This window comes from Mesorhizobium ciceri WSM4083 (genome assembly GCF_000519305.1).
Classification (GTDB): Bacteria; Pseudomonadota; Alphaproteobacteria; order Rhizobiales; family Rhizobiaceae; genus Mesorhizobium; species Mesorhizobium ciceri_B.
The window spans coordinates 622,112-679,782 of sequence record NZ_JAFG01000004.1 but is presented as its reverse complement, the minus strand read 5'-3'; the positions used below and the strand labels follow the sequence as shown (position 1 = coordinate 679,782).

The window sequence follows — 57,671 nt, the reverse complement described above, 5'->3', positions numbered from 1 at the left end:
TGCTCAACAGCCTGCTGAACTTCGTCAATGTCTCGTCCTACTACCAGTGGGTCATCCAGGGTCTCATCATCATCATCGCGGTCGGCATCCACACCACAAGGCGGAGATATTGATGGCGCCTCTTGATACCCCGATGCCGCGATCGCAAGGCATGTCCATGGCGTCAGTCTTCGAGCGCTACGGACTGATGATCTTCCTGGCCGTGCTGATGATCGTTGCGGCTCTCGCTTCACCGACCTTTCTGCGGCCGGCCAACCTGGTCAATGTGCTGACGATCGCGGCACCGCTTGGCATGGTCGTCGTCGGCCAGACCTTTGTCATCCTGGTGCGCGGATTGGACCTGTCCGTGGCCTCGCTGATGGCGACAGTGGCCGTGCTGGCGACTGCTTTCAAAGCCACGACCAATGAGGCGATTCCGATGATCTTCATCGCCGCGATCGCCCTGTCGGCCGCGGTGGGTCTGGTGAATGGCTGGCTCGTCGCCAAGCGCAATGTCAGCCCGTTTCTGGCAACGCTGGCGATGATGATCATCCTGCAGGGCATCCGTTTCGCCTATACTGGCGGGGCGCCGATCAGCACCTTGCCGCCGGGCATGGGCTTTCTGGCCTCCGGACGGATTTTTGGCGTTCCCGTCAATCTGATCACCCTGGCATTTCTGGCGATCGCGTTCGGCATCGTGCTGCACCGGTCACGCCTCGGCCGTGAGATATTCATGGTCGGAAGCAATCCGAAGGCGGCGTTCCTCAACGGCGTCGCGCCCGATCGCGTGGTCATCCTCTGCTACGTCATCTGCTCGGTCTGCGCGGGAATAGGCGGACTGTTCCTGCTCGGCTATGTCGGCACCGTTTCGAACTGGGTCGGCCAAGGCTACGAACTGGACTCCATCGTTGCCGCCGTGATGGGCGGGGTCGCGCTTACCGGTGGGCGCGGCAACATCTTTGCGGCGCTGCTTGGCGTGGCCGTTCTGGTGGTGATCAACAATCTCGTGCTGCTGCTCGGATTTCCGATCGAGATGCAGCTCATCATCAAGGGTGTCATCATCATCGGCGCGGCGGCGTTTTACCGGACGCGGCTCGCCTGACCAGATGCTGCCGTTGGACCCCAAGGGAGGAAGAGAATGACCGTTGAAGTTCTGGCGGATCGCGGTGCACGGGCAAGGCGCGACGAGGAAGTGGATGTCGTGATCGTCGGGGCCGGCCCATCCGGCTCGGTCGCCGCACTTCATCTGGCGCGCGCCGGCATTTCCGTCGTCGTGCTCGAGCAGGGCGAATGGCCGGACTATGCCGATTATACCGGCGCGCGTCCGGAACACGAGCTTGTCAGCACCAAGCTCTGGCATCCCAATCCCAACGTCCGCGACAATCCCAACGACTATCCCGTCGACACGTCGACGACGGATATCAACCCGCTGATGTTTGCCGGCGTCGGTGGCAGCGCGACCCTCTACGGCGCGCAGTGGATGCATTTCCTGCCGTCCGACTTCCGCGTGCGGTCGATGGATGGCGTGGCCGAGGACTGGCCGTTTACCTATGAAGACCTGCTGCCTTACCAGCTCGAGATCGAACGCGAGGTGGGCGTCTCCGGTCTCGCTGGCGATCCGGCCTATCCGCCGCGTGGGGCCTATCCCTTTCCGGCGCTGCCGATGGGCTCCGTTGGTCAGCGCGGTGCGCTGGGTATGGAGAAGATGGGCTGGCACTGGTGGCCGGGTAGCAATGCCATCCCGTCGGAGAAGTTCGGCGAACTCAATCCGTGCGTACGCCGTGGAACCTGTCTGACCGGCTGTCCGGAGGGCGCGAAATCCACGACCGACCGGTCGCATTGGCCGCTGGCACTGAAGGCCGGCGCGCGGCTCGTCACCCGTGCCCGCGTGAAAGAAATCGAGACGAATGAGCAGGGGCTGGCGACCGGTGTCGTCTATGTCGACGCGAACGGGCGCGACCGGCGCCAACGCGCCAAGGTGGTCATCGTGTGCGCCAATGGCGTCGGCACGCCCCGGCTGCTGCTGATGTCGGGAGGGTCCAGAACTCCAGACGGTCTCGCCAACTCCTCCGGCCTGGTCGGCAAGCGGCTGATGATGCATCCCTTCGCAAGCGTACTCGCATCCTATGAGGACCCGCTCGATTCCTGGCGCGGTCCCTTCGGCCAGCAGGTCTATTCGCTGGAGTTCTACGAGACCGACGAAAGTCGCGGCTTTGTACGCGGATCGAAATGGAATTGCATGCCGTCGGGCGGACCGGTCGGCGTGTCCGGCGCGACGGGGTCCAAGGTCTATGTCGCCGAAAGCGGCCGGTTCCAGGATTTCTGGGGGGCCAACCTGCATGAAAATGTGGCCCGCCGCTTCGGCCACTCGCTGATCTGGGGCATCGTCGGCGAAGATCTTCCGGAGGAGAGCAACCAGGTGGTGCTGTCGAAGGATCTGGTGGATTCCGATGGCCTGCCGGCGCCGCAGATCGTCTACAAGGTCAACGAGAATTCCAACCGGCTGCTCAAGTTCAACATTGACCGCTGCCTGGAATCGGTGCGCGCCGCCGGTGCCATCGAGACGCTGGTTTCGACGCCGGTGCGTGAATCGGGCTGGCATCTCATCGGCACCACCGTCATGGGCGACGATCCAAAGCGTTCGGTCGTCGATCAATGGGGCGCCTGCCACGACGTGCCAAATCTCTACGTTATGGATGCCTCGACCTTCCCGACCTCGGGTGCCACCAATCCGACAGCGACCATCATGGCCGTCGCGCTGCGCAATACACGCCGCATGATCGGCGAGCGCCGCAACCAGAAGGTGGCCTGACATGTCGAACGAGAACGCCTTCCTTGCGCTGGCAGACTTCCTGATCCCCGCGCATGGCAAGATGCCGAAGTTCAGCGACGTCTGCGGCTACGCCGATGTCGAGAAGTCGTTGGATTTTCGTGTTGATCTGAAGCCGGGCTTTGCGCGCGGCATCGCGGTCGATCCGGGCACCGGCGCTGAAGCTCGCCTGGAAAGCCTCAACAAGGAGGACGGCGAAGCCTTCTCGGCGATCACAACGATTGCCATAGCCACCTACTATATGAGCCCGCGCGTGCGCGAGCTGATCGGCTACCCCGGCCAGGAGAACGTCCCCTACGATTCCAAGGCGACGCAGATCTACCTGACCAACGGCTCGCTCGGCCACGTGATCGCGCGCGGCCGCAAGTACCGGCCGACTCCCGGCCTTTGATCTCCCAAGCAACTGGAAAGGACCATCCAATGGGCAAGGACGTATTCGACAAGGGTTTTGAAATCCGCAAATCGGTTCTGGGCGCCGAGTTCGTCGAGAAATCCTTCGCCAGCGCCGACGATTTCAATCGTCCGATGCAGGAACTCGTGACGGAATATTGCTGGGGCGCCGTCTGGGGCCGCGACACGCTCGACAAGAAGACGCGCAGCATGCTGAACCTCGCCATGCTTTCCGCGCTCAATCGTCCGCACGAGCTGAAGATGCATGTGAAGGGCGCGCTGACCAACGGCGTGACCAAGGACGAGATCCGCGAAGTCCTTCTGCAGGTCGCGATCTATGCCGGCGTACCGGCCGGCGTCGATGCCTTCCGGCTCGCGCGCGAAGCCATGCAGGAAGTCGGAGCATGACGACCCGTCCGCCGCTCGCCACGGAAAAGCTCTCGATGCTGATCGGCGGCCGCCCGGCCGCCGCGCAGTCGGGGGATTTTTTCGAATCCTTCGATCCCTTCACAGGCAAGGCCTGGGCGCTCGTTCCGCGCGCTGGGGTAGCCGATGTCGATGCGGCCGTTCAGGCGGCCGCGGCCGCCTTCCGCGGCGAGTGGCGCACGATGACCCCAAGCGCACGTGGGCAGATCATGACGCGCTTTGCCGATCTCGTGGCGGAGGAGGCCGAAAACCTGGCCGTTCTCGAATCCCGCGACAACGGCAAGCTGATCAATGAAATGCGGATGCAGTGCAAATACATTCCGCAATGGTTCCGCTTCTTTGGCGGCCTTGCCGACAAGATCGAGGGCCGTGTCATCCCGATCGACAAGCCCGGCGTGTTCAACTACACGCGCCGCGAGCCGCTCGGGGTTGTGGCCGCAATCACACCGTGGAACTCGCCCCTGATGCTGGCGACGTGGAAGCTTGCTCCAGCGCTCGCGGCCGGCAACACGATCGTCTGGAAACCGTCGGAATTCTCGTCGGTCTCGGCCTTGTTCTTCGGCCGGCTTTTCGAGAAAGCGGGCTTTCCCAAGGGCGTCGTCAACATCGTCACCGGCTTCGGCCATGAAATCGGTGACCGCCTCGTCACGCATCCAGATGTAGCGAAAGTGGCATTCACCGGTGGTGATGCAACCGGCCGCCGCGTCTATCAGGCTGCCGCCGGCGGGCTCAAGAAGGTCACGCTCGAGCTCGGCGGCAAATCCGCCAACATCGTCTTCGCTGACGCCAAGATGGAAGCCGCCATCCCCGGTCTCGTTTCCGGCATCTTCGCCGCAACCGGCCAGACCTGTATCGCCGGCTCGCGCGCACTCGTGCAGCGCTCGGTCTACGACCAGGTGACGGAGAAGCTGGTCGCCTTCGCCAGGACCGCGAAGATCGGAGATCCGCTCGACCCCGAGACCCAGGTCGGTCCGATCACCACCCTGCCGCAGCGCGCCAAAGTGCTCGACTACATCAGTATCGCCAACGGTGAGGGCGCTGCGCAATTGCTCGGCGGCAAGATACCCGAGGACACATCGATCGCCGACGGCTGGTTCGTGGAGCCGACGATCTTCGGCAACGTGAAGTCGTCCATGCGCATCGCCCAGGAAGAGGTCTTCGGGCCGGTGCTGTCGATCATTCCCTTCGATGACGAGGACGAGGCGGTGGCCATCGCCAACGACACCATCTACGGGCTTGCGGCCGGGATGTGGACGCAGAATCTGGGGCGCGCCATGCGCCTGCCGGAACGGCTCGAGGCTGGCATGGTCTGGGTCAACATGTATCGCGCCACCAGTCCTCTCTCCCCGTTCGGCGGCTACAAGCAGTCGGGCATTGGCCGCGAGAACGGCCAGACCGCCATCTACGAATATCTTCAGGAAAAAAGCATCTGGATCGATGCCGGGAATTCCATTCCCGCGCCGTTCGTCCAGCGCTGATCGAAGAGACCGTTCGGAGGAAATCATGAACATACATCTCGATGCCGTGCCACCACTCGATCCCAAGGTGGCGGCGTTCGTCGGTGGCAAGCATGCGATGCTGATCGGCAGCGCATGGCTGCCGGCGGCCTCCGGACAGTCGCTCGACGTCATCGACCCCTCGAATGGCCGGGTTATCGCGCAGGTGCCGGCCGGTGATGGCGCCGATGTCGATCTGGCGGTCAAGGCCGCCCGGACGGCGATCGACGGTCCATGGTCGAAAATGGTGCCGGCCGAGCGCGCCAGGCTGATCTGGAAACTCGCCGATCTGATTGATGCCAATGTCGGTATGCTGGCAACGCTCAATTCCTATGAAAGCGGCAAGCCGATCGGCGATTCCCGTAACGGCGAGGTGCCGTTCACGGCCGAGACGTTCCGCTACTATGCGGGGTGGGCCACCAAGATCAATGGCGAGACGATGACCGTCAACGCACCGGGTGACTGGCATGCCTACACCCGCCGCGAGCCGGTCGGCGTCGTCGGCCAGATCATCCCATGGAACTTCCCGCTCAGCATGCTCGCCTGGAAGGTGGCGCCGGCGCTGGCGGCCGGCTGCACCATCGTGCTCAAGCCGGCCGAGCAGACGCCGCTCGGGGCGCTCTATTTCGGCAGACTGGTTCAGGACGCCGGCTTTCCGGAAGGCGTGGTCAACATCCTGACCGGCTTTGGCGAAACGGTTGGCGCGGCGATGGCGGCCCATCCCGATATCGACAAGGTGGCTTTCACCGGTTCGACCGAAGTCGGCCGGTTGATCGCCCGCGCCGCGACCGGCAATCTCAAGAAGGTCAGCCTGGAACTGGGCGGCAAGGCGCCAACCATCGTGCTGGGCGATGCCGATATCGATATGGCGGTGGGGGGCGCCTCGAGCGCGGCATTTTTCAATGCCGGCCAGAGCTGCGGCGCTGGAACGCGTTTCTTCGTTCACAAGAAGATCTACGACAAGGTCATGTCCGGGATCGCGGCGCGTGCCGAAAAGCTGAAGCTCGGCGCAGGGCTCGATCCTGCGACCGAGCTCGGCCCCGTCGTCTCTCAGCAGCAGATGGAACGCATCACCCGACTGATCTCGGAAGGCAGGAGTGACGGCGCCGAGATCGTCACCGGCGGCACACGGGCCGGTGACACCGGCTATTTCGTCAAGCCGACGGTCATTTCCCGGACGCGGCCGGACATGTCGGTGATCCGCGAAGAGATATTCGGGCCGGTGGCCTGCGCGATGCCCTTCGACGACGAGGATTTGGACAAACTCGCCAAGGACGCCAACGACACGGAATATGGCCTTGCCGCATCGATTTGGACCAACAATCTGGGCGCCGCGCATCGGCTGGCCGCGAAGATCAAATCCGGCACGGTCTGGGTGAACTGCCACAACTTCAATGACGTCACCATGCCGTTCGGCGGTTTCAAGCAGTCGGGCTGGGGGCGCGAACTTGGCGAGCAGGCGCTCCAGCTCTACACCGAGACCAAGACCGTCGCGATCCGGCTGCCATAGGCGAGGCGGTCGATGTCCTGCTACGAAATAATCGACGCGCGGTTTGGGGACCTGATCGATCCGGTCGCATTCCTCGAAACCATCCATACGGGAAATCGCTGGGCGGAGGGGCCGGTCTATTTCGCCGATCTTCGCTCCCTGATCTGGAGCGATATCCCCAACGACAGGATGCTGCGCTGGGACGAGGAGACAGGGGCGGTTTCGCTTTTCCGTGGCCATGTCTCCAACCCGAACGGCAATACACGCGACCGCAACGGCAGGCTGGTCACCTGCATGCAGGGGGAGCGCCGCGTTGTGCGCACCGAATGGGATGGTGCGATCACCGTGCTGGCTGATTCCTTCGATGGCAAGCCGTTGAATTCGCCGAACGATGTGGTCGTCAAATCCGACGGCAGCATCTGGTTCACCGACCCCAACTACGGGATCATTTCAGACTATGTCGGGCGCAAGGGTCTGCAGGAGCAACCGGGCTGCCGCGTCTACAGGATCGATCCCGGCTCGGGAGCAATCACCGTCGTTGCCGATGATTTCTCCATGCCGAACGGGCTCGCCTTCTCGCTTGACGAGAAGCGTCTTTATATTTCAGACTCCGGCTTCCTCACCGACCGCAGCGCCCCGCATCATGTCAGGCAATTTGACGTTGACGGTGACAGATTGGTAAATTCCCGCATCTTCGCCGATATATCGCCTGGCATTCCGGATGGTTTTCGCCTTGATGTTATGGGCAATCTCTGGATCAGCGCATGGGATGGCGTACAGTGCCATACGCCCGAAGGTGAGCTCATCGGGAAAATTCAGGTGCCGGAAATGGTTGCGAACCTGGCCTTTGGTGGGCCGCGCAACAATCGGCTGTTCATCACGGCGACAACGTCTGTCTATGCCGTGTTCTTGAATGTCCGAGGCCAGAAGTACCCGTTCGGCATGTGACACGGACGCCACCGGGTCAGCCTGGAGGCTCTGCAGCAGCGGACGGTTGGGGTGAGAGTTGGACACGAAGCAGCTACAGGTATTCATCGCCGTCGGTGCGGCCGGCAGCTTCTCGAAGGCCGCGCTCGACCTCAACGTTACCCAGCCGATGGTCACGCGTCATGTTCGCGGACTTGAGGAGGAGCTCGGCGTCGAATTGTTCTATCGCAACGGCCGCGGTGTTGTGCTGACCGAGGCGGGCGTGCTCTTGAAGGCCCACGCCGACGAGATCGTCGAGCGGATGCGGCTGGCGCAGAATGCGGTCTCAAACCTCAAATCCTCGCCGAAGGGGAGACTGGTGCTGGCCGTGCCGCCTTCGGTCGGCACCGTGCTGACGGTGCCGCTGGTCAAGAAGATCAAGAACGAGTTTCCCAATGTCGCGCTGCAAGTGATCGAAGGCTTCAGCGGCCATATCCTGGACTGGCTGATTGCTGGTCGCATCGATGCCGCAGTGCTCTACAATTCGCCGAACCATCCTTCCGTGCTGACCGAACCGCTGGCCGATGACGAGCTGTTTCTGATCGGACCGGTGTTGTCCGAGCGCGTGCTGCCGCGCGGGCCGGTCGTCCTCAACATTTTCGCCGAGCTGCCGATGATCCTGCCCAGCCGCCCACACGGGCTGCGGCGACTTATCGACAACACCTTGGCGGAGCATGGCATCTATCCGCGTGTCGAGATGGAACTGGAGGCAATGCCTTCAACCTTGCTTCTGGTCGAGGAGGGTACTGGCTATACGGTTCTGCCCTATGCCTCCGTGCATCTCCTTGTCGAGGCTGGCCGCATCCAGGTCTGGCCATTCGACCCGCCGATTACCCGACAGCTGATCCTCGCGACCTCCTCGCAGCGACCGATGTCCTCGAACTTTCGCCCACTCTTTCGGGCGGTGCGCACGGAACTGCGGGACATCATTTCCACCCACATCTGGAAGCCGACAACTTATCCTGAATGAGTGTGCGAAAAGACTGCATGGCTCCAAGTCGGCTGGCGGTTTGCACGCCCAAGGCTGGTCGCGAGCTCAGGTCTGGGCTAGCCGACCACATAAGTTTATTCGTTTTTGACCAATACGCGCAGGCAGATTCCTGTAATCTTCAGAAAAACACCGGGCTAACCGGGCCAACCAGAAAGGTCGGGGAATGAAATACGTCGTCGATACGATCGGCGGTCCCGCAGGCGGTGATGCCTGGCAAGCCGCTGTTACCGAAGCCTATTTTCCGCTCGACACCGAGTATCGCAACCGCCGCGAATTTTCCGGCACGCTGGAAACCTTCTCGCTTGGGCTCGTCAGCGTGTCTAAAATGCGCTGCGATGCCGTGAGCTATCGCCGCCATCGCCGCCACTTCCTCAACGAGCGTGACGCCAGCCTGCTCATCACCATCCCGGAGATGTCGGAGGTGAATTTCTCGCAAGGGTCGAGAACCGTCAATTGCAGTCCAGGGGGCTTCCTCGTCGAGAGGGGAGATGCGCCTTACGAATTCTGGCACGGCAAGCCAAACGCGCTGTGGGTCCTGAAGGTGCCGTCATCGAGCGTTCGCGCGCGGATCGGGTCTGCCGAACGGCTCAGTGCACTCAGTTTCGACGCGACCCAAGGCGTCGCCGCGCTCTTCCTCGACACGGTGCGAACCACGATCGGCCATGTCGATGAGATCACTGAAGTCGCTCGCGAGATGATGGGCAGGCACATCCTGGAAATGCTGTGCCTGTCGATCGTCAGCGACGATCGCGTGCTGGACAGCAGCATCTCGTCGATCCGGGCCGGCCATTTGCATCGTGCCGAGCAGTATATTCGCGACAACCTGAAGAATTCCGGCCTGGGCCCGCAGGCGGTGGCCGATGCCTGCGGCATCTCGCTCCGTTACCTGCAGGTTCTTTTTCAGGACAGCAACCAGTCGATCAACGGCTTCATCCGCGACGCCCGGCTTGAACTTTGCGCCGAGGAACTGATGTCGGTGACCAACATCAGCAGCGTTGCCGAGATTGCTTACCGCTGGGGCTTTGCCGACCAGTCTCAATTCTGCAAGCACTACCGGACGCGGTTCGGTTGCGCACCGACCGATACCCGTCGCGAAGCAGCGAACCGGGCAGGCCGCGCTTCGACCTCAAGAGAGCGGCACTAGACCCGGCGAAATCCGGGCCAATTCCATAATCTATTGCGACGCCGCCCCGGCAAGGGCGGCGAAAGCCGGGCCTTGCCCGCGAATATCCCGCGAAGGAACTGTCATGAGCAGAATCAGAGTTGCCGTCGATGTCGGAGGGACTTTCACCGACATCTGCATCATGGACGAAGATAGCGGCGCGATCCGCATCGAGAAGACCGCCTCCACGCCTGACGATCCTATGCAGGCGATCATGAATGGCGTGGAGCAGGGCCGCATCGATCTTTCGGAGGTGACGCTGTTCTCTCATGGTACGACGGTCGCCACCAATGCGCTGATCACCCGCCGCCTGCCACGCACCGCAATGGTCTGCACCGAGGGTTTCCGTGATGTTGTCGAGATCCGCCGCGCCAACAAGGAAGACCTCTGGGACACCTACAAGGATGTCGCCAAGCCCTATATCCCGCGCCGCGACCGGCTGACAGTCCGGGAACGGGTCAGTGCCGAGGGCACGATCCTGGAAGCACTGGACGAAGAGGCCGCTCATCGCGTCGCGGAAATTCTCGTCAAACGGCAGGTCAAGTCCATCGCCGTCTGCTTCATGAACTCCTATGTCAACGGCGCCAATGAGCGCCGCATGCGTGAGATCCTGAAGGAGGCCATGCCGGATCTGCCGGTCTCGATCTCCTCGGAGGTGATGCCGGAAATCTTCGAGCACGAGCGTTTTTCCACCACCATGGCCAACGCCGTCTGCGCCCCGGTCGTCGTCGATTACGTGTCGCGTCTTGGAGAAAAGCTCGCGGCCGCCGGATACAAACGAGACCTCCTGTTGCTGCACAGCGGTGGCGGGGTCATGACGCCCGCGAGCGTCAAGGATTTCTCGGCTCGGCTCGCGGGATCCGGCATCGCCGCCGGTGCGATCGCAAGCCGCTTCATCGGAAATCTCTGTGGCTTCCCGAACTCGATCGGCTTCGACATGGGCGGCACCAGCACCGACGTCTCGCTGGCATGGAACGGCGAGTCGCGCATCACAAAAGACTGGTACATCGAATTCGGATATCCGATCCGCTTCCCCTCCATCGAGGTGCTGACCATAGGTGCTGGCGGCGGGTCGTTGGCATGGCAGGACGAGGGCGGCAGCTTGCGCAACGGACCGCAGTCCGCCGGCGCCTTTCCAGGTCCGGCCTGCTACAAGAACGGCAACCGCATTGCCACCAATACCGATGCCAATGTCGTGCTCGGCCGTCTCGGCACCAGCCTTGCGGGCGGCAAGATCACGCTCGACCCCGCTCTGGCCACCCGAGCGGTTCAGGAGACGGTGGCGGAACCCTTCGGCATGGAACTCCACCAGGCGGCCGAGGCGATCATCGCCGTCGCCAACGCCAATATGGGCAATGCCGTCCGGCTTCTCTCCATCAGCCGAGGCTATGACCCGCGCGACTTTGCACTGGTCGCATTCGGCGGTGCTGGCGCTTTGCACGGGGCGGCCGTGGCCAAGGAGCTGTCGATTCCAACCGTGATCGTACCGCCCAATCCCGGCGTCACCTCCGCGCTCGGTTGCCTTCTCGTCGACGTGCAGCATGATTTCTCCGAAAGCTTCATGGCCGATGCTTCGACTGTCTCGCCCGCCGAGATGCAGACGGCCTTTGTTCTGATGGAAGAACAGGCCGTTGAGCGTCTGACCCACGAGGGCGTGGCGCACGAAGACATGGCGCTGCAGCGTACGGTCGAGATGATGTACCAGGGCCAGTGGCGCTCGCTTGCGGTGTCAGCCCCGGCGCGGATCGAGAGCATCTGCTCGCTGATCGAGGCATTCCACAACGAGCACGAACGCGAGTTCAACTACCGCCGCGAAGAGGCGCCGGTGTCGATCTTCCGCATCGCGGTCAAGGCGATCGGCATCGTCCCGAAAGCCGAGATACCGCGGCATGAAGTCTTGCCTCATGTGCCCGAGCCCCTCGGCCGCCGCGGCGTCTGGTTCGACGGCGTATCTCATGACGCGGCTGTCTATGAACGCGACCAACTCAGCGCCGGCGCTGCCTTCACAGGGCCTGCCATTGTCGAACAATTCGATTCCACCACCGTGGTTCCGCCGGGGATGAGCGCGACCGTCGACGGCTTCCTGAACATTCTCATCGTGACGAAAGGCTGAGACATGACAAAGCTGATTGAAACGAGCCCTGGCCTCGATCCGGTAACGTTCGAGGTGCTGAAGAACTCCTTCATCACCACCGTCGACCAGATGGCCGAACAGATGCTTCGCACCTGCTATTCCTTCGTCATCTACAACCGAGACTTTTCGAACGCCCTACACGACGCCGATGGCAACTCCGTCGCCCAGGGCAACTACGACATCGCGGTCCATGTCGGCACGCTTCACAACACATGCAAGGAGGTGATCCGGGTCTTCGAAGGCGATATGGCACCCGGCGACGTCTACGCAATCAACGATCCCTATGCCGGGGGTACGCATTTCAGCGATGTTCGGCTCGTCCGGCCGATCTTCGACGAAGACAAACTGATCGGCTTCTCACAGTCGAACGGCCACTGGTCGGATCTCGGCGGTTCGGTGCCGGGTTCCTTCGATGTCACCGCCCGCGATATGTTCCGCGAAGGCCTGCGGATCACGCCGCTGCGCCTTTTCCAGCGCGGCCGCTTCTGCTCCGACGTCGCCAACATGATCGCGGCCAACACGCGCGATCCGGCATCGATCATCGGCGACATCCATTCCCAGGCGCAGGCGACGCTGGCTGCCGAGCGCGAACTGTTGCGGCTGGTCAAGAAGTACGGCCGCGGTCAAGTCATGCGCGGTATGGAGGAGGTCCAGGACTACGTCGAACGTGCCGTGCGAAAGCGTCTCGCGGACCTGCCCGACGGCACCTGGGAGACGGTCGACTACATCGACCGGGATCTCGGTGCCGGCGAAGGCATGATCCCGATCCGCATCAAGATGACGATCAAGGGCGACACGATCCATTACGATTTTACGGGAAGCCATTCGACCATTGCCTCAATGTACAATTCCGCCCCGGGCGCAACCTTCTCGGCCGTGGTCGCCGGCATGAAGACCTTCTTTCCGGACCTTCCGCTCAACAGCGGGTTTTACCGGATGATCGAGGTGACCGCGCCAAAGAACAGCATCGTCAGCGCGGAATGGCCGGTGGCGGTAACCGGGTTCCTGATGCCGTTCGAAAAGATCATGAACGCGATCTTCGAGATGTGGTCGAAGATCATGCCCGAACGCGCTATCGCCTGCGCCTTCAACCTCGAATATCTGCTGGCCGGGGGACGGGACGCGCGCAAACCCGAAAAGCCGATCTTCATGTTCTACGAATGGCTGCCTGGCGGTTGGGGCGGGCGCAACGGCAAGGATGGTGCCGATGTCACCACCGCCTGCTTCGGAACCGGGCTGATGTCACAGCCGAACGAAGGCAACGAGCGGGTGAATCCGACTCGGACGGTCGAGTTCCAGATCAAGCAGGATTCAGCCGGACCCGGCAAATGGCGGGGCGGCGTCGGCGTGCAGAAGACCTCGTTGCTGCTTGAGGCTGAAAATGCCGTCATGTCCTATATTTGCGACCGTGAGCGCGCTGTCGTCTGGGGCGTCGAAGGGGGGCTGCCGTCGATGCCCCACGGCTTGACCATGAAGCGCGCCGGAGAAGAGACCGAGATCTGGCTCGGCTCCGTGTTCTCCGATTACTCCGTCCACACAGGCGACCAGTTCGCTCGTCCGACGGCCGGCGGCGGCGGTTTCGGCGATCCATTGGAGCGCGAGCCCCGCAAGGTGATGGAGGACGTGATCGACGACTACGTTTCTCTGGAGCGCGCCAGGACTGACTACGGGGTGGTCATCCGCGAAATCGACCGCGACCTGTGCCAGTACGAAATCGACGGGACGGCAACCGAAGCCTGCCGAGCCGACATTCGGGCGGAACGGAAGGGCTGGGCACGCATGGATCCCGAGGAGGTCGCGCGCAAATACCGCTCCGGCGAGATCGATACGCTCGATGCGGTTCGGCACTATGCCGTGATCCTCGACTGGGAGACTGGCGAACTACTTCCCAAAACCACCGCCCAGTTCCGGGAGAGTTTTGAGAAACGGACCGTTGCCCACTGGGTCTGAGCGCTAGCGAGCGCGCCGCAATCTTGCGGGTGCTCGCGGGGATGCCCGAGTTATCTGTTTTTTTGATACCATATTCAAAGAATTACTATTTCACAGGAACCTAAAGCTGGAGCAACAATGTCGCAGCGCCGCGAAAGTTGGCTGCTTCCGAGGGGTATGACAGATGGCACCAGGCGTGGAACGATCGTTCACCGCAGCCAGCACACTTGAAGAGGCAATGGCCGCACGCCGGCAAGGCGCGGCGGTGCTTGCCGGCGGCACCTGGATGATGCGTGATCCACGGCGCGGGGTCGATCTTCCCGAGGCGGTGGTCGCACTCCACCGAATACCCGCCCTGTCCAAGGTCGAAATCGAACCGGACCATGTCGTGATCGGCGCAGCCGTTACCCATGCAGTCCTTGGCCGCGCGTTGCACGCGGCGGGCTTCGAAGGTCTGCTTACCGCAGCGGAGAATGCGGCCAATCCCGGCATCCGAAGGGTCGCCACCGTGGGCGGCAACCTTTGTGCCCTGGACTTTGCCGCCGCCGATCTCCCCCCTGCGCTTCTCGTCTGTGAGGCGACGGTGGAGTTGGAGACGTTCGAAGGCCCAAAACTCATCGGTATTTCGGATTTCCTCAAAGACAGGCACGCGCTGTTGGCCGAAGCGATTGTGACGAGAATTCATCTGCGCCGCGACCTTGTCGCCAGTGCTCATATCCGCCTGCCGCTTCGGAAAGCCGGCGACTATCCGGTCGCCATCGTCTCGCTTGCGGTAGACAAGGACAAACGATGTCGCATCGCCGTCGGCTCGGTGGAGCCGGTAGCGCGGCGCTGGACGGCGCTCGAACAGGCCATGGCGGCGGACTCTGCCTCTGCGTTCGATCCGGAACGCACCGCCGGGCTTGCGCTGGAGCACAATGATTTTCAGGGACGCGACGGCAAGGAAGCGGAGGGTTGGTACCGGCGCCAGGTTCTTGCGCCGCTGGTCAAGCGCGGTGTTGCCGCACTTCTCAAGACCGGGCGCCTGGTATGACCGTGATATTCCAGCTGAATGGCGAGGACTGCCGCTTTGATGGCGATCCGATGACGCCGCTCGTCGACATCCTGCGGCAGGAACGATTCCTGACAGGGACCAAAGCCGTGTGCCGTGAAGGCTTCTGCGGCGCGTGCACCGTGCATGTCGACGATGAGGCGGTGCCGTCCTGCCTGAAGCCGATTGGCCTCGTCCAGGGATGCGCGGTGACGACCATCGAGGGATTGAGTTCCGGAAACCAGGCGCTGCACCCGCTCCAGGCCAATTTAGAGGCCGCCGATGCCGTGCAATGCGGCATGTGTTTCCCGGGAATGGTCATGAGCCTTTCGGCGTTCGTGCGTGACAATCCGCATGCAAGCCGCCCCGAAATCAAGGCGGCGATGGTCGGCAACATCTGCCGCTGCACCGGATATGAGCGGATCGTCGACGCCGTGGCCGACCGCCTCGAGCAAGCACGGAAGGCTGGCCAGTCGGTGGGAGGCATCCATGTCTGAGCTGTCCGCCACGGTGATGAATCTTCCCCGCCGCGATGCGCAGGACAAGCTGCGCGGGCGGACGAAATACACCAACGACCGGGTTCGCCCCGACATGTTGCATGCCGTGCTGCTGCGGTCGACCGTTGCCGCTGGGCGGATCCGCAAGCTCGACGTTTCGGCAGCACTTCGCTGTCCTGGTGTGCGCGCGGTGGCGACCGGCGCCGATGCGCCAGGGCTCTACGGCATCGGCATTGCAGACCATCCGCTCCTGGCCATCGACACGATCCGCTATCATGGCGAACCAATCGCCGTCGTTGCCGCCGAAACGGAGAAGCAGGCGCGGGAGGCGCTTGCCGCCATCGTGCTCGAGGTCGAGCCGCTGGCACCGGTGTCCACCATGGCCGAAGCGCTCCAGCCCGCCGCCCGTCTCGTCCACGAGGGCTGGCGCGGCTATGAGGTGATCACCGAGGGCGGTGCACGTGCCGGCAACATCGCATGGGAGGCAAAATCCAGCCGCGGTGACGTCGATGCGGCCTTCGCCCGTCCCGACATACGCATTGTCGAGAGCAGCTTCACCGTCGGCCGGCAGAGCCATGTGCCCTTCGAACCGCGCGTTGCCATCGGCTCCTGGGAGGACGGCCGTGCTCACATCCAGACCTCGACGCAGGTGCCTTGGACCGTGCGCAACGTCACCGGAAGGGTCATGCAGCTTGCGCCCGGGGGTGTGCGGGTCACCGTGCCGCCCGTCGGCGGCGGGTTCGGCCTGAAATTCGATGCGTCGATCGAGCCGATCACGGCACTTCTGGCGCGGATGACCGGGCGCACGGTGGTCCTGGAAAACACCCGGCAGGAAGAGATGGCAACCTGCCTCTGCCGCGAGAATGCGGAAATCCGCATCCGCTCCGCGGTCACCGCCGAAGGATACATCGCCGGGCGCGAAGCGGTCGTGCTGATGGACTGCGGCGCGTATGGAGGCGAACAGGTTTTTCTGACGACGATGACGGCGCACACGCTGGGTGGCAATTACAGGGTTGGCGCAACACGGCTCGTCAGCCGCGCCGTATACACCAACACACCACCCAACGGCGCTTTCCGCGCTTGCAACGGCGTCTACAACACCTTCGCGTTGGAGCGACACACCGACGAAATCTGTGATGCGCTAGGCTTCGACCCGATGGAGTTCCGGAAGAAAAATGTCCTGGGAGATGGCGATCTCGGTGCCACGGGCCAGGTTTTCGAGGCCGACGTGCTGGGTCCGATGCTCGATCGCATGGAGGCGTTGCGTGCCAGTACCGGCACATCAGAAGCGAAGGCCGACGGCAGGCTCTATGGAATTGCGACCACGGTCGGCACATGGTTCGTTTTCGTCGGGCCTTCGGCGGCGACGGTGAATTTGAACGCCGACGGTAGCGCAACGCTAGTCACCTCGGGTGTGGAGATCGGATCCGGCACGATGGTGCAATCCCTGCCGCAGATCGTGGCCGGGCAGCTCGGCCTTGCTCCCGACCAGGTGATCGTGCGTGAAGCCGATACGGATGCCGCCGGTCTCGATGTCGGCGTTGGCGGTGGGCGCACCACCGTGTCCATTGGTGCCGCGAGCATCGCCGCCTGCGCGGAGGTGCGGGAGAAGCTGCTGCGGACCGCCGGCGAGATGCTCCAGACCCGACCGGAAGACTTGGTGCTGCGGGACGGTCGTGTCGAGATCACGGGACGTCCCGGTTCCGGCATGTCGATCCCCACTGTCGTCGCCCATGCGCAGGCAACCACCGGCCCGATCACCGGAAGCGGAGCCTTTACCGCCAGGAACACTCCGGCAATGTCCGGCTGCGCGATGGGGCATTTCATCGATGCGCTCGACATTCCCGTCTTCGTCGTTCACGAGGCCGAGGTGGCGGTTGATCCGGACACCGGCCATGTCGAGGTGCTGGCCTATCGCGTGGTTCAAGATGTCGGCCGCGCACTCAACCCGCGCGCGGTCATGGGCCAGATACAGGGTGGTGTCGTGCAGGGTCTCGGCTACGCCCTGCATGAGGAGGTGACGATCACCGCTGACGGACGCATCGCGCAGGACGATTTCGAGACATATCGCCTGCCGCTGGCGCAGGACGTGATCCCGGTCGCAGCCGACCTCTACGAGGGCGCACCATCGATGGGGCCGCTCGGCACCAAGGGCGCGGGCGAGGTGCCCATCCTGGCCGTGGGCGCGGCGATCGGCTGCGCTGTGGCACGCGCTATCGGCAAGCCGGTGCGGCAGCTGCCACTGACGCCGCCGCGCGTGCTTCGACTGCTGCATGAGCGCGAACCGCCGCCGGAATTCCCGCACATCGCCCCCGGCTGGGCGTCGAACACTCTGGGCTGAGGCAAGCAAACATGGTCACCCTGAACTGCGACATGGGCGAAAGCTACGGCAACTGGCGCTTCGGCGACGATGCCGGCATCATGCCTCACATCGATTGCGCCAATATCGCATGCGGCTTCCACGCCTCCGATCCATGGACGATGCTGAAGACCGTGCGGCTCGCGCTTTCGCACGGAAAGCAGGTTGGCGCGCATCCATCCCTTCCCGATCGCGAGGGGTTCGGCCGGCGCGAGATGAAACTTCAACCGGAGGAACTGACAGCCGCCTTCCTCTACCAGATCGGTGCTCTGACAGCGATGCTGGCCGCCGAGGGCGGGCAGCTCAGCCATGTCAAGCCGCATGGCATCATCTACGGCATGGCCGCACACGACATGGACACTGCCCGGGCAATTGCCGCGGCGGTCAAGCCGTTCGGCGTCCCTCTCTTCGGCATGGCGGGAACCTGTCACGAGACGGCGGCAGCCGAACTCGGCGTTGCCTTCGTGGGCGAGTTCTTTCCCGATCTTGCCTACGCTCCCGGCGGCAGCCTGATCATTCCGCGCGTCCAGTCGGCCATCGACCTGACGCTTGCCGAGCGTCGCATGGTGGGGGCGCTTAGCCGACACGAACTCGTCACGACAGACGGCACGATCCGCCCGGTCGACTTCGACACCGTCTGCATCCACTCCGATCCGCCGAATGCGCGCGACGTCGCCGCGCTGATGCGACGGATCATCGATACGCATTCCGACAGCCTGCCATGATTCATTCTCCCGAATCGTGAAAGCTCCACGCACGGGATCGAAGACTATCTCGAACTCACCGCCCGAACCATTTCCCCAAGCCGCTGAGGACTTCCATGGATGCGCTTTCCAACTCTCTCGCCGCCGCCGACATCGCCACCACCATGCACCCCTACACAAACCTGCGTCAGCACGAAGAAACCGGGCCGCTGATCATCAGCCGCGGCGACGGCATCCGCGTGTATGACGAGCGGGGCAAGGAATACATCGAAGGGCTCGCCGGGCTGTGGTCGGTGGGCGTCGGCTTTTCGGAAAAGCGGTTGGCCGACGCTGCCTATCAGCAGATGCTGAAGCTGCCCTACTACCACACCTTCTCCTCCAAGGCGCATGAGCCATCCATCCGGCTCGCGGAGAAACTCGTGGAGATGACGCCGGAAAACCTGACGCGTGTCTTCTTCACCTCGTCGGGCTCGGAAGCCAACGACACCATCGTCAAGATGATGTGGTTCATGAACAACGCGCTGGGCCGGCCCAAAAAGAAGAAATTCCTGGCACGGACCAAGGGCTACCACGGCATCACCGTCGCCTCCGGCAGCCTGACAGGCCTGCCGGTCAACCATCGCGACTTCGATCTGCCGGCGATTCCCGTTCGCCACCTGACCTGCCCGCACTTCTATCGCTTCGGCATGGAAGGCGAAGACGAAGCCGCCTTCACGGCGCGCCTGCTCGCCGAGCTGGAAGCGGTGATCGCGGAAGAAGGGGCTGACACCATCGCGGCCTTCATAGGCGAGCCGCTTATGGCAGCCGGCGGCGTTCTGCCGCCGCCAGTCGGGTACTGGGAAGGCGTGGAGAAAATCTGCAGGGCAAATGATATCATTCTGATAGCAGACGAGGTGATCTGTGGTTTCGGGCGGCTTGGTACGCCCTTCGGCGCTCAGAAATACGGCTTCACGCCTGATATCATGACGGTCTCCAAGCAAATCACGTCGTCCTATATGCCGCTTGCCGCCGTCATTTTCTCTGATGCGATCTATCAGGCGATCGCCGACAACACCGCCACGATCGGCAATTTCGGCCACGGCTTCACGGCGTCAGGTCATCCGGTCGCGACGGCAGTGGGTCTCGAGAACCTGGCCATCTTCGAGGAGCGGGACCTGATCGGAAACGCGGCCCGCCTTGAGACGTCGTTCCAGGCCGGCATCCGCTCATTCGCCGATCACCCGCTTGTCGGCGAAGCGCGGGGCGCCGGTCTTATCGGCGCCGTGGAGCTGGTGGCAGACAAGGCGACGAAACGCCCTTTCGCCAAGGTTGGGCGCGCAGGGAGTATCGCAGCAGGGATCGGCCACGAGGAAGGCCTCATCTTCCGCGCCATCGGCGATCAGCTCGCGCTCTGCCCGCCGATGATCTCGACAGAAGACGATGTGAAGGAAATCATGACGCGCATGGGCCGGACGCTTGAGCGCCTGACCGGTGCGGTTGCCAAGGAGGGGCTTGAATGACCCGCATGAAAGCCGAACCGGTTGTTCATATCGACGACGAACGCTTTCGGGTCACCGAATGGCGCTTTGCCACCGGGGCCGAGACCGGCTGGCACATCCACGGACATGACTACGTCATCGTGCCGCTTACGGACGGCAAGCTCGGTCTCGAAGGCCCGGACGGCGCGCAGTCGCAAGCCGCTCTCACCCAAGGTGTGCCCTATTCGCGGCGGACGGGTGTGGCCCACAACGTCATCAATGCCGGCGATGCGCCGCTCGCCTTTCTGGAGGTCGAGGTCGTTGAGGCTGGCGACCTCGCAGCCAGGCGGCTCGCCGTGCTCGACCGGTTCCTCGCGGCCTGGAACGCCCGCGACGTGGGCGCGCTGATGGACTGCATGGCTGAGAATTGCGCTTTCCACGGCTCGGCTGGACCCGATGCCGAAGGGCGCAAGCATATTGGGCGTGACGCCGTGCGCGCCGCCTATGCAGCGCTGTTCGATGCCTTCCCGAAAGCCGCGTGGACCAGGGGACGGCACGTCGTGACGGGCGACACCGGGCTTTCATCATGGCGCTTCGTCGGCACCACGGCAGCGGGGCAGCAAATCGAAGTCGACGGCTGCGATATCTTCGCTTTCTCGGGGGAGCTCATAGCGCTCAAGGATTCCTACCGCAAAGCGCGAGGGTAGCGAAAATCTGAATTCATCGGGCGACGAGGGGGGTCCAAGCGGGCCGCCCTCGTTTTTTGTCCAAAGGCAAGATCCTCAAAAGACGAAAGGGCCGGGCTTACCCGGCCCATCTTCTCCTACTTGAGCAAGGCTTCCATCGGTACCGGCTCGGAAATCGTCCAGTTGCCTACAACACCCGGCTTGCCGGCCTTGGTCTCGACGATCAGGTACCGCGTCTGGTTCTGGTGATGCAGTTCCGGCGTGAAGGTACGAGGCCCGAACAGCGTCGGCTCGTTCTTCATCTTTTCCAGTTCCGCGACGACCGCGTCGGCATCGGTCGTGCCTGCACGCTCCACCGCCTTGGCCCAGACGTCGACCATGACGTAACCCGGAAAGACATACTGGCTCGAGGGATCGGCGCCTGTCTTCGCCTTGTAGGTGGCATTGAACTTCAGCACGGCCGGATTGGGATCGTCGCCATAGATCGATCCCTGAACGGGGACGTAGAAGTTCGTCAGATCAGGCACAGCCGAGAGCCAATAGCTACCGTCGACGCCCGAGCCATTCAGGATCATGGAGTTGATGCCCGCGGCGCGAAGCTGCTTGATGGCCGAGACAGCGCCCGGCATCATCGTGCAAAGCATGATCGCATCCGGCTCCTTCGGCAGGGACTTGATGCGGGTGATCTGCGCGGCGATGGAGGCGTCCTCGTTCTTGAAGGTGTCTTCACCGACAAGCTTCGCGCCCTGGGCCTCGAGCTTCGGCATCATCCAGTCGAAGCCGTCGCAGATGCCCTTGTTGTAGGCCGTCCAGGTATCGAGCAGGCGGTAGAAGTCCTTTGCGCCCTTTTCCTTGAATGCCCACTCGGCCATGGTCGCGCCCTGCACGGCCGCCAGCACCGACGCGGAGAAGCTGTGCGGGCCGACACCCTGGATACCGGCCTTGACCGATTCCGCGCACAGGAAGAAGGAGATACGGCCCGCGTCCTCGGCCGCGAGCGCAGCCGGCGATCCGAAGTCGTAGTCGCAGGAGACGACCACAAGATCCGCACCCTGGTCGAGCACGGAGAGGCCCGCCTTGGCGCCTTCGGCCCGGTCGGACTTGGTGTCGGCCTTGACGACCTTGATCTGCTTTCCCAGCAGACCGCCAGCCGCATTGATCTCGTCAATGCGGATCAGGGCCGCCTCCTGCGCAGGCTTGTCATAGGCTTCCATGAAGCCTGACTCCGCAGTGGCGAAGCCGATGACGATAGTCTTGTCATCGGCCAGGGCCGGGTATGCGATGGACATCGAGGCCAGAGCGGTTGCGACAATTCTCATTTTGTATGTCATGCACGTCTCCTTTTTTGTTTTCCGGTCGGGCTTGTGCCGCCGGTCACTTGTTGCGACTGCTGCGGGGTAAGGTGAGTTCGCGGTTGCCCATGAGTCCGGATGGGCGAAGCGCGAGGATCACGATCATGATGACGCCGAGGGCTATTTCCTGAACCCCTTTCGGGAGGGCGAAAGTGGACTCGCCGAGCGATACGCCTGCCTCCAGCCAGCGCAGCGCCTGGATGAGGGCGGACAGCAGGACGACACCCACCACACCCCCCGACAGGCTGCCCATGCCGCCGACGACGAGCATGGAAAGGGTGATGAAGGTGAGACCGAGATAGAATGTATCGGGTGTGACCACGCCGATGGAATGAGCCATGAGCGCACCGCCCAGCCCCATCACCGCGCCCGATACGACGAACGCCACCAGTCTTTCCCTGGGAATGTCGATACCGGAAGCGGCGGCGGCGGTGGGCTCGTCGCGGGCAGCACGAAGGGCCAGGCCGGACCGGGAGATCGCGTGCGCCCAGGCGATGAAGATTGCGGCCACGGCGCCGATGAGATACGGCCAGATCATGCGCACGATCGGAATGCCGACGACCGATGAGGTCGCTCCGGTCACGCTCTCCCAGTTGGAATAAATCGTGTTGATCATGGCGAGCATCGCGAAGGTCGCGATCGATGCTGCGATGCCCGATAATCGCATCAGCACCCGCCCGAAGATGAGAGCGGCGAGGGCGGCGAACAATGCCGCCAGCACGGCCGATTGCCAGTACGGCAAACGGGTCGCCAGCAGCCATTCGGGCAGTCCCGGCAGCGAACCGCGTTTCATCATCGGATTGATGGTGAGCCACGCGGCGGCGTAGGCGCCAAGGCAGGTGAAGCCGATATGCCCGAAGCTGAGAACGCCGGAATTTCCGATAAAGATGTATAGGCCCACGACGAGGATGACGCGGACGAACACGTCGATCACCGTCTGGTTGAAGGGCCGCGATCCGGTCATCACCGTGATCAGCGCGATGGCCAGCAGCAGCAGAGAAAGCAGGACCGGCGTCAGGATTGTGCGGCGGGCAAGCGCGAAGCGGGCGGGCTTTCGCTCGGCAGTCGCGGCACCGGCAGCTGTAGAGTTGGCAAGGGAGGCGGCGGCGGCCATGAAATCAGACCCTTTCCTTGGTGCCGCGCGCGGCAATGAGCCCTTGCGGGCGGAAGAGGAGAACGAGGATGACCGCTCCATAGACAAAGGCATCGCGGAATGGCCGGGCGTCGATGGGCAGCATGACCTGCATGATCACCGAGGCGGCGCCCAGCAGGAAGCCGGCGAGCACGGCCCCCCCGAGGCTGCCGAGGCCGCCAATGACGGTGGCGATGAAGGCCATCAACATGATCGAGGCGCCCATCTGGATGTCCAGCGTGCCTGTCTGGGCGCCAAAGATCAGCGCAATGGCGGCGGCCAATGCGCCGGAGAGGGCGAACGCGCCCATGATAACCCGGTTCGCACGCACACCCAGCATGCGGGCCATCGAGAAGTTCTCGGCCGCCGCCCGCATCTCCAGGCCGAAGCGGGTTTGACGCAGGAACAGTGTCAGGCCGATCAGGATTACCATCGTGGCGACGATCGTTATGAGCTGGAGGAGGGGAAGCCGGGCACCAAGGATCTCCACCGGCTGGGACAGTTCGGGCAGCAGCGAGATCGATTTGGGCCGACTGGAGAAAAGCATGAGCAGGAAGTAGCGAATGACGAAACCGAGTGCGAAGGAGGCGATCATCATGGTTGCCGGATTTGCCTGGCGGAACCGCCTGAAGACGACGATTTCGCACAACACCGACAGCCCGGCCCCGCAGAGGAGCACGAAGGGCACCAGCAGGTACCACGGCAACTGGCCGGCGAAGACGATGGCCATTGCGTCCGTAGACGGCCACAACAGGGCGAAGACGCAGAAGGCGATGACGTCGCCATGCGCGAAGTTCACGAGCCGCATGACGCCGAAGATGAGGGCAATGCCGAGCGCGCCCAGCGCGTAGAGCGAACCAAGCGAGAGTGCGTCGAACAGGATCTGGAGCATCTCAGTGGTCCTCGTAACCGAAATAGGCAGCCTGGATCGCCTCGCCGTTGCCGAGCGTCCGCGCGTCGCCATCGAGCACGATCTGTCCGCCACGCATCAGGATCATCCGCCCGCCCACCATCATCGCCCGGGCCGAGCTCTGCTCAACGATCAGGAGTGTGAGCTGGCGCTGCGCACGCAGCGCGATCAACCGCTCGTAGACCTGGTCGTTGATGTTGGGGGCGAGGCCCAGTGAAGGCTCGTCGATGGCTACAAGCCGCGGATTGGTCATCAGCGCGCGTCCGATGACCAGCATTTGCTGCTGCCCGCCGGACAGCAATCCCGCCTGCCCGTGCCGCCTCTCTTTCAGCATCGGGAAGGTTGCGTAGACGGCTTCGAGTTCGTCGGCCGCTCGGCTGCGCCAGCCGCGTTCGCGGGCGTGCATGCCGGTTCCGACCAAAAGGTTCTCTTCGGTCGTCAGCGAGCCGAAGACATCGCGCCCCTCAGGCACCATGGAGAATCCGAGCCGGGCGATGTTCTCCGGCGCCTGGCCGGTGATCTCATGACCTGCAAGGTCGATCCGGCCGCCCGCCACCGGCGTAACACCGGCGATCGCGCGCAGCAGCGAAGACTTCCCGGCTCCGTTCGGGCCGGTGATGAACAGGATTTCTCCCTCGTCCATGGAGAAGGAGACATTTCGGACCGCCGTGAGACGGCTGTAGCGGATGGTGATATCGGAAAGGGCGAGCAGGCTCATTCCATCGCCTCCAGCACAGGCAGGTCGGTGTTCGCGGCCGTGCCCATATAGGCGTGGCGCACCTTCTCGCTGTCGCGGATCGCGGCAGGCGGGCCTTCCTCGATGATCGCTCCGGAATCGAGCACGACGATATGCTGGCAAAGGCCGAGCACCAGCCCGACATTGTGTTCGATGAGCAGGACACCACAGCCGAGATCGCTGGCGATGTGTCTTATCAGGGCGGAAAGCTCCCGCGCCTCCTGTGCGCTCATGCCAGCCGCGGGCTCGTCGAGCAGGATGTATGCGGGCCGTCCCATCAGGGCGCGGCCAATGGCGACGCGGCGCTCGTCCGTATATGGCAACGTTCCAGCGATGCGGGTACCCAGCGCACCGATGCCTATCCAGTCGAGCATCGCTTCCGCTTCGGCGATGGCAGCGCGCCGGCTCATTCCCAGGCCAACGCCGGTTACCTCCAAATTGTCCAGCACAGGCAGGTCGCGGAAGAGCCGCCCACCCTGGAAGGTGCGGGCGATGCCGCGCCGCCGGACCTGATGCGGCTTGAGACCCGTGAGTGCCGCCCCGTCGAGCTTGATGGTGCCTTCCGTCGGTGCCTGGAAGCCGGTCAGCACGTTAACGAGCGTGGTCTTGCCAGCGCCATTCGGGCCGATGAGGCCACTGATGCGGCCGGGCGTAATTTGGAGGTCTACCGATGACAGGGCCTTCAGCCCCGCAAACGATACCGAGACGTTCTCCGCGCTCAGATGACTCATGACCCTTTCCTTCTTTCTACCGACGGAAAGGCGCGAAGCATCCGGCCTTGCGGCCAGTCACGTTGCAAATGTCTTCCCCTGTCGGTTCCGGCGGTCTCTAGCGGACTGCTCGGGTGCCAAATTCACGCCGTTGCCCGGCGTCGTCTTGTCGTTTCGCGCACCGGATTTTGTCTTCCGCCACGCACGGTCGGTTTTGGCCGGCCGATCTCCTCGCCTCCGGCTCCTCCGCCGGCATTTTCCCGGCTGACGTCAGCCGGCCAGATGCCCTTCAGCACGCGCCAGCGCGGCGCGCTGTTCGGTTCGCGCTGCAAGCGCGTCTTCCAGCGTCACCGGAACGAAGCGCGCCGGGGTGTGCGGCTGAAGCTGGGCGATAAGGTCCATGTCGGCCGATATCACCACGCCCAGCATCATGTACCCGCCACCCGAAACCGCGTCTCGGTGAAGAACGATCGGCTCCGTGCCACTCGGCACCTGGACGGATCCGTAAGGATAGCAGGCATCGACGATGTTCGAGGGGTCGGAGCCCGCACCGAAAGGCTGCTCGCGCTCGACGAACTCCAGCGGCGTTCCGCCCCGGAAGCGATAGCCGATGCGGTCGGCTTCGGGCGCGACCTTCCAGGTTTCCTCAAAGAACCGATTGCCGGCAGCTTCAGTGATCCGATGCCAGTACATGCCGGGAAGCATCCTGAGTTCCGCCGGACTATTGCCCGCGCGGCGCAGATTTGCAGGCAGCGAAAGACCGGCTTTGCCGGAACCCTCGCCGAGGGGAAGCTCATCACCCGCTTTCAGCGTGCGGCCCTGATGACCGCCGAGTGCGCCCAGAATGTAAGTCGAGCGCGAACCGAGAACCACGGGTACGTCGATGCCGCCGGAGACGGCCAGATAAGCGCGCGCGCCGCCCTTGAGGAAGCCGAAGGAAAGCCGGTCACCCGCCTTCACCGGAAAACTTTCCCAGGTCGGCTGTTCCTCGCCATTGAGTTTGGGTGGGAGCTCTCCACCCGTGACGGCGACGACCGCGGATTGGGTGAATTCGAGTTCGGGGCCCATGAAAGTGGCTTCGAGCACCGCGGCACCCGGGTCGTTGCCGACAAGCAGGTTTGCGATGCGCGTCGCAAAGCGGTCCATGCCGCCGCCTTCTGGAATGCCGACATGATAGTGGCCTGGTCGGCCAAGGTCCTGCACGGAAGTGGAGAGGCCGGGAGAGATTACCTTAACGGCCATTGATAAGCTCCATCAGCTTTGCATTGGTGCCGTAAATGTCGCTGTTGAAGTCCTTCAGGCTGAAGGTGCACTCGCGAACCGTCGGCTGCCACCGATTGGCTTCGATTTCCTCAAGCGTGGCGTCATAGTCATCGCGGCCAATGGCCTTGAACTTGACGATGTCGCCTGGCTTGAACAGGCACATGTCATCGGCGAGGTAGCGCACCTTCCTGGTCGGGTCGTAGATCGGGGCCGGGGTTATGCCATACATCTGGTAGCCGCCAGCGCCGCGCACCGAATAGATCGCTGCAAAGCAGCCGCCATGGCCAATGGTGAGCTTGGGAGTGTCGGTGCGTGGACGCAAGTATTTCGGCGCCTGAATCTGTTTCTTGCGCTCAACCATCTGGTACAGGAAGGGCAGTCCGGCGACGAAGCCGACCATCGACACGAACCAGGGCTGGCCGGAATAGGCCGCGATAAACTCTTCCACCGTGGCGTAGCCGTTGATGCGTGCCGAATATTCAAGATCGGTGGAGGAGGGGTCCTGATGGCGCTCGCGGAAGCGCAAGCAGGTTTCACGCGTCCATGGATCCTGGAAATAAACCGGCAGTTCGATGATCCGGGTCTTCAGCACCGGGTCCGCCTTCGAGGCCGCCTCTTCCATCGACTTCAGTTCGCTGAGCAAATCCTGCGGCTTGATGATGTCGGGGTTGAAGCGAATCTGGAAGCTGGCGTTGGCTGGGCAGATCTCGGTGACACCTCGGATGCCTGCCGTACGCACCGCGTTGGTCATCGAAAGGCCGGTAAAGAAGGAGGTGAGCGACATTTCCTCGGACACCTCGCCGAAGATATGTTCGTCACCGCCGAAGTTGAATCGTATCGACATCGGTCCTCCTTAACCCGCCAATGCTGCGGCGTTTTCGATGAGCCAGCCTTCCAGCCAGCGGGTATGCACGTCTCCCGCCCGCACCGCCGGATCGGCGGCCAGCGCAAGAAACAGCGGCTTGGTGGTCTTGAGCCCGCCGATCTTCAACTCGTTGAGCGCGCGGATCAGGCGCACTATCGCCGCCTCGCGCGTCTCTGCATGCACGATCAGCTTGGCAAGCAGCGAGTCATAAAAGGGCGGCACCTGATAGCCTTGGTAGAGCATCGAATCGAAACGTACGCCCGGACCGCCGGGAATGCGAAGCTCGGCCACCTGCCCGGGGAATGGAGCGAACTCCTTCGCCGGGTCTTCGGCATTGAGCCGGACTTCGATCGCATGCCCTTTGACGGAGACATCGCCTTGCCGGATCCGCAGCTTCTCGCCGCCGGCGATGCGAAGCATCTCCGCAACGAGATCGATGCCGGTGATCGCCTCGGTGACCGGGTGCTCGACCTGAATGCGGGTGTTCATCTCGATGAAGTAGAAGCGGTCTGCTTCATCGTCATAAAGATACTCTACCGTGCCGGCACCGGAGTACTTGACCGCCTTGGCCAAAGCCACCGCCGAAGCGCAGAGCTCTTCGCGCAGTCTGTCTGAAAGTGCGCGCGACGGCGCCTCCTCCCAAACCTTCTGGCGCCGCCGCTGCAGCGAGCACTCCCGCTCGTAGCAGTGGATGGCATCGCTTCCGTCTGCCAGCACCTGCACCTCGATATGGCGGGCCTTGCCGATCACCTTTTCCATGTAGAGACCACCGTCGCCAAAGGCGGCGAGGGCTTCTGCTTCGGCCTGAGGAAAGGCTTGTTCGAACTCGGCGAGCGAGTTCGCGATGCGGATGCCCCGCCCGCCGCCGCCTGCCGCAGCCTTGATCATCACCGGAAAACCGGTTGCGGTCAGCACCTCGTGGCCAGCCTTGAGGCCCTCGACCCGACCAGCCGAGCCAGGCACCACAGGGACACCTGCAGCGGCAGCGGCCGATCGCGCAGAGACCTTGTCTCCCATCATCCGGATCGCATCTCCCGACGGGCCGACGAAGACCAATCCAGCGCCTGTGACCGCGTCGGAAAACGCGGCATTCTCGGCAAGGAACCCATAGCCCGGATGAACGCTGTCGCAACCGGTGTCGCGGGCAGCCTTCAGAATTGCTTCGACATTGAGATAGGACTTCTTTGCCGCTGGTGGGCCGATGTTGACCGCTTCGTCCGCAAGCTGGACGTGGAGCGACTCGGCGTCTGCGGCCGAATACACCGCCACGGTGGCGATCCCCAAATCTTGCGCGGCCCGGATGATCCTGACCGCTATCTCGCCCCGGTTGGCAACCAGAAGCTTTTTCAGCATCAGTCGAGATCCGCAATAGGTGCGCCGGCCATGATGGGGTCTTCATTGTCGGCAAGGAAGCGGATGTTCGTACCGGCCGTCTCGGCCCTCACTTCGTGGAACGACTTCATCACTTCGATGAGACCGATTACGTCTCCGGCGGATACCGCGTCGCCATCCGCCTTGTAGGGCGGCTGGTCTGGCGAAGCGCTGCGATAGAAAGTGCCGGGAAGAGGTGAAAGAATCTGGGCCATAAAAAGCTCCGGAAAACTGCGGACAGACTAATTTGGAACCGCCCGCGCGGGCGGGTTCGGTCGAGTTCAGTGCCAAGGGGCGATTGCGGTGCGCACGGCCCTGGCTATATCGATGGCGTTCGGCGTATCGGAATGCACGCAGATGGTTTCGCAGCGTACGGGGAAGAAACTGCCGTCCTCTGCCGTGCCCTCGCCCTCCCTGATGGCGCGTACGCACCGCTCGGCCATCTCTGCGGGGTCCTTGGCGTCATGAACGCGTGTCAAGATCAGCTTGCCGGAGGCATCGTAGTCGAGATCGGCATAGAACTCGGCGACGAATGGGATGCCGCGCTCTTGATAGATCTTCTCATGCAGGGTGCCCGTCATGCCGAAGAGAGGTACGCCGAAAACCTCTGCCGCGTCGCACACGCCATGGGCGATTGCCTCCTGCTGCATGGCCATGAAGTAGAGGCTGCCATGCGGCTTGATGTGGTGGAGTTCCACACCCTCGGCCTTGAGGAAGCCGGCAAGCGCTCCCACCTGGTAAATGATGGTGTTCCTGACTTCTTCGCGGGTCATCCGCATCTCGCGCCGGCCGAAACCCTGAATGTCGGGCAAGCCTGGATGGGCACCGATCTTTACGCCACTCGCCTTTGCGCTGCGGACGGCGGCATGCATGTGATCCGGATCGGAGGCATGAAAACCACAGGCGACATTGGCAACGTCGATGATGGGCATCATGCCCATATCATCGCCAACCTTGTAGAGGCCAAAGCTTTCGCCCATGTCGCAGTTTAGCGTCACCGCCATCGTATTGTTACCCCTCGAAGCTGCCGTCTTTGCGGCGTTGCAGCATTTTTTGCGCATGCGAGGGCGTTTGTGAAATAGTAGTTTATTGATTGTCATATCAAAAAAACAGATAACGGTTCTGGGCCGGGGCGCACCATGACCATCACCTTGAAACAGCTTGATTATTTTATCGCGACCGCCGAGAGCGGACAGGTCAGTCATGCCGCGGTGGAACTCAACATCTCGCAATCGGCCGTCACCGCGGCGATAAAGACGCTTGAGGCTGACCTGGGCGTACGGCTTTTGGAGCGTAACCACGCTGGCGTAAGACTGACGATGGAGGGCGCGCGGTTTCTTGAACATGCGCGTGTTATCACCGGGGCCGTCGCTGCCGCCGTCCGAAGCCCGTTGCGCGATAGGAAAGGCCTGGCGGGCAAGCTGCGGCTGGGCATGACCTACACGGTCGTCGGCTACTACATGTCGCGCCACTACGCGCGGTTTCGAAAGACCTATCCCGAGATCGAGGTCGAGGTGCTGGAACTGCCCCGAGACGCTCTCGAAAGCGGGTTGATGTGCGGAGACATCGACATGGCCGTGATGCTGGTGTCCAATCTGGAGCACACCAAGGAGTTGGCGCAGGAGGTCTTGATGCGGTCGAACCGCCGGCTCTGGCTTTCGGCTGATCATCATCTGCTCGCGCGGCAGGAAATCAGCCTCGCCGATGTGGCGGCGGAAGATTATGTCATGCTGACGGTGGACGAGGCACGCACGACGGCCGCCCGTTACTGGGATGCCGCGGGCCTTTCGCTCCGCGCCGTCCTTACCACCAGTTCGGTCGAGGCCGTGCGGTCGCTCGTGGCTGCCGGCATGGGGGTCACTGTCCTGTCCGACATGGTTTACCGCCCCTGGTCCTTGGAGGGGCAGCGCATCGAAGTGCGCGGGCTTGTCGAGCCCATCCCCACTATGGATGTCGGCCTGGCCTGGTCGCGTGACAGATCAATCGAACCGGCAGCGGCGGCCTTCCGGGCCTTCATGTCCGTGACCATGGGCGGCGGCGGCTAACCGCCTGCCGTCAGGCAGGCGCTATGGCTCAGGCTCGCTGGAGCAGCGGAGCATGCCGCGCGCGGGAGCGGATGCCTCGCATCATCAAGGGGGATTTCACCTTTGTGGCAAATAACGCCAAGGGCTTCAGAATGATGAGGAAGAATATTGGACGAGCGGGGGGTTTTCTGTACCTCTCGATCAAGCGTGAGCACACGTCTTGGCGCTATGCTATGATTTCTGATCCCGCTTCCTGAAAACGGGGGATCCCGCAGAGCCTGAGGCAAGTCACCACTTCGTCCAGAATGATATCGAGTGCCTTGGCCACACCGGCCTCGCCAGCCACGGCGCCGTAAAGAGCGGCCCGACCGATCGCCGCGACGGTGGCGCCGCGTGCCTTGGCCTTGATGATGTCCGTGCCCGTGCGGATACCGGAATCGATGAGGATCGGGACTTCGGCACCAAGTGCCTCACGGATGGCGGGCAGGGCATCGATGCTCGATACAGCACCGTCGAGCTGACGGCCTCCATGGTTGGACACCCAGATGCCATCGGCACCAGCCGCCACCAGTCGCGACGCGTCGCCCGGGTGCAGGACACCCTTGACCAGCAGCCGGCCTTTCCACCAGTCGCGGATCTGGCGGAAATCGTCCCAGTCGAAACCTGCATGGAGGCTGCCGCCAACACGCGCGGCGATCGTCAGGCCGGCGCTGTTGTCACCGAGATAGCCGCGGACGTTCTCGAACTGGGGCAGACCGCCGCGCAGCAGGCGCAGCGACCAGCCAGGATGAAGCATGCCTTCCCAGAGATGCCGGGCCGAAGGCCGCAGTGGGATGGATATGCCGTTCCTGAGATCCTTTTCGCGCTTGCCCCCGGCTTGCAGATCAACGGTCACCACCAGCGTCGAATAGCCAAATTCTTCCGCCCGCCTCACCAGTTGGCGATTGAAGTCGAAATCCTTGAGCACGTAAAGCTGGAACCAGAGCGGCCCCTGTACGGCTCGCGCCATGCCTTCGATGCTGGCCGTGGCCATGGTGGAGAGTGTGTAGGGGATGCCGCGAGCGGCTGCCGCCTTCGCGATGGCAATGTCGGCTCCGGGCCTGACCAGCGCGCAGGAGCCCATCGGACTGATCACCAGCGGTGTTGGCAAGGTCTCGGACCAGAGCGTCGTGGAAACGTCCGGATGCGAAACATCGGTAAGCACGCGCGGCAAAAGTCTGATCTTCTCGAAATCGCTTCGGTTGGCGTTGAGGGTGAGTTCTTGCCCAGCCCCGCCGTCGATGAATTCGAAGATGGATTTCGGCAGGCGACGACGGGCAAGCCCGCGAAAGTCCTCGACCGAAACCTGGCGATCGAGAGCGCCCATCTCAAGCGCCGCCCTCGTGCCCGTCGGCCATGAATATCCGGCGCATGAGCGTGTGGCCGACCTTGCGCGGTCCAACAAGATCTGTCTTCACCTTGGTCATCAGTCACGCCGCTGCCGCGAGCCGGTCGCAGACCGAACGGGTTATCTCGCTGGTCGCCGCCCTGCCTTTCAGGTCGGCGCTCAGAAGCCCGTTGGCCAGGCAGTCCTCGGTCACGCGACGGATGCGCGCTGCGGCCTGGTTGAGCCTCTCGTCGCCATGCTTGTGGCCGAGCCAGTCGAGCATCGAGGCTGCCGACAGGATCGTCCCATACGGATTGGCGATACCCTGGCCGGCAATGTCGGGCGCCGAGCCGTGCGCGGCCTGGAAGAAGCCGTTGGCCGCGCCGATCTCGGCTGAAGGCGCCATGCCCATCCCGCCCACCGTCGCGGCGGCGAGGTCGGACAGGATGTCGCCGAACATGTTCTCGCTGACGATGACGTTGAAATGGCCCGGTTTCAGCACGAGATGCATCGCCATGGCGTCGACCAGCGCGTGCTCGGTCGCGATATCGGGATAGTCCTTCGCCACTTCGTCGAAGACGGAGCGGAAGAAGGCATAGCTGCGCAGCACGTTTGCCTTGTCGCAGCAGGTGACCCGGCGCACGCCGTCACGGGGCGCGCCGCCCGACTGGCGCGCCAGTTCGAAGGCCTTGCGCGCGATGCGCTCGATGCCGGAACGGGTCTGCACCAGCGTGTCGACCGCGACTTCGCCGCGCAACAGCGCGCCCGATCCCCGCGCCGCATAAAGCCCTTCGCTGTTCTCGCGCAAGATGATGTAGTCGATATCTCCGGCATTCACGCCGCTCAACGGGCTCGGCACGCCCTCGAAGAGCCTGACGGGGCGGATGTTGGCATATAGATCGAGTTCGAAGCGCAGCCTCAGCGTGAAATCCAGGCCTGCTTCGGTTCCATCGGGATGGACGACGCCCGGCAAGCCGCCCGCACCATGCAGGATGGCGTCCGCCGCGCGGCAGGCCTGGAAGGTCGGCTCGGGAAAGCTCTGGCCGGTCTTCAGGAAATGCTCGGCTCCGGCCGGGTATTCGCTGAAGTGCAAGGGGTTGCCGGGACCAAGCGCTGCTTTCACCACTTGAACCGCCGCGGCGCAGACTTCCGGGCCGATGCCGTCGCCATGCACCACGGCGATTTCGTAGACAGGCTTCATCGCCAACTCCCAAATGGTCTAACGCTCAGATGCACTTGCCGCCGTCGACATTGAGGTCGACGCCGGTGATCATGCTGGCCTCGTCGGAGCACAGGAATGCCGCGGCGTTGCCCATGTCCACCGGCGTAGACAGCCTGCCGATCGGAATGGTTGCGACGACGCGGGCGCGGTTCTCCTCGCCGGAGCCGATGAAGGTGGACAGAAGCGGCGTGTCGCCGGCAACCGGGTTGATGGCGTTGACGCGGATGCCGAAGGGGGCGAGTTCCACGGCCATGGCCCGGGTGGCGGCAATCGCCCAGCCTTTGGAAGCATTGTACCACGTCAAATTCGGGCGCGGCGAGACGCCGCCGGTGGAGGCGACGTTGAGGATGGCGCCCGATTTGATGGATTTGAAATGCGCAACGACCGCCCGGGCGCCATTGTAGATGGATCGCATATTGACGTTGGCGATCCGGTCGAACATCTCTTCGTCCATCGTCTCGAGTGCCAGGGGCGGCTGGGCCACGCCGGCATTGTTGACCAGTATGTCGAGACCGCCAAAGGTCGAGCGGGCCAGGTCTGCCGCCGCTTCGAAGCTTGCGAGTGTCGAGACGTCGCCCGTGATTGGCCGCACATTTTCGCCGACTTCGGCAGCAACGCGGGCCGCGGCTGCCCCATCACGGTCCATCAGCACGACCAGCGCACCTTCGGTGACGAATTTCCTGACGATGCCTTCGCCAAATCCCGAACCGCCGCCAGTGACGATGGCGACCTTGCCAGCAAGTCTCATATCTGTTCCTCCGTTGCCGGCACCATCGGGGAAGTCGCGTACATTGCACAGTCCGATTATCTGAACGCCCTTTTAGCTTTCCTTGTTTGAGGTCGACCGGCGTGGGAGTCATAGTCGCCACGGAATTGTGAGGAGGAAGGGATGACGCTGAATTTCGACCCGCGGGCGAAGGCCACGGCGCTCTACCACGGCGAATTCCGGCCGATGTTCGTCGGCGGCAAGTGGGTTCGGGCACAGTCCGGCCAGGAGATGCAGGCGCTCAACCCGGCGACTGGCGAAGTGCTGGCCACCGTGCCGCGTGGCTCGGCGGCCGACGTCGATGCCGCGGTGGCCGCTGCGCGCTCGGCGTTCGAAGGGCCGTGGTCAAAATTCTCGCCCTATGAGCGGCAGTGCGTGCTTCTGCGCATCGCCGACCTCTTCGAGACCCATTGGGAAGAGCTCAGTGTTTCCGACACTCTCGACATGGGACTGCCGATCACACGCACGCTCGCCAACCGGCGACGCGTCATCGGCATGCTGCGCTTCTATGCGGGCATGGCGACCGCACTGCATGGCGAATCCATAGACAATTCGATCCCCGGCGAGATCGTCAGCTTCACAAGGCGCGAGCCGGTGGGCGTTGTCGGCGCGATCATCCCCTGGAACGCTCCGACCGCCGCGTCGATCTGGAAGATCGCACCGGCGCTCGCCACCGGCTGCACCATCGTGCTGAAGCCCTCGGAGGATGCCTCGTTGACGCCGCTGCTGATCGCCAGGCTGATGCAGGAGGCCGGCGTTCCCGACGGCGTCGTCAACGTCGTCACCGGCACCGGGGCAGAGGCCGGTGCGCGGCTCGCTGAACATCCCGACGTCAACAAGATCGTCTTCACCGGCTCGACGCCGACCGGCCAGGCCATCGCGCGGGCGGGCGTGACCAACCTCAAGCGCGTTTCCCTGGAACTCGGCGGCAAATCGCCGATCATCGTCTGCCGGGATGCCGACATCGACAAGGCGGTTCCTGTCGCCGCGATGGCGGTGTTCGTGCATTCGGGCCAGATCTGCATCGCCGGTTCGCGGCTTTTCGTGGCGCGCGAAATCCATGACGAATTCGTGCGCCGGGTCGCCGAGTTTGCCGGCAGGCTCCGCATCGGCCATGGCATCGAGGCGGAAACCGAAATCGGCCCGCTCATCAATGCCAGGCAGGCCGGCAAGGTGGTGGGCTATATCAAGGCCGGCCGCGACGAAGGCGCCGAACTGATAGCGGGCGGCTCGCGACTGACCGGCGACCTCTACGACGGCGGCAATTTCATCGCGCCGACTGTCTTCGGCGCGGTGTCGGACAAGATGACCATCGCGCGTGAAGAAATCTTCGGTCCGGTTATTTCGGCGATGCCGTTCGACACGCTTGACGAAGCCGTGGCGCGGGCCAATGCGACGCCCTATGGCCTGGCAGCCGGCATTTTCACCACCCATCTTGGCACCGCCCACAAGCTCGCCCGCCGCATCAAGGCCGGCTCGGTGTGGGTCAACATGTACCACGCCATCGACCCGGCGGTGCCGTTCGGCGGCATGAAGATGTCCGGCTACGGCCGCGAGGGCGGCATCGAACATCTGCATGAATATCTGGAGACCAAGTCGATCTGGATCCAGACCGACTGAGCGTGCGCTGATATTCAGGTGAGGCAGGCCTCCGAATGACGGCGTTCCCGCACCATTTTCGGCGCTCGTGCAAGGTGCCTGTCCGAAGGCGCGATGCTCAGTTTGCCAGTTCGCGCAAATTGGTGCGGATGAGGTTCATCAGCTGTTCGGAGAAGGAGTGGTGCACATAGCCCCGCGCGGTGATGATGCCGACTGAGCGGTGGGCGTCGCGATGGTCGATCGGCACCACTCGCATGCGCTCGTCATTGCGCGAAATGGCGATGCCGGGCACCACGCAGACGCCAAGTCCCGAACACACCAGCGCCACCGCCGTCTGTGCGCTTTCGACCTCGTATTGCGGCTTGAGTTCGATGCCTTCCGCCGCCGTCAGCCGATCGACAAGGCCGCGCACGGCGGTCTTGCGGTTGAGCAGGATAAGCGGATAGCGCAGCAGGTCGGAGAGCAGCAGCTTCTTTTCGCCGCCGTATATTTCCGTGGGGATGCAGGCCATCAGCGGATCGTCGAGGATGGACTCGAACTGGAAGTCCGTCAGGTTTGGCAGTTCGGGGCCGATGTAGAACTCGACCTCCTGCTGCTGCAAAAGGCCAAGCGCGGCCTGCGGCGGGCTCTCGATGACCTCGACGATGCTGCGGGGATAGCGCAACTTGAATGTCGCCAGGATATCCCCCAGCCGGCTTGCCGCGAGCGTCGGGGCGCAGGCGATCTGCACCTTGCCCTTGCGCCGAGCGGCGACCTCCGTCAGCCGGTCGAGGCTGGTCTGCACCTGTGACATCACGTTGGCGATCTCCTCGAACAGGATCTGGCCTTCCGGCGTCAGGCTCGCACGCTGTGCGGTGCGGATAAACAGCGAGATGCCGATCTGCTCCTCAAGGTCGCGAATCTGCATCGAGACCGCCGATGGCGAACGGTTGCTCTCCTCGGCAGCACGACGGAAGCTGCCGTTTTCGGCGGCAAGCAGGAACGTCTGCAGAAGTTTGAGGTTGATGCTGGGCATATCCGCTCGGGCAGGGTGATCTGACCCCTGACCTATTCAGACGCGGAACCGATTGCAAGACAATAGGGCCGGCCAGACATTGGTCCTGGCTTGACCGGCAAAAGTGTCTCTCTTGTCGAGCCGCTTAATGAACCGCGGCGAACATGACGCGTTCCTCGGTGGCCTCCGACAGCATCATCTCCTCGACCACGCGGCCGCGCTTGACCACCAGAATACGATCCGAAACGGCGAGAATTTCAGGCAGATAGGACGAGATGACAATGACGGCCATGCCTTGCTCGGCGAGATCGCTGATGAGCTGGTGGATCTCGACGATGGCGCCGACGTCGACACCGCGTGTCGGCTCGTCGAAGATCACCAGCCTCGGCTTCTGGATCAGCGATTTGGCGATCACGACCTTTTGCTGGTTACCGCCGGAGAGCTCGATCATCCGGGCTCGGTCGCTGGTCTGCCGCAGGCTCAGGCGTTCACCCCATTCGCGGGCAAGTTGCCTGGCCCGCGCCAGCGACACCATGGATATGGGATTGGCGCCCTCGGTCAGTTCACCCATTTGCAGGTTCTCGCCGGCCGTCATGGTCTCGAAGAAGCCGTCGACCTTGCGGTCCTCGGTGACATAGACAATGCCGTCGCGAACCGCAGGCCGCGGCACGCGATAGCGCACCGGTTTGCCGAGCAGGCGGATCTCGCCGCCGTGGAAGATGTTGCGCTTCAACAGTCCGGCGACGACCTTGGCCATTTCGGTGCGGCCGGCGCCGACAAGGCCGAACATGCCGGTGACCTGGCCCGAGAACACCGAGAAGGAAGAGTTGCGCACCAGGCCGGCGCAGGACAGGTTCTCGACCGAAAGCACCTTGTCGCCATAAGGCCGCGCCGTGCGCTTGACCTCGCCATGCAGCGTTTCGGTCAGCGTACGGCCGACCATGGCCTGCACGATCGAAGCGCGGGTGAAGCCCTTGGCCTCGCCGGACGCGACGATCTCGCCATCGCGCATGACCGTGATGCGGTTAGCGACGGCAAGCGCCTCTTCCAGCGCATGGGTGATGAAGATGACGGCGATGCCCTCCTTCACCAGCCGCTGCAAAAGTTTGAAGAAGTGGCTCTTCTCTTCAGGCGTCAGCGTCGCGGTCGGCTCGTCGAAGATGATGACGCGGGCCTTGTGGTGGACGGCGCGCGCGATCTCCACCATCTGCTTGTGGGCCGCGCCCAGCGTGCTGACCTGCGCAGAAGGGTCGACCTGGAAGCCCATGCCGGCGAGGAACTGCCGCGCCTGAATGTATAGGCCGCGCAACCGGTTGAACATCTTCTCTTCGCCGAGATAGAGATTCTGCGCCACCGTCATGGCCGGCACCAGGTTGGTTTCCTGGAATACCATGGCGATGCCGGCGCGCAGCGCTTCGGCGGGCGTGGCGAAGGACACATCCTTGCCGTCGAAGGTCATCTTGCCCTCGGTCAGCTTGAAGACACCGGCCATGACCTTGGTCAGCGTGGACTTGCCGGCGCCGTTTTCCCCGAGCAACGCGTGGATTTCGCCCTTGCGCAGGTCGAAATTGACATTCTTGAAGGCCGGAATGCGCGCGAACGCCTTGGCGGCATCCCTGAGTTCAATGATGTTGGCGTCCGACATAGCTTAGCCTCGCTTGCCACTGGCGGCGCTCGCCACGCGCACGATCCGCGATCCGCCGCGCGAGGCGACCAGAAGGTCATCGCCCAGCTCGCAGGCGCTCAGCGTCCCGTGCACCTTGCCGTCGGCGCGCGAATGGAAACTCGACAGCGGCTTCATGTTCTGGTCGCAAAGGACCACCAGCCCGTAAGACCGTGTCACCGCGTATGGCTTCAGCACGTTCATCTGTTTCAACTGGCTGCCTTGCATAGGCTCGCGATAGTCGTGCCATGAGCCGAGCGACGGCGCCATCCAGTAGGCCTCCGGGACTTCCGCCAGCATGCGGGTGCGGTAGGTCTCCTCGCGCAGGATGAACTCCACCAACTGATTGCGCACGGAATAGAAGGTCAGCCAGTAGCCGGCGTTGAAAGCCGGGGCGATGCGGGCGGGGTAGGCGGGCAGATGCTCCAGCACGGGCAGCGTCGCCTTGGTGGCAAGGTCGATCGCCAGCACGCGGTGGCGCCAGGCCTCCGAGACGTAGATGCGGTTGGAGCCGGTGGTGGCGATGCCGGCCGGCCAGGCCAAGCCATCCCTGATCAGCTCCAGCCGGCCGTTTTTCAGATCGAGCCGCCAGACCGAACCGGACACGCTCTTCTGCATCAGGTCGCGACGCCAACCGCTCGCCGGCACTGAGGCCGAGCCGTTGGCCAGCAGCAAGGTGTTGCTGTCGAGGAAGGTGAGAGCGGTGATGCAGGAGAGGCGGCGAGCCTCCTCACCCGTCGCCTCGCGCCCGTCATGCAGGCCGCCGCGGATGACGACGCCCTTGCCATCGATGGCCATCGCGGTCATGCCGCGGGCATGGGCGAGTGCGGTGATCTCGCCCGGAAATTCCTGCAAGGTTTCGGCATGGCCGTCGGCGCTAAAGCGCATCAGCCGGTTGGCGCTGCTTGCCAGGAGGCCCTTTTCGGTGCGCACGAGATTGTCAGCCTCGGCGAGGCCGGCGAACGGCTCGGCTTCCTCCAGCCCCTGGTTGGGCAGCAACGGCCCGTCGAGCGTCGGCACGGTCACGGCCCACTCGCCACGGCCGAGAAAGCGGTCGAAAAGCTGGCTCAAACCGCTCATGCCTTTTTGCCCCAGTAGGAATCCGAGCTGAACCAGTCGGGATCGACGCCTTTCAGGGGCAAGGTGCCCATGCGGTTGTTGAAGATGCCGCAGAGATAGAGGATGCCCTTGTGCTCGCGCATCGAGGTGATCATCGGATGCTTCTCGCCGGCCTGGTCCCACAGGCTTTCGAGGATCTGGCCGTTCTCGTCGAAGCGCAGCACGCAGCCGGTGTTGAGGTTGGGCATCAGCCACGCATCTTCCGATACGCGCCGCGCCATGCGACGGCGGAAGCTCGGCATTTCAAGCGAGAGATCCAATGCCGGCGTGCGCATGCCCATCAGGGCCAGCCAGTAGGTGCCGTCGGAGGCGCGGTTGATGTTGTCGGGATAACCGGGCAAACCCTCGATGACGCGCTCGACCTGGCCCTTCTTCGGGCCATCGAAATAATAGCGGCTGATGCGGCAGGCCCAGCTTTCGGCGAACAGCACCGACTGGCCGTCGAAGGCCGTGCAGATGCCATTGGGGAAGACGAGGTTCGACAGCAGCGTGCGTGTCGAACCGGATTTGGGATCGTGGACGATGATGCGTCCGTTGCCGCGGCTTTCCAGCGCGTCGGCATACCAGTCATGCATCTCGAAGCGCACGGTGGCTTCCGAAAAGACGATGCGGCCGTCCGGAAGGATGTCGCAGTCGTCGGCGAGCTTCATGGTCGAGTCGTCGACCACCGAGGTCAGTGAGCGGTTGGTCTCGGCGGTCAGCAGCTTTACGTCGCCGGCCGGCGAGACCTGATAGAGGCCCATGCCGGCGACGCAGATGACGAGGTTGTCCTCGCGGTCGAAAGCCATGCCGAGTGGCGAGCCGCCAATATGTGCGAACACTTCGCTATCGGTGTAATGGGGCGGCTGGAAGCGCAGGATCTCGCCCTGGCGGCTGCCGGTGTAGAGACGGTCCTGCCGGTCGAAGATCACATCCTCCGCGCCGTCGAGAATGCCGAGGCCTATGACGCCGACGTCCTTCAACCGGTCGTTCACCGCCATCGGCGCGCCGGGCGCGGTCGAGATCGCTTGCGGCATCTTGGCTAAGGTCGGCGAGATGTAGACGCTGCGCAGGATCTTGTGGCGGTTCTTCACCCAGCGCACGTCGAGAAGCACCGACAAAAGCAGCACGATGCCGAGGATCAGGAAATTGACCGGGCCGGGCACGGCCAGCGCAAGCAGGCTGTTCGACAGAACAAGCACGAAGACGGTGCCCATCAGCGCCTTGGCGACCGAGCCCCGCCCGCCGCCGAGCGAGATGCCGCCGAGCACGGTCGCGGTCAACACTTGCAGTTCGAGCCCGGTGCCGATGTCGGAAGCAGCACTGCCGATGCGGGCCGAGAAGAAGAAGCCGGAGAGCGCCACCAGCACCGAGCACAAGACATAGGCGCTGAACAAGATGAAGCGCACATTGATGCCGGCATTGTAGGCAGAGCGGCGCGCGCCGCCGACCGCGAACAGCCGCCAGCCATAGCGGGCGCGCGACAGCACGAGATGGATGATCAGCGCGATGACGACGAAGACCACAAAGGATGTCGGCACGCCCCAGATCGTGCCGAAACCAAGGAAATCATAGGCCGGCGAATCCGAACCGCTGGTGACGATCCGGGTCGAGACCTGGGGGAAGAAGATGTCGAAGGTCGAGCGGTAGATGATGAGCGTCACCAGCGTGGTGAGAAACGCCCGCATGCGCAGGAAGCCAACCAGGAAGCCGTTGATGGCGCCGCAGACGACGCCGAGGCCCAGGCACGCCAGCAGGCCGGTACCAAAGCTCCATTGCTCGACGTTCATGCCATAGAGCGTGACCAGCACGGCGAGCGCGAAGGTCGACCCGACCGACAGATCGATGCCGCCCGACACCATGACGATGGTCATGCCGAGTACCACCAGGCCAAGCTCGGCGGTCTGGCCGCTGAGATTGGTCAGCGTCGCCAGATCGAAGAAGCCTGGCACGATCGAGCCGAAGATCGCGCACAAAATGGCCAGCGCCGTGAAGGGGATGACGCTGTCGATCCACTTCTTGGTCAGGATCTCCCCGACCACGTGGTCGGGGAGCAGGCGGTAGCGCCAGCGCACAAGGCTTTCAGCCATGCTCATCAAGGAAGTCCGTTACTTGAGCTCGTCCAGCTTCCAGCAATTCCTGCCGGTCGCATTGGCCTTGTCGACGCGGGTGATCGGACCGAAGAAGATGGTCTTCTCGCTGCCCGCTTGCCGGCCGGACTGCTGCAGCAGCTCGGAAATCTGCTGCGCTGCGATCTCGGCTTGGATCGGGGCATTGAAGTTGAAGATCACGTCGAGCAGCCCGTTCTTGATGCTCTCGCAGCCCGTGGCGCTGCCCGCGCCATTGGTGACGATCGTCACCTGATCCTGCTTGCCGGCGGCCGCGACGGCGGCGCCGGCGCCGACCTCGGCATTATCCCAGATGCCCATGATGCCGCACAGGTCCGGATGCTGCTGGAGGACCGTCTCGGTGATCTGGCGGGCCTTTTCGCTCATGTAATCGGCCGGCTGGTCGGAGACGAGCTGCAGCTCGGGATTGGCCTTCAGCACTTCGTCGATGCCGGTGCGCATGTAGATGTTGGCGGCACCCGTCTGGACGCCGGCGAGCCAGACCACCTTGTGCGAGACGGCATTGGGCCCGGTGCAGTGCTTGGCCAGCTCGCCCATTTCGAGACGGCCCATTTCGATCCAGTCATTGCCGACATAACTGTCGGTCTGGGTGGCCGACTGCATGTTGACCTGCAGTACCTTGATGCCGGCGGCCTGCGCCTGTTTCAACAGGCGTGCGTAGGTCTGGACATCGGGGTTCTGCACGATGATCAGGTCCGGCTTCTCGGCGATGGCGCCCTGCATGGCGCGAATGCCGGCATTGGTGTCGCCGGAGGGATCGCGCACTTCAAGGGTGAAGCCGTAGCGTGCCGCGTGACGCTGCCACACCACCACCCATGCCTGGTTGAGGTCCATGCCCTGCGAGATCGGCACGAAGATGACCTTCTTGCCCTTGAGCGCCTCAAGATACGTAGAGCGGCCGACCTGATCGGTCTCCTGCGCCGTGGTGATTTTCGCCGCGCCCAGCAGCGTGAGCGCTGTCATGCCCACGAACAGGCAGTTCTTGAACAACTTCATGTTTTTCCTCCCAGATTATGTCTCGGTTCTTGTTTCAGATGTCGCCGCTTTGCGAGGTTTGCTCGTCGCGCGGATTGATGATGGCGTCGATCGCCAGCGCGCCCAGCAGGATCACGCTCTTGATCAGATTCTGGCTGGTGTAGCTGAAGTTCAGGATCGTCATGCCATTGGTCAGGATGCCGACCAGGATGGTGCCGACGATGACGTTGCGTACGCCGCCCTGGCCGCCGGAGAGGCCGATGCCGCCCAGCACGACCACCAGCAGCACGTCGTAGATCAGGCTGGAATTGTAGAGGCGCGTGTCGATGCCGGTGACCAGCCCCAGCATGATGATGCCGGCGGTATAGGCAATGAGGGCGCTGATGACATATTGCGTCACGATGATCGGGCGCGTGGGCAGCCCGGTGGTGCGGGCCGCGTTCGGGTTGTCGCCAGTGGCATAGACGAGCCGGCCGAAGCGGGTCTTCCTCAGGAAGAAGCCCATGAGCGCGGCCACCGCCGCGAAGATGATCACCGACATCGGGATGCCGAAGATGGTTCCGTTGCCGACAAATTTCAGCCAGCCAATACCGGAGGGGGCATAGAGCACGTCGGACGCAAAGACGATGCGGCCAGAGCCGTATACCGAGGACGCGATGGCAAGGGTGGCGAAGATCGGCGGAATTTCGGCCACCGCCACCATGACCCCGGTGAACAGGCCGATGGCCGCGACCAGGATGGCGCCGAAGACGACGGCCAGCGTGAAGTCGACGCCCCAGGTGGAGATCCAAATGCTGAAGGCGACGCCGACGACCATCACCGCCACCATGGTCAGGTCGATGCCACGCCCGACGACGATGAACCCCATGCCGACGGCCAGCGTGCCGAGGATGGAGACATTCTTGAGAATGGCAAGGATGTTGCCCTGGCTCAGGAAATTGTTGAGCGTCGCCGAGAACACCAGGAAGAGGACGGCCGAGATCACGCCGACGACGAGTTCCTGGGACATTTTGATGCCCAAGCGCGCGGTGTCGGATTTGCCCGAACCAGCCAAGTCAGACCCTCCCTCGCTGCCGGTTTGAACCAGCGGCGTGCCAAAGCGGCCTTGCCCCAGGGGCTTTGCCGCGACGACGTTTCCTCCACAGCCCTAAGCCGGCTGCTTGCGTAAAGACCATCGCGGCTCAGGGCGGCAGGGGCAATTTCGATTTTCTGATGCGCTGTGCAGTTCGTCAGTGTGGAGAAAGAAGATGAGGAATCGTCGGTTGTGTCCTCTGCCGGATTTCACCTGCCGCGAAGCTCAGCCCGATACCGGTAGCGTGCCGCGATCCCCCTGACGGTACTTTCTTGAGTGACGGGAGTGTCAAGCCAGGCAGTCAAGCGGGCTCTACTTTCCCCAAGTTCCGTCCTACAGGCCGTTTCCCTCGATCATCGCCATCAGGCAATCGCCAGCTTGTGTGCCGCCGATGCCCAGATCCCGCACACTGTTCATGTGGTTTCGGTCATTCAGGCGGAGGTCGCAGACAAGGTGCCCCTGCGCGCGCAAGCGCTTTCCGAAGTCGGCGGCCTGCTGGTGAAAAGGTGACGTTTCCTGATCTCCCACGAGAATGGTCGCTGCCGTCTCCGGGTCATGCCACCGCGTCATTGGGGTGAAGGCAGATGCCTCATCATCGGTGATTCCGATTAGCGGCTGGAGGAAGGACGTCTGAAGGGGCTTGAGGTCGTAAAGGCCGCCCAGCAGCAGCGCCGCACGTATGCGTGATGGCATTGGCGTCTTTTCGAACAGGAATGTGGCCAGGTGCGCACCCGCCGAATGACCACTTACGCTTAGCCGGGCAGGGTCACCGCCATGGGCGGCTATATTGTCCAGCACCCATTGTTTGGCACGCCGGATCTGGTCGACGATTGCCGCCATCCTGACTTCAGGCATCAGCGCATAGTCGACGATGACCGCGATCGCCCCAGCTTTGGTGACTGTGTTCGCTACATACGAATAGTCGCTCCTGGAGAACATGCGCCAGTAGCCACCATGGATGAAGATGTGCACGGGAAGGTCCCTGCGCTCGCCGGGCGGAAAGAAGAGGTCCAACCTTTCGGCCTTGCCCTCGCCATAGGCGATACCAGCCGACATCGGTAGGGTAGCCCGGGTTTCGGCGCTGCGGCTTACTATGTCGGCCACGATATCGTCAAAGTCGGCCACATGGTCGCGCGTGCGGAAAGGGTCGTTTGACATGACTGCCGGTTCAGAAGGTGACGGCAATATATTTAGCCTCCATGAACTCGGCGATGCCGTGGTGCTGGCCGCCTTCGCGGCCAAGGCCGCTCTGCTTGACGCCTCCGAAAGGTGCTGCCGGATCCGACATCAGTCCCCGGTTGAGGCCGATCATGCCGGCCTCGATCCCCGACGCCACCCGCATGCCGCGTCCAACATCGCGTGTATATATGTAAGCGGCCAGGCCATATTCCGTGTTGTTAGCATGTGCGATGGCCTCGGCCTCGGTGTCGAAGCGTGTGATAGGTGCCACCGGGCCGAAAATCTCCTCGTGCGCCATCTCCGCGTCGGGCGGCACATCGGACAGCACTGTGGGCGGATAAAAGAATCCTTCTTCCTCCGAAATGGACCCACCGCAAAGCACCTTGGCCCCCCGGCCCACTGCGTCCTTGACCAGGCGGTCGATCTTGTCGACAGCCTTTCTGGTGATCATCGGCCCGCATTCGGTGTCGGCATTCGGTCCCGCTCCCACCTTAAGTGCCGCCATGCGCTTGCGGAGCCCGTCGGCAAAAGCATCATAAATTCCCGATTGTACATAGAGGCGATTGGCAGCGGTGCAGGCTTCGCCGGCGTTACGCATCTTAGCGATCATCGCGCCATCGAGGGCGGCGTCGAGATCGGCATCGTCGAAGACGACAAACGGGGCATTGCCGCCGAGTTCCATCGAACAGGAAATGACATGCTTTGAAGCCTCGCCGAGCAAGGTTCGGCCGACACCCGTCGACCCCGTGAAGGACAGCTTCCTGACGCGCGGATCGGCGAGCATGGCCGAAGTCAGCGGCCCGGGACTGGTCGTGGTCAGCACGTTGACGACGCCGGCAGGCACGCCGGCTTCGCTGTAGAGTGCCGCCAGCGCATAGGCCGTCAACGGTGTTTCACTGGCCGGCTTCAGGACGACAGTGCAGCCTGCCGCCAGCGCCGGCGCGATCTTGCGGGTCGCCATCGCGGCCGGAAAATTCCACGGTGTGATCAGCACGCAGATTCCGATCGGCTCATAATCGACCACGATCCGGTTGGTGCCGGATGGCGCAGTGCCGAATTCACCGGTAATCCTGACCGCCTCTTCGGCATTCCAGCGGAAGAACTCTGCAGCATAAGCCACCTCGCCACGCGCGTCGCGCAACGCCTTGCCATTCTCCAGCGAGATCAGCATAGCGAGCGTTTCGGACCGTTCGACCATGAGCTCAAAACAGCGCCGAAGGATTTCCGAGCGTTTGCGCGGCGCAGTTTCCCGCCATCCCTTAGCTGCTTTGGCCGCCGCCTCGACGGCGGCGGTGGCGTCCTCGACTGTCGCATCGGGAACCGCCGCGATCACCGCCCCGGAGGAGGGATCGACGACATCGATGAGCCGACCGTCGGAGGACGGCCGCCAAGTGCCGTCGATATAGAGTCCGTGCGAAAAACCGCGCACGTCATAGCCATCCTGGTCGAGTTGCTGAGCGTTCAAATTCATCGCTTTGTTCCGTTTTTCACATAACGCAGGCGGCGAGGTCGCCGTCATGGGCAGCCTGGACGAGGCGTCGCATCGTGCCGAGATCGAAGGCACGCGGATTGTTCTTGATCAGGCGGTCGATGCCGAGCGCTTGCTCGGCGGTCCAGTCAAGCTTATCGGCAGGGAGGCCTAGATCCGCCAGTGTTGGCGTAATACCGATCGCCGCGAACAATCGCCTGATCTCCTCGATCGTGGCGGCTGCCATCTCGGCGGCGGTTCTGGCCTTGGTCTCCAAGCCAAGTGCCGCGCCGATCTCTGCCATCTCGTGAGCGGCGACGCGGCTGTTATAGGTCATCACGTAAGGCATCATTGTCGCCACGCCCAAACCATGGGCGGTGTGGGTGAGGGCGCCTGCCGGATATTGCACGGCATGCGCTGCCGCCGTACCGGCGGTGCCGAATGCGCAGCCCGCTGCCAGAGCGCCCATCATGACATCGGCACGCGCGTCGGCATCGGCGCCGTCGCTGCAGGCTTTCTCCAGACTCCGGCCAAGCAGCTTTATCGCGAGCAACGCGAAATGGTCGGTCAGCGCAGTCTTGCCAATGAAGACGTGTTGTTGCGGCAGGTTGGGGTCTTCTCCGCGCCGCATGGCGGTGAAGGCCTCGATCGCATGGGTCAGCGCGTCGGCGCCGGCTATCGCGGTCAGGGCAGGGGGGCAGGTCATTGTCAGTTCGGGGTCGCACAAGGCAACCGCGGCGATCAGATAAGGGCTCGATATGCCGACCTTGAGCGTCCGGTCCGGGTCGGAAATCACCGCGACCGGCGTCACTTCGGAACCGGTGCCGGCCGTGGTAGGTACGGCGATCAGTGGCAGTGTCGGACCCGGCACCTTGAACTCCCCGTAGTAGTCCTGGAGCTTGCCGCCATGGCTGAGAAGCAGGGTGGCGCATTTGGCGAAATCGAGACAGCTGCCGCCGCCGATGCCGATCACCATGTCCGGCCTGAACCCCTTCGCTTCCTCGACACAGATGCCGACCGTGTCGCGTGGCACGTCGGGCAGAACGCGGTCATGCACAAGGACTTCGATCGAGGCTGACTGAAGGGACTTGATGATGTCGGCGAATACCGCTGTGCCCGCGAAACGCTCATCGGTGCAGACCAGCGCGCGTCGGCCGAACCGGGCGGCGACCGTCGGCAGCACATGGCGCTGCCCCTTCCCGAACAGGATTTCACGCGGCAACCGCAGGGCGGCGAAGAGGGTCATGATCGGTCCTTTGACGGCGGCTGACTGGAAACGGATGCATTGAACTCGGTCTGGATCGGACGGCCTAAGAGTGTGTCTCTCGCACTTAAAACATATCCGCTTTAAAATCGTATAGGATATAGGATTGCATCCGCGGAACCATCGTGTTAGCAGTCCTCACTGTCAAGAGGCAAAATATGCAGACCGCAAACTTACCCGACCCAAGCGACGCCACCATTGGAGCTGGTCGCATCCAGCGCGCCAACAGTCTCGTCGAAGATGTCTATGAAGCCATCTTCGCGCAGTTGATGGCGCTGAAGATCCCGCCAGGCTCGCGCATCACAGTCGACAGTCTGGTCAAGGAATTCAACGTCTCGCACACGCCCATCCGCGAAGCCCTCGGCCGGCTCGAAGGCGAAGGTCTGGTGCTCAAGACGCATTTGATCGGTTATCGTGCCGCGCCCCAGATCACCCGCCGCCGTTTCGACGAATTATACGAGATGCGCCTGCTGCTCGAACCGCATGGCGCCGCAAAGGCCGCCGCAATGATGGACGAGGCCAAGCTCAATCTGTTGCTCGAAGCCGCCGGCGTGATGTCACGCCGCGAAGGCAAGGACGACCGCGTACGCTATTCGAATTTCGCCAGACAGGATGCGATCTTCCACGACAAGATCATGGAGTTTTCTCAAAACGAACTCATCCGCGAGACGTTGAGCCATCAGCATACGCACTTCCACATCTTCCGCCTGATGTTCCATGCACGCGTGACCGAGGAGGCGCTTGACGAACACGAGGCGATCCTTGCCGCGTTCGGCTCGGCCGATCCCGATGCCGCCGAAAAGGCGATGCACATCCATATCGAGCACTCGCGCGACCGCCTGCTCCCGGCATTCGATTGAGGTCGGAACGGATGTCCATTGCCGCGAATATCGCCGGGGAGGGCGGGAGCACGTTCTCCAGCGATGCGCCTGGTTCGCTTGAACCGGTGCTGCGCGCCCAGGGCTTGTCCAAGCAATACGGCCCGGTGACGGTGTTGTCGGACGTCACCCTAGACGTCCTGCCCGGTGAGATCCACGCCATCATTGGCGAGAACGGTGCCGGCAAGTCGACGTTGATGCGGCTGCTGTCCGGCTATGTCGAGCCCAGCCACGGCACATTGTCGATGAGCGGACACACGGTGAAATTTGCCAAGCCCAGCCAGGCACAGGATGCGGGTATCGCCTTGGTTCATCAGGAGATCCTGCTCGCCGAGGGGCTCACGGTCACCGACAATCTGTTTCTCGGGCGAGAGCTTTCGCGTGGCCATGTCGTGGATGACCGCACCATGCGCCGGCTGGCAGCCGAGAAACTGGCGCAGATCGGCTGCGCGGTCTCGCCAAGGGCACTGGTGCGCGACGTCTCGCTGGCAGATAGGCAGATGGTGCAGATCGCTCGCGCCCTGCTTGACGACCACAAGGTGGTTATCTTCGACGAGCCGACCGCCGTTCTGACCGGTGGCGAGGTCGAGCGCCTGCTGGAGATCGTCCTGCAACTGAAGGCTCACGGCACCGCCGTGCTCTATATCAGCCACCGGTTGGATGAGGTGCAACGGGTCGCCGACAAAGTGACCGTTCTGCGCGACGGCAAGATGGTCTGCACCTATCCCGGCAGGACGCTGAGCCAGCTGGATATGGCGCGGCTGATGGTCGGGCGCGAACTGGCAGCACTCTATCCCGAAAAAACCGTGGCGCCTTCGGATGTGCCGATGCTGAGCGTCAGCAACGCCACCGTTCCCGGCTATGTGGAGGACGTGTCGTTTACGGTCCACAAGGGCGAGATCCTTGGGTTTGCCGGCATGGTCGGGGCGGGCCGCACCGAACTTTTCGAGGGCATTATCGGCCTGCGCCCGGCGACCGCCACCGTTGAACTCAAGGGCAAGTCGGTCCATTTCCAGTCGCAACGCGCGGCGATCGACGCCGGCGTCGGTTACCTGACCGAGGATCGCAAGGGCAAGGGACTGCTGCTGCAAGAGCACCTGGCGCCTAACCTGACGCTGTCAGCGCTCGGTGTGTTCCATCCCGGCCTCTCGATGGGTCGGCGCCGCGAAGCGGAGGCCTTGGAACAGGCCGTGGAGACATATGACATCAGGCTGAAGAGCCTCGGCGCCAAAGCGGGCCAGCTTTCCGGGGGCAATCAGCAGAAACTGCTGCTGGCGAAGGTGCTGCTGACCGATCCTTCTGTGGTCATTATCGACGAGCCCACGCGTGGCATCGACATCGCCAACAAGGCGCAGATCTATGCCTTCATCCAGGAGCTTGTGGCCAAGGGCAAGGCTTGCATCGTCATCTCTTCGGAGATGCAGGAACTGATCGGCATCTGCGACCGCATCCTGGTGATGCGCGAAGGCCGCATCACCGGCGAGGTCAGTGGCGCCGAAATGACCGAAAGCAATGTGGCGGTACTGGCGACCAGTGGCCCCAAGCCAGGGCCAAAAGCCAAGGGAGGCACAGAATGGCTGTCATGACCGAATCCGCACCCAGGCGTCGCCCCCTCGATCTCAACATCAGTTGGACCGACGTCGGGCCCTTTCTTGCGCTGGCAGCTCTGCTGGTGGTCGGTTACCTCATCAACCCCGATTTCCTGTCCGCCACCAACCTCGCCAACGTCATCACCCGCAGCGCCTTCATCGCCATTATTGCTGTCGGCGCGACTTTTGTGATCTCGTCCGGGGGGCTCGATCTTTCCGTCGGCTCGATGGCCGCCTTCATCACCGGCATCACCATCATGTTCATGAACGCGGTGGCGCCGCATGCCGGCATCTGGGCTATTCCCGCCGGTATGGCGGTGGCGATCCTGGTCGGCCTGCTGTGCGGGCTTGCCAACGGCCTCATCGTCACGGTCGGCAGGATCGAACCGTTTATCGCCACGCTGGGCACGATGGGGATTTTCCGGGCGCTGATAACCTATCTGACCGATGGTGGCACGATACCGATCGACCGGTCGCTGCGCGAGGCCTACCGGCCTGTCTATTTCGGCACGGTTGCCGGCGTCCCGGTTCCAATCCTCATATCGATCGCCGTCGCCGCGGTCGCATCCTTCATCCTGTACAAAATGAAATATGGCCGCAAATGTGCGGCGGTCGGCGCCAATGAGGATGTCGCCCGCTATTCCGGCATCTCGGTGATCAGGACACGGACCGTCGCCTATATCGTCCAAGGTGTCTGCGTGGCGATTGCCGCGATCTGCTACGTGCCGCGCCTGGGCGCCGCAACGCCGACGACCGGACAGCTTTGGGAACTGCAGGTGATCACCGCCGTGGTGATTGGCGGCACCGCATTGCGCGGCGGCAAAGGCCATGTGTGGGGAACAGTCGCCGGCGCCGTCATCCTGGAGCTCATCGCCAACCTCATGGTGCTGTCGGACTTCGTCTCGGAATACCTCGTTGCCGCTGTTCAGGGCGTCATCATCATTATCGCCATGCTCATCCAGCGGTTTTCGAATTCGAAATAGCGCCGCGTCCGGACCACGCGGATTAACGTTCTTGTAGGTCCAAGGGAGAAGACAATGTTCAGTAGAAAATGGATTGCGGCGGCGACACTGGGCGCGCTGCTGCTGGCCGGCCAGGCCATGGCGCAAGACAAGAAGGTCATCGCGGTGTCGATACCGGCAGCTGACCACGGTTGGACGGCGGGCATCGTCTATCACGCGCAAGCGGCGGCCAAGGAAATCAACGCCGCGTTCCCGAACGTCGAAGTGGTCGTGAAGACGTCGCCGTCGGCGGCGGAGCAGGTCAGCGCGCTTGAGGACCTGTCGGCCAGCCGCAAGCTGGATGCTTTGGTGATCCTGCCTTACAGCTCGGAAGAACTGACCCAGCCGGTCAAGGCTATCAAGGACATGGGCACGTTCATCACCGTCGTCGATCGCGGTCTGACGGACGCCTCCGTCCAGGATCTTTACCTCGCCGGCGACAATATCGCGGTCGGCACCAACACAGCCAAGTTCATGATCGACAAGCTCGGCGGCAAGGGCGACGTCGTTGTGCTGCGCGGCATTCCGACCGTCATCGACGACGAGCGCATCAAGGGTTTCCAGGACACGATCAAGGGTACGAACCTGAAAGTCCTCGACATCCAGTACGCGCATTGGAACAGCGACGAAGCCTTCAAGCTGATGCAGGACTATTTGGCCAAGTACCCGCATATCGATGCGGTGTGGGCCAATGACGACGACATGCTGCTTGGCGTGCTCGAGGCGGTCAAGCAGTCGGGCCGGACCGATATCAAGCTGGCGCTCGGTGGCAACGGCATGAAGGACATCGTCAAGAAAGTGATCGACGGCGACGCCATGACGCCGGTCGAGACGCCATATCCGCCGTCGATGATCAAGACCGCGATCTACATGACCGTCGCCAACCTGATCGGCCAGGCACCTGTCCGTGGCACCGTCAAGCTCGACGCGCCGTTGATCACCCAAGCCAACGCCAAGGAATACTATTTCCCGGACTCGCCGTTCTGACCCTACCCGATTTCCCCGAAAGGCAGGGCGCGGTCTGCGCCTTGCGTTGCTCAAAACACAGAGAGGAAGAGCCATGCCAGGCAAAAAAATACTGATGCTGACCGGTGAGTTCACCGAAGAATACGAGATCTTTGTCTATCAGCAGGCGATGGAAGCCGTCGGTCACACCATCCACGTGGTATGCCCGGACAAGAACGCCGGAGATCTGATCAAGACCTCGCTGCACGACTTCGAGGGCGACCAGACCTACACCGAAAAGCTCGGCCACTATGCGCTGATCAACAAGACTTTCTCGGAAGCCGAAAGGCAGCTCGATCAATATCATGCCGTCTACTGCGCGGGCGGCCGCGGCCCGGAATACATCCGCACCGACAAGCGCGTGCAGGCGATCGTGCGTCATTTCCACGAGGCCAAGAAGCCGATCTTCACCATTTGTCACGGTGTGCAGATCCTGATCGCTGTCGACGGCGTGGTGCGTGGCAAGAAGGTCGCAGCACTCGGCGCCTGCGAGCCTGAGGTGACACTGGCGGGTGGCACCTATATCGACCTGTCGCCGACCGAGGCCTATGTGGACGGGACAATGGTTTCGGCCAAAGGCTGGACGGCGCTTGCTGCGTTCATCCGCGAATGTTTGAAGGTGCTGGGAACGGAAATCCGCCACGCATAAGCTTCTGGAACCGACGCATTCGCCAAGGGATGCGTCGGTTCCCTTCAACAGCGCTTCCATATCCATCAATTCGGTCGGGATCGCGGCTCCCGAGCGCACCGATATAGGCGAGATGCTCAGGGATTGCCGCCTGGTTGCGCTGCTTTCGTCCTGCCTGTGCCGGCGCGCGGCGTTGTTTCAGCGTCCGGATTAGGGGTCGTGTCGTCGACCGTGCGGCCCGTCGTCGCCCCGAGCGATCACGCTCGGTGCCGAGGTCCGGTAAACAAGTTCTCATAAAACCTTCTGACAACCGTTCGATCGGCGCTCAGGCGCACGCCACCAGAAATCGGGTGCGCTTGAGTTCAGTCCTGCGCCAATGAATCTGGCATCGCGGACAACCCCAAATGGTTTCCCGGCGTCCGGGGTTGGTCATCGGCCTGACGAAAAGAACGGCGTCTAGGAACGATTTGGGCCGGCTGTCGTTGCCTAACATTAGGTATCCCTTATGGATGTTGCGAATGCCGCTGTGTCAGAATCTATGCCCTCTTGAAATGACGTTCAAATGTCCGCGCTGCGGATTGGCTTTGCTGAAACCCGGGCGCTGGTTCCAGGTTGCATCGAAGTATCGCTGCGAGGGCTGTCACAGCGAGATCCGGATTACCTATCCCGACAAGATTGCGCTTTTCCAGAAATATGCGGCTTCGCAGCGCGAGGGCCCGTCTCCGCCAAAGCATAGCTCAGTCCTGACCAAGTCGTTCAGCAACTAGGCCACGGTCCTGCCAGGGGCGGTCTGAACGCTGACTGCCGGCGGTAGTGTTGCCTGTCGCATGGAACGAAATCCGTTCCATGCGGTTGAAAGTTGATGCCTCCAGCTACACGCAATTGAACCGGCCATGCCCTGCAGTCAGGAGCAGTGATGCAAACATACCTGGTAGAACAAATGGAGGGGGACGACGTGGTTGCGGCGAGTAATGTCAATGCGTCCAGCCCGTTCACGGCGGCGACTATGTCAACGGGACGCCAGGTTACCCTGCGGACATGGGAAAACAATTGGGTTCGTGTCACGGATGAGCTTGGAGGGGAAGTGTTCGCTTACTGCTTTGTTTCAGGCACTGGCGAAGCGGACATCAGCGCACAGCCCGACGCCTCGGTAAGGTAGCCCTGCAGCCTTAGCGGGCGCAGGCTGGCATATTCAACTTCGAACGATTCAAGCGATCAAGACCGCCTCGCGCATCATCCGAATGATTGATGAAAAGATCATGCCGCGGGGCGATAAGCGGCAACAATCCTAGCGTGGGGCCCTTATGTCTCTGGCGCATTTAGAATCTTCGAGGGCGATTCAAACGGTGCAGGCTGACTACCAAGCGGTGGTCTCTTGTCGATGGTCAAAAGCTCCCGATCATGCTCTTGACCATGGCGGGCCTGTTCTACGTCTGCACCAACGGATGGGAACTGGCTTCGCCGACATTCCTGTCTTTGATCACCTGAGGGAAATCGCCGAGCGTTATTCCGAAAAATTAGCCGCCAGCGACGGCACCAATCGACTGACCTATTCCGAGCTTTTTCGGGCGGTCGAGGCCTTGGCCAGCCGGATTGAAGCCGTCGTTCCCGACGGAAATGCGGTTGGAATACTTCAGGCCAACTCGGTCTGGTACACCGTTGCGATGCTGGCCAGCATGGCATCCGGTCGACCGTCAGTGCCGCTCAACGTGCGAGATCCGGACTCGCGCATCAACGAAATCGTCGCCGACGCGAGGCTCTCCGCCATAATTGGCGACAAAGGCCTCCACGGCCTTGGTCTGCCCCAGCACGTTGCCCGGATCGAGATGGCGCAAGCGTTGCAGGCAGCGCCTCGTCCAGCCGCACACCGTATCGTTTCTGTCGATGCACCGGCAATCGTGCTTTATACCTCCGGCAGCACGGGCCGCCCCAAGGGGATTGTCAACAGCCAGCGGAACTTGCTGTGCCGGGTTCAGCAATATGTCGACGCGTGCCACATCAATGCACAGGATGTTTTCCTGTCCCTGACCGGCCCGGCAACCATCGCCGGTTGTCGGGAAATCCTTGCCGCTCTTCTCACAGGTGCCACGTTGCAGCTTGTGGAGGTCGAAGCCGTTGGCCTGCGCGCGGTTCGCGGCCGCATGCAATCGGAAGGCGTGACGATCACCTATCTGGTGCCGGCATTGCTTCGCGCTCTCCTGGCGGATGAGCCCGCGGGCGCCTTTGGTTCACTCAGGGTTGCCCGAATTGGAGGCGAGAAGGTGTCTTCGGCCGATATCCGCCTCGTGCGCAAGGCTGTGCCGCCAAATTGCCTGGTGCAGATCGGCTATTCATCGACGGAAACGACTGGATCGCAGTGGTTCTTGCCGCACGATTGGCCGGAATTCGATTCTTCAACTCCCGTCGGTTGGCTGCTTCCGGGAATCAGCTTCGCAGTGGTCGATGAAGAGGGTTATCCGGCTCAGCCGGGCAAGATCGGAGAACTGTTGATCAGAAGCCCGTATGTCGCGCTTGGATATTGGGAAAACGGGGCAGTTGTTCCGTTTGAAGTAGATCCCGACGACCAGACGCTTCGCATCTTTGCGACGGGCGATCTTGTGCAAATTGGTAGTGATGGCCTGTTGCGGATCATCGGTCGCAAAGGGCGCCAGATAAAGGTCAATGGGCGGCGCGTTGAGCCGGCCGAACTCGAACGGGTTTTGCGCGGCGCGCCGTCGGTGAAGGATGCCGTGGTTATCGTCACCCCGGCGAATGACCTGATTGCGTTCGCCGTACCCCACGGCGGGGCGGGAGTCGGTTTTTGCGACGAGCTGCGCCAACTTGCCAGGACAAAATTGCCGCCGGCGCTTTGCCCGATGCGGCTCCATGCAAGCGCCGAGATACCGCGACTGGCCAGCGGAAAGATCGATATGGCAATGCTGGCTGCAATCGACCTTTCGGTTCGGGAAACAATGCCCCCACCGCAAATCCCTCATGCGGGAAATGAAGTTCCTGCTCATCGGATCGTACGGCGTGCCTGGACCAAGGTCCTCAAGACGCGGGTCGCCCTGGGCTGCTGGGATGAAGCGGGGGGAGATTCGCTGAAGCTGCTGCATTGCGTCATGGAAATCGAAAGCGCGATCGGGCAGGAACTCGGATTGGAAGCCTTCACGGTTGGAATGAGCTTCGATGAGATGGTTGCAGCGGTCATTTCCGCCCAAGGAGGCAGCGAGCACGCGCCCGCCTGGAAACACGAGCCTCCGCTGCTTTTCCTTTTTCCCGGGTCGGTTGGCTATGGCCCGAGCCTTGCTTCGTTCGCATCGGCAATAAGCAAGGTCGCCAGGGTGTCTCCCATCAGATATCCGGCCCTGGGCATGATCCTGCAAGGTCAGAACACTGTCGCCGCAATGGTCGAAGCTGCAATCGATCATATCAACCGCGTGCAGCCGACCGGCTGTGTTCGCCTGCTTGGTCACTCGCTCGGAGGAGCGGTCGCTTTTGAGGTTGCCGCGCGTCTGCTTGATCAAGGGCGAGCGGTAGCGTTCACGGGCATTCTGGATACCAGCCTGGTTGGCGAGCGCAGCAAGCGTTGGGAGACCATTACCCGGACATTTCACCGGATCCGAACCAATCGTATATCGGCTAGTCGAGTAGCATGCCGCGCGCTTGCCAAGGTCGCGGTCAAAATGCGCTGCGAATCCCGGCTTGCCAGCTTCCTCGACCGTTATGCCGAGGGTCAGTTCAACCCGACGAGCTTCAGAACCAAACTGGAACTGCAGGAAGTTCTGCGGGCGCGCGCCTTCTTCCAATGGCTGACAGAACCCAGGCCGATGCTGCCGATCACCGGCACCTTGTTCCGTTGCGCGCGGCCCGGAATGCCGCTTGCACTTGGGTGGGATCGGGCATTCGTCCATCTGGACGTCATTCCGATCGCCGGCACCCACATCGACATGGTCGTGGAGCCTCATTTGACCGTCAATCGCCCGCTCATCGAAAACGCTGTGACCGAGACCTACTCTTCAATCGAGTCACGCAAACAGGAGGCAGTGTCATCGACCTGATCGGCGAATTCAGCAGCGATGTGCTGGCGCTCGACGCCCGGCTGGAGATCGATCGCATCGTCGAGGCCCTGCGCGAACAGGTTCTCGGCACACAACGGCGTCGCGGAGTGGTCGTCGGGCTCTCCGGAGGCATCGACAGTTCAGTCGTCGCAACGGTATGCGCACGGGCGTTCGGCAGGGACAAGGTACTGGGCCTGTTCATGCCGGAGCGCGATTCGTCCGGCGACTCGTTGAGGCTTGGCCGTAGCGTCGCTGGGCAGCTTGGCATCGACACAATCCTTGAAGATATCCAGCCGGCGCTCGAGGGCATCGGCGCCTACGCCCGACAGGTGGAGGCCATCCGAACTGCCGTCCCTGGATATGGCGAAGGCTGGAAATGCAAGCTGGTCATGGCATCGGTGCTGGAGAGCAGCGGCCTCAATATCACGCGCCTTACGGTCGAGGATCCGGACGGAAAGATCGACACCGTGCGTCTGTCGCCGGCGGCTTACCTGCAGATCGTCGCTGCAACCAACTACAAGCAGCGGGTTCGCAAGATGACTGAATACTATCACGCGGACCGCCTCAACTATGCAGTGGCAGGCACGCCAAACCGACTCGAATACGACCAAGGCTTCTTCGTCAAGCAAGGGGACGGCGTCGCCGATGTGATGCCTATCGTCCATCTCTACAAGGCCCAGGTTTACCAGCTGGCGGAGTATCTCGGGATTGACAAGGAGGTCCGAACAAGGCCGCCGACCACGGACACGTTTTCCATGGCGCAAACCCAGGAGGAGTTCTACTTCGCCTTGCCTTATCAGTTGATGGATTTGTGCCTCTACGGCATGAATCACGGAATTTCGGCCGG

Annotated in this window: 49 protein-coding genes (2 of these 49 running past the window's edge); 27 read left to right on the top strand and 22 right to left on the bottom strand. The window is 62.6% G+C overall.

Features of this window, described 5'->3' with window-relative positions:
• From MESCI2_RS0109065 to MESCI2_RS1000000139155, 18 genes are all read left to right on the top strand, one after another.
• Positions 1-113: the final stretch of an ABC transporter permease gene (locus MESCI2_RS0109065; RefSeq protein ID WP_027036309.1), read on the top strand. 841 nt of this gene lie to the left of the window's left edge; the window shows 113 of its 954 coding nt (coding positions 842-954); its start codon lies beyond the left edge, outside the window; it ends in the stop codon at positions 111-113.
• On the top strand, positions 113-1,081 hold the full coding sequence (locus tag MESCI2_RS0109060) for an ABC transporter permease (RefSeq protein ID WP_050596393.1): 969 nt from the start codon (positions 113-115) through the stop codon (positions 1,079-1,081). The genes MESCI2_RS0109065 and MESCI2_RS0109060 overlap by 1 nt, the downstream gene beginning before the upstream one ends.
• A gap of 36 nt (positions 1,082-1,117) precedes the next feature.
• Positions 1,118-2,791, top strand: coding sequence for a GMC family oxidoreductase (locus MESCI2_RS0109055; protein WP_050596510.1), 1,674 nt, complete (start codon positions 1,118-1,120; stop codon positions 2,789-2,791).
• 1 nt (position 2,792) lies between these two features.
• Positions 2,793-3,200, top strand: a complete 408-nt coding sequence (locus MESCI2_RS0109050) for a hypothetical protein (protein WP_027036306.1) — start codon at positions 2,793-2,795, stop codon at positions 3,198-3,200.
• A 29-nt stretch (positions 3,201-3,229) separates the two neighbouring features.
• The gene (locus tag MESCI2_RS0109045) at positions 3,230-3,607 is read left to right on the top strand and encodes a carboxymuconolactone decarboxylase family protein (RefSeq protein WP_024502390.1); all 378 of its coding nucleotides are present in this window, start codon (positions 3,230-3,232) and stop codon (positions 3,605-3,607) included.
• Positions 3,604-5,103, top strand: coding sequence for an aldehyde dehydrogenase (locus tag MESCI2_RS0109040; RefSeq protein ID WP_050596509.1), 1,500 nt, complete (start codon positions 3,604-3,606; stop codon positions 5,101-5,103). The genes MESCI2_RS0109045 and MESCI2_RS0109040 overlap by 4 nt, the downstream gene beginning before the upstream one ends.
• A gap of 25 nt (positions 5,104-5,128) precedes the next feature.
• Entirely contained in the window at positions 5,129-6,631 is a 1,503-nt protein-coding gene (locus MESCI2_RS0109035; RefSeq protein ID WP_027036304.1) for an aldehyde dehydrogenase family protein, read from the top strand.
• A gap of 12 nt (positions 6,632-6,643) precedes the next feature.
• Positions 6,644-7,558, top strand: coding sequence for an SMP-30/gluconolactonase/LRE family protein (locus tag MESCI2_RS0109030; RefSeq protein WP_027036303.1), 915 nt, complete (start codon positions 6,644-6,646; stop codon positions 7,556-7,558).
• A gap of 58 nt (positions 7,559-7,616) precedes the next feature.
• Complete coding sequence (locus tag MESCI2_RS01000000134495) at positions 7,617-8,546, top strand: LysR family transcriptional regulator (protein WP_050596508.1); 930 nt, start codon at positions 7,617-7,619, stop codon at positions 8,544-8,546.
• Positions 8,547-8,730: 184 nt separating this feature from the next.
• Complete coding sequence (locus MESCI2_RS0109020; RefSeq protein WP_027036302.1) at positions 8,731-9,711, top strand: helix-turn-helix domain-containing protein; 981 nt, start codon at positions 8,731-8,733, stop codon at positions 9,709-9,711.
• 103 nt (positions 9,712-9,814) lie between these two features.
• Positions 9,815-11,842: a hydantoinase/oxoprolinase family protein gene (locus MESCI2_RS0109015; protein ID WP_027036301.1), complete on the top strand. Its 2,028-nt coding sequence runs from the start codon at positions 9,815-9,817 to the stop codon at positions 11,840-11,842.
• Between the two features lie 3 nt (positions 11,843-11,845).
• Positions 11,846-13,813, top strand: a complete 1,968-nt coding sequence (locus MESCI2_RS0109010; RefSeq protein WP_027036300.1) for a hydantoinase B/oxoprolinase family protein — start codon at positions 11,846-11,848, stop codon at positions 13,811-13,813.
• A gap of 163 nt (positions 13,814-13,976) precedes the next feature.
• Positions 13,977-14,825, top strand: coding sequence for an FAD binding domain-containing protein (locus tag MESCI2_RS0109005; protein WP_027036299.1), 849 nt, complete (start codon positions 13,977-13,979; stop codon positions 14,823-14,825).
• The gene (locus MESCI2_RS0109000; RefSeq protein ID WP_027036298.1) at positions 14,822-15,319 is read left to right on the top strand and encodes a (2Fe-2S)-binding protein; all 498 of its coding nucleotides are present in this window, start codon (positions 14,822-14,824) and stop codon (positions 15,317-15,319) included. Before MESCI2_RS0109005 ends, MESCI2_RS0109000 begins: the two co-directional genes overlap by 4 nt.
• Positions 15,312-17,660, top strand: coding sequence for a xanthine dehydrogenase family protein molybdopterin-binding subunit (locus MESCI2_RS0108995; protein ID WP_027036297.1), 2,349 nt, complete (start codon positions 15,312-15,314; stop codon positions 17,658-17,660). Before MESCI2_RS0109000 ends, MESCI2_RS0108995 begins: the two co-directional genes overlap by 8 nt.
• 11 nt (positions 17,661-17,671) lie before the next feature.
• Complete coding sequence (locus tag MESCI2_RS0108990; RefSeq protein ID WP_027036296.1) at positions 17,672-18,403, top strand: LamB/YcsF family protein; 732 nt, start codon at positions 17,672-17,674, stop codon at positions 18,401-18,403.
• Between the two features lie 95 nt (positions 18,404-18,498).
• On the top strand, positions 18,499-19,881 hold the full coding sequence (locus MESCI2_RS0108985; RefSeq protein WP_027036295.1) for an aspartate aminotransferase family protein: 1,383 nt from the start codon (positions 18,499-18,501) through the stop codon (positions 19,879-19,881).
• Positions 19,878-20,546 (top strand): nuclear transport factor 2 family protein, encoded by a 669-nt coding sequence (locus tag MESCI2_RS1000000139155; protein WP_027036294.1) that lies wholly within the window; start codon positions 19,878-19,880, stop codon positions 20,544-20,546. Before MESCI2_RS0108985 ends, MESCI2_RS1000000139155 begins: the two co-directional genes overlap by 4 nt.
• A 116-nt stretch (positions 20,547-20,662) precedes the next feature.
• Here MESCI2_RS1000000139155 and MESCI2_RS0108975 read toward each other — a convergent pair whose 3' ends face one another.
• The 10 genes from MESCI2_RS0108975 to MESCI2_RS0108930 form a co-directional block, all read right to left on the bottom strand.
• The gene (locus MESCI2_RS0108975; RefSeq protein WP_027036293.1) at positions 20,663-21,856 is read right to left on the bottom strand and encodes an ABC transporter substrate-binding protein; all 1,194 of its coding nucleotides are present in this window, start codon (positions 21,854-21,856) and stop codon (positions 20,663-20,665) included.
• Between the two features lie 43 nt (positions 21,857-21,899).
• Positions 21,900-22,991, bottom strand: a complete 1,092-nt coding sequence (locus MESCI2_RS0108970) for a branched-chain amino acid ABC transporter permease (protein WP_027036292.1) — start codon at positions 22,989-22,991, stop codon at positions 21,900-21,902.
• Between the two features lie 4 nt (positions 22,992-22,995).
• Positions 22,996-23,901 (bottom strand): branched-chain amino acid ABC transporter permease, encoded by a 906-nt coding sequence (locus tag MESCI2_RS0108965; protein WP_027036291.1) that lies wholly within the window; start codon positions 23,899-23,901, stop codon positions 22,996-22,998.
• A gap of 1 nt (position 23,902) precedes the next feature.
• Positions 23,903-24,637, bottom strand: a complete 735-nt coding sequence (locus MESCI2_RS0108960) for an ABC transporter ATP-binding protein (protein ID WP_027036290.1) — start codon at positions 24,635-24,637, stop codon at positions 23,903-23,905.
• The gene (locus tag MESCI2_RS0108955) at positions 24,634-25,386 is read right to left on the bottom strand and encodes an ABC transporter ATP-binding protein (RefSeq protein WP_027036289.1); all 753 of its coding nucleotides are present in this window, start codon (positions 25,384-25,386) and stop codon (positions 24,634-24,636) included. Before MESCI2_RS0108955 ends, MESCI2_RS0108960 begins: the two co-directional genes overlap by 4 nt.
• Positions 25,387-25,635: 249 nt before the next feature.
• The gene (locus MESCI2_RS0108950; RefSeq protein WP_027036288.1) at positions 25,636-26,607 is read right to left on the bottom strand and encodes a biotin-dependent carboxyltransferase family protein; all 972 of its coding nucleotides are present in this window, start codon (positions 26,605-26,607) and stop codon (positions 25,636-25,638) included.
• Positions 26,597-27,472, bottom strand: a complete 876-nt coding sequence (locus tag MESCI2_RS0108945; protein WP_027036287.1) for a 5-oxoprolinase subunit B family protein — start codon at positions 27,470-27,472, stop codon at positions 26,597-26,599. Before MESCI2_RS0108945 ends, MESCI2_RS0108950 begins: the two co-directional genes overlap by 11 nt.
• A 9-nt stretch (positions 27,473-27,481) precedes the next feature.
• Positions 27,482-28,846, bottom strand: coding sequence for an acetyl-CoA carboxylase biotin carboxylase subunit (locus MESCI2_RS0108940; protein WP_032900510.1), 1,365 nt, complete (start codon positions 28,844-28,846; stop codon positions 27,482-27,484).
• Entirely contained in the window at positions 28,846-29,079 is a 234-nt protein-coding gene (locus tag MESCI2_RS0108935; protein ID WP_027036285.1) for an acetyl-CoA carboxylase, read from the bottom strand. The genes MESCI2_RS0108940 and MESCI2_RS0108935 overlap by 1 nt, the downstream gene beginning before the upstream one ends.
• A 66-nt stretch (positions 29,080-29,145) precedes the next feature.
• A complete protein-coding gene (locus MESCI2_RS0108930) occupies positions 29,146-29,868 on the bottom strand; it encodes a LamB/YcsF family protein (protein WP_027036284.1) in 723 nt (240 codons plus the stop codon).
• A 135-nt stretch (positions 29,869-30,003) separates the two neighbouring features.
• On the opposite strand from MESCI2_RS0108930, the gene MESCI2_RS0108925 reads away from it, so the two are divergent.
• On the top strand, positions 30,004-30,909 hold the full coding sequence (locus tag MESCI2_RS0108925) for a LysR family transcriptional regulator (RefSeq protein ID WP_013533150.1): 906 nt from the start codon (positions 30,004-30,006) through the stop codon (positions 30,907-30,909).
• Between the two features lie 205 nt (positions 30,910-31,114).
• Here the strand turns inward: MESCI2_RS0108925 and MESCI2_RS0108920 are convergent, their stop codons facing one another.
• The 3 genes from MESCI2_RS0108920 to MESCI2_RS0108905 all read right to left on the bottom strand — a co-directional run bounded on the left by MESCI2_RS0108920 (position 31,115) and on the right by MESCI2_RS0108905 (position 34,224).
• Positions 31,115-32,254 carry an alpha-hydroxy acid oxidase gene (locus MESCI2_RS0108920; protein ID WP_027036283.1) on the bottom strand — a complete coding sequence of 380 codons (1,140 nt, stop codon included), beginning with the start codon at positions 32,252-32,254 and terminating at the stop codon, positions 31,115-31,117.
• 103 nt (positions 32,255-32,357) lie between these two features.
• The gene (locus MESCI2_RS0108910) at positions 32,358-33,455 is read right to left on the bottom strand and encodes an isocitrate/isopropylmalate dehydrogenase family protein (protein WP_027036282.1); all 1,098 of its coding nucleotides are present in this window, start codon (positions 33,453-33,455) and stop codon (positions 32,358-32,360) included.
• A 25-nt stretch (positions 33,456-33,480) separates the two neighbouring features.
• A complete protein-coding gene (locus tag MESCI2_RS0108905; RefSeq protein ID WP_027036281.1) occupies positions 33,481-34,224 on the bottom strand; it encodes a glucose 1-dehydrogenase in 744 nt (247 codons plus the stop codon).
• Positions 34,225-34,365: 141 nt separating this feature from the next.
• Between MESCI2_RS0108905 and MESCI2_RS0108900 the strand changes: the two genes are divergently transcribed.
• Positions 34,366-35,862, top strand: coding sequence for an aldehyde dehydrogenase family protein (locus MESCI2_RS0108900; protein WP_027036280.1), 1,497 nt, complete (start codon positions 34,366-34,368; stop codon positions 35,860-35,862).
• A 97-nt stretch (positions 35,863-35,959) separates the two neighbouring features.
• Here the strand turns inward: MESCI2_RS0108900 and MESCI2_RS0108895 are convergent, their stop codons facing one another.
• From MESCI2_RS0108895 to MESCI2_RS0108855, 9 genes are all read right to left on the bottom strand, one after another.
• Entirely contained in the window at positions 35,960-36,856 is an 897-nt protein-coding gene (locus MESCI2_RS0108895; RefSeq protein ID WP_027036279.1) for a LysR family transcriptional regulator, read from the bottom strand.
• Between the two features lie 124 nt (positions 36,857-36,980).
• Positions 36,981-38,480, bottom strand: a complete 1,500-nt coding sequence (locus MESCI2_RS0108890; protein WP_027036278.1) for a sugar ABC transporter ATP-binding protein — start codon at positions 38,478-38,480, stop codon at positions 36,981-36,983.
• 3 nt (positions 38,481-38,483) lie between these two features.
• Complete coding sequence (locus MESCI2_RS0108885; RefSeq protein WP_027036277.1) at positions 38,484-39,578, bottom strand: hypothetical protein; 1,095 nt, start codon at positions 39,576-39,578, stop codon at positions 38,484-38,486.
• A complete protein-coding gene (locus MESCI2_RS0108880) occupies positions 39,575-41,692 on the bottom strand; it encodes an ABC transporter permease (RefSeq protein WP_027036276.1) in 2,118 nt (705 codons plus the stop codon). Before MESCI2_RS0108880 ends, MESCI2_RS0108885 begins: the two co-directional genes overlap by 4 nt.
• Positions 41,693-41,704: 12 nt before the next feature.
• Positions 41,705-42,721, bottom strand: coding sequence for a sugar ABC transporter substrate-binding protein (locus tag MESCI2_RS0108875; protein WP_027036275.1), 1,017 nt, complete (start codon positions 42,719-42,721; stop codon positions 41,705-41,707).
• 34 nt (positions 42,722-42,755) lie between these two features.
• Positions 42,756-43,709, bottom strand: coding sequence for an ABC transporter permease (locus MESCI2_RS0108870; protein WP_032900573.1), 954 nt, complete (start codon positions 43,707-43,709; stop codon positions 42,756-42,758).
• Positions 43,710-44,105: 396 nt separating this feature from the next.
• Entirely contained in the window at positions 44,106-44,930 is an 825-nt protein-coding gene (locus MESCI2_RS0108865; protein WP_032900508.1) for an alpha/beta hydrolase, read from the bottom strand.
• Positions 44,931-44,940: 10 nt separating this feature from the next.
• Positions 44,941-46,422 carry an NAD-dependent succinate-semialdehyde dehydrogenase gene (locus MESCI2_RS0108860; protein ID WP_027036272.1) on the bottom strand — a complete coding sequence of 494 codons (1,482 nt, stop codon included), beginning with the start codon at positions 46,420-46,422 and terminating at the stop codon, positions 44,941-44,943.
• 16 nt (positions 46,423-46,438) lie between these two features.
• On the bottom strand, positions 46,439-47,665 hold the full coding sequence (locus MESCI2_RS0108855) for an iron-containing alcohol dehydrogenase (protein ID WP_027036271.1): 1,227 nt from the start codon (positions 47,663-47,665) through the stop codon (positions 46,439-46,441).
• A gap of 176 nt (positions 47,666-47,841) precedes the next feature.
• Here MESCI2_RS0108855 and MESCI2_RS0108850 point away from each other — a divergent pair, with 176 nt between their 5' ends.
• The 7 genes from MESCI2_RS0108850 to nadE all read left to right on the top strand — a co-directional run.
• Positions 47,842-48,543, top strand: a complete 702-nt coding sequence (locus tag MESCI2_RS0108850; protein WP_027036270.1) for a GntR family transcriptional regulator — start codon at positions 47,842-47,844, stop codon at positions 48,541-48,543.
• Between the two features lie 11 nt (positions 48,544-48,554).
• A complete protein-coding gene (locus tag MESCI2_RS0108845; protein WP_027036269.1) occupies positions 48,555-50,147 on the top strand; it encodes a sugar ABC transporter ATP-binding protein in 1,593 nt (530 codons plus the stop codon).
• Positions 50,135-51,133, top strand: a complete 999-nt coding sequence (locus MESCI2_RS0108840; RefSeq protein ID WP_027036268.1) for an ABC transporter permease — start codon at positions 50,135-50,137, stop codon at positions 51,131-51,133. Before MESCI2_RS0108845 ends, MESCI2_RS0108840 begins: the two co-directional genes overlap by 13 nt.
• Before the next feature lie 54 nt (positions 51,134-51,187).
• Positions 51,188-52,138: a substrate-binding domain-containing protein gene (locus tag MESCI2_RS0108835; RefSeq protein WP_023808960.1), complete on the top strand. Its 951-nt coding sequence runs from the start codon at positions 51,188-51,190 to the stop codon at positions 52,136-52,138.
• 73 nt (positions 52,139-52,211) lie between these two features.
• Entirely contained in the window at positions 52,212-52,805 is a 594-nt protein-coding gene (locus tag MESCI2_RS0108830; RefSeq protein ID WP_013533129.1) for a DJ-1/PfpI family protein, read from the top strand.
• A gap of 1,424 nt (positions 52,806-54,229) precedes the next feature.
• Positions 54,230-56,824, top strand: a complete 2,595-nt coding sequence (locus MESCI2_RS0108815; protein ID WP_081738642.1) for a non-ribosomal peptide synthetase — start codon at positions 54,230-54,232, stop codon at positions 56,822-56,824.
• Positions 56,821-57,671, top strand: the 5' portion of a protein-coding gene (gene nadE / locus MESCI2_RS0108810) for an NAD(+) synthase (RefSeq protein ID WP_032900571.1). Its footprint extends 133 nt past the window's final position; the window shows 851 of its 984 coding nt (coding positions 1-851); the start codon lies at positions 56,821-56,823; its stop codon lies beyond the right edge, outside the window. Before MESCI2_RS0108815 ends, nadE begins: the two co-directional genes overlap by 4 nt.

Coding starts and splice junctions, on each gene's coding strand:
- MESCI2_RS0108935 (WP_027036285.1), bottom strand. CDS start 29,079: ATGGCCCAGATTCTTTCACCTCTTCCCGGCACTTTCTATCGCAGCGCT.
- MESCI2_RS0108870 (WP_032900573.1), bottom strand. CDS start 43,709: ATGTCCCAGGAACTCGTCGTCGGCGTGATCTCGGCCGTCCTCTTCCTG.
- MESCI2_RS0108835 (WP_023808960.1), top strand. CDS start 51,188: ATGTTCAGTAGAAAATGGATTGCGGCGGCGACACTGGGCGCGCTGCTG.
- MESCI2_RS0108950 (WP_027036288.1), bottom strand. CDS start 26,607: ATGGCCGTTAAGGTAATCTCTCCCGGCCTCTCCACTTCCGTGCAGGAC.
- MESCI2_RS0108985 (WP_027036295.1), top strand. CDS start 18,499: ATGGATGCGCTTTCCAACTCTCTCGCCGCCGCCGACATCGCCACCACC.
- MESCI2_RS0108940 (WP_032900510.1), bottom strand. CDS start 28,846: ATGCTGAAAAAGCTTCTGGTTGCCAACCGGGGCGAGATAGCGGTCAGG.
- MESCI2_RS0108970 (WP_027036292.1), bottom strand. CDS start 22,991: ATGGCCGCCGCCGCCTCCCTTGCCAACTCTACAGCTGCCGGTGCCGCG.
- MESCI2_RS0108850 (WP_027036270.1), top strand. CDS start 47,842: ATGCAGACCGCAAACTTACCCGACCCAAGCGACGCCACCATTGGAGCT.
- MESCI2_RS0108965 (WP_027036291.1), bottom strand. CDS start 23,901: ATGCTCCAGATCCTGTTCGACGCACTCTCGCTTGGTTCGCTCTACGCG.
- MESCI2_RS0108930 (WP_027036284.1), bottom strand. CDS start 29,868: ATGGCGGTGACGCTAAACTGCGACATGGGCGAAAGCTTTGGCCTCTAC.
- MESCI2_RS0108920 (WP_027036283.1), bottom strand. CDS start 32,254: ATGGGCGCTCTCGATCGCCAGGTTTCGGTCGAGGACTTTCGCGGGCTT.
- MESCI2_RS0108860 (WP_027036272.1), bottom strand. CDS start 46,422: ATGAATTTGAACGCTCAGCAACTCGACCAGGATGGCTATGACGTGCGC.
- MESCI2_RS0109005 (WP_027036299.1), top strand. CDS start 13,977: ATGGCACCAGGCGTGGAACGATCGTTCACCGCAGCCAGCACACTTGAA.
- MESCI2_RS0109020 (WP_027036302.1), top strand. CDS start 8,731: ATGAAATACGTCGTCGATACGATCGGCGGTCCCGCAGGCGGTGATGCC.
- MESCI2_RS0109030 (WP_027036303.1), top strand. CDS start 6,644: ATGTCCTGCTACGAAATAATCGACGCGCGGTTTGGGGACCTGATCGAT.
- MESCI2_RS1000000139155 (WP_027036294.1), top strand. CDS start 19,878: ATGACCCGCATGAAAGCCGAACCGGTTGTTCATATCGACGACGAACGC.
- MESCI2_RS0109045 (WP_024502390.1), top strand. CDS start 3,230: ATGGGCAAGGACGTATTCGACAAGGGTTTTGAAATCCGCAAATCGGTT.
- MESCI2_RS0109000 (WP_027036298.1), top strand. CDS start 14,822: ATGACCGTGATATTCCAGCTGAATGGCGAGGACTGCCGCTTTGATGGC.
- MESCI2_RS0108890 (WP_027036278.1), bottom strand. CDS start 38,480: ATGTCGGACGCCAACATCATTGAACTCAGGGATGCCGCCAAGGCGTTC.
- MESCI2_RS0108960 (WP_027036290.1), bottom strand. CDS start 24,637: ATGAGCCTGCTCGCCCTTTCCGATATCACCATCCGCTACAGCCGTCTC.
- MESCI2_RS0109035 (WP_027036304.1), top strand. CDS start 5,129: ATGAACATACATCTCGATGCCGTGCCACCACTCGATCCCAAGGTGGCG.
- MESCI2_RS0108955 (WP_027036289.1), bottom strand. CDS start 25,386: ATGAGTCATCTGAGCGCGGAGAACGTCTCGGTATCGTTTGCGGGGCTG.
- MESCI2_RS0109050 (WP_027036306.1), top strand. CDS start 2,793: ATGTCGAACGAGAACGCCTTCCTTGCGCTGGCAGACTTCCTGATCCCC.
- MESCI2_RS0108895 (WP_027036279.1), bottom strand. CDS start 36,856: ATGCCCAGCATCAACCTCAAACTTCTGCAGACGTTCCTGCTTGCCGCC.
- MESCI2_RS0108995 (WP_027036297.1), top strand. CDS start 15,312: ATGTCTGAGCTGTCCGCCACGGTGATGAATCTTCCCCGCCGCGATGCG.
- MESCI2_RS0108925 (WP_013533150.1), top strand. CDS start 30,004: ATGACCATCACCTTGAAACAGCTTGATTATTTTATCGCGACCGCCGAG.
- MESCI2_RS0108885 (WP_027036277.1), bottom strand. CDS start 39,578: ATGAGCGGTTTGAGCCAGCTTTTCGACCGCTTTCTCGGCCGTGGCGAG.
- MESCI2_RS0108865 (WP_032900508.1), bottom strand. CDS start 44,930: ATGTCAAACGACCCTTTCCGCACGCGCGACCATGTGGCCGACTTTGAC.
- MESCI2_RS0108855 (WP_027036271.1), bottom strand. CDS start 47,665: ATGACCCTCTTCGCCGCCCTGCGGTTGCCGCGTGAAATCCTGTTCGGG.
- MESCI2_RS0108905 (WP_027036281.1), bottom strand. CDS start 34,224: ATGAGACTTGCTGGCAAGGTCGCCATCGTCACTGGCGGCGGTTCGGGA.
- MESCI2_RS0108880 (WP_027036276.1), bottom strand. CDS start 41,692: ATGAGCATGGCTGAAAGCCTTGTGCGCTGGCGCTACCGCCTGCTCCCC.
- MESCI2_RS0109055 (WP_050596510.1), top strand. CDS start 1,118: ATGACCGTTGAAGTTCTGGCGGATCGCGGTGCACGGGCAAGGCGCGAC.
- MESCI2_RS0109010 (WP_027036300.1), top strand. CDS start 11,846: ATGACAAAGCTGATTGAAACGAGCCCTGGCCTCGATCCGGTAACGTTC.
- MESCI2_RS0108840 (WP_027036268.1), top strand. CDS start 50,135: ATGGCTGTCATGACCGAATCCGCACCCAGGCGTCGCCCCCTCGATCTC.
- MESCI2_RS0108910 (WP_027036282.1), bottom strand. CDS start 33,455: ATGAAGCCTGTCTACGAAATCGCCGTGGTGCATGGCGACGGCATCGGC.
- MESCI2_RS0109015 (WP_027036301.1), top strand. CDS start 9,815: ATGAGCAGAATCAGAGTTGCCGTCGATGTCGGAGGGACTTTCACCGAC.
- MESCI2_RS0108875 (WP_027036275.1), bottom strand. CDS start 42,721: ATGAAGTTGTTCAAGAACTGCCTGTTCGTGGGCATGACAGCGCTCACG.
- MESCI2_RS0108945 (WP_027036287.1), bottom strand. CDS start 27,472: ATGTCGATACGATTCAACTTCGGCGGTGACGAACATATCTTCGGCGAG.
- MESCI2_RS0108975 (WP_027036293.1), bottom strand. CDS start 21,856: ATGACATACAAAATGAGAATTGTCGCAACCGCTCTGGCCTCGATGTCC.
- MESCI2_RS0108990 (WP_027036296.1), top strand. CDS start 17,672: ATGGTCACCCTGAACTGCGACATGGGCGAAAGCTACGGCAACTGGCGC.
- MESCI2_RS0108900 (WP_027036280.1), top strand. CDS start 34,366: ATGACGCTGAATTTCGACCCGCGGGCGAAGGCCACGGCGCTCTACCAC.
- MESCI2_RS0108815 (WP_081738642.1), top strand. CDS start 54,230: ATGGGAACTGGCTTCGCCGACATTCCTGTCTTTGATCACCTGAGGGAA.
- MESCI2_RS0108845 (WP_027036269.1), top strand. CDS start 48,555: ATGTCCATTGCCGCGAATATCGCCGGGGAGGGCGGGAGCACGTTCTCC.
- MESCI2_RS0109060 (WP_050596393.1), top strand. CDS start 113: ATGGCGCCTCTTGATACCCCGATGCCGCGATCGCAAGGCATGTCCATG.
- MESCI2_RS0109040 (WP_050596509.1), top strand. CDS start 3,604: ATGACGACCCGTCCGCCGCTCGCCACGGAAAAGCTCTCGATGCTGATC.
- MESCI2_RS0108830 (WP_013533129.1), top strand. CDS start 52,212: ATGCCAGGCAAAAAAATACTGATGCTGACCGGTGAGTTCACCGAAGAA.